Annotated in this window: 49 protein-coding genes and 7 pseudogenes (1 of these 56 running past the window's edge); 38 read left to right on the top strand and 18 right to left on the bottom strand. The window is 68.8% G+C overall.

What is annotated here, in order from left to right:
- The first annotated feature begins 97 nt into the window (after positions 1 to 97).
- The 6 genes from IEY95_RS47360 to paaE all read left to right on the top strand — a co-directional run bounded on the left by IEY95_RS47360 (position 98) and on the right by paaE (position 5225).
- Positions 98 to 976 carry an alpha/beta hydrolase gene (locus IEY95_RS47360; protein ID WP_189192546.1) on the top strand — a complete coding sequence of 293 codons (879 nt, stop codon included), beginning with the start codon at positions 98 to 100 and terminating at the stop codon, positions 974 to 976.
- Positions 977 to 1439: 463 nt separating this feature from the next.
- Entirely contained in the window at positions 1440 to 2426 is a 987-nt protein-coding gene (paaA, locus tag IEY95_RS47365; protein WP_189192547.1) for a 1,2-phenylacetyl-CoA epoxidase subunit PaaA, read from the top strand.
- Positions 2423 to 2725: a 1,2-phenylacetyl-CoA epoxidase subunit PaaB gene (gene paaB / locus IEY95_RS47370; protein WP_189192548.1), complete on the top strand. Its 303-nt coding sequence runs from the start codon at positions 2423 to 2425 to the stop codon at positions 2723 to 2725. The genes paaA and paaB overlap by 4 nt, the downstream gene beginning before the upstream one ends.
- 9 nt (positions 2726 to 2734) lie before the next feature.
- Positions 2735 to 3568, top strand: coding sequence for a 1,2-phenylacetyl-CoA epoxidase subunit PaaC (gene paaC / locus IEY95_RS47375; protein ID WP_189192549.1), 834 nt, complete (start codon positions 2735 to 2737; stop codon positions 3566 to 3568).
- Complete coding sequence (gene paaD / locus IEY95_RS47380; protein WP_189192550.1) at positions 3562 to 4107, top strand: 1,2-phenylacetyl-CoA epoxidase subunit PaaD; 546 nt, start codon at positions 3562 to 3564, stop codon at positions 4105 to 4107. Before paaC ends, paaD begins: the two co-directional genes overlap by 7 nt.
- Entirely contained in the window at positions 4107 to 5225 is a 1119-nt protein-coding gene (paaE, locus tag IEY95_RS47385) for a 1,2-phenylacetyl-CoA epoxidase subunit PaaE (protein ID WP_189192551.1), read from the top strand. The genes paaD and paaE overlap by 1 nt, the downstream gene beginning before the upstream one ends.
- Before the next feature lie 69 nt (positions 5226 to 5294).
- On the opposite strand, the pseudogene IEY95_RS49980 reads toward paaE, so the two are convergent.
- The 4 genes and pseudogenes from IEY95_RS49980 to IEY95_RS47400 form a co-directional block, all read right to left on the bottom strand.
- A pseudogene (locus tag IEY95_RS49980) lies at positions 5295 to 5387 on the bottom strand (aldehyde dehydrogenase family protein); the annotation flags it as partial.
- A gap of 67 nt (positions 5388 to 5454) precedes the next feature.
- Positions 5455 to 6204, bottom strand: coding sequence for an NADPH-dependent F420 reductase (locus tag IEY95_RS47390; protein WP_189192552.1), 750 nt, complete (start codon positions 6202 to 6204; stop codon positions 5455 to 5457).
- A 4-nt stretch (positions 6205 to 6208) separates the two neighbouring features.
- Complete coding sequence (locus IEY95_RS47395; RefSeq protein WP_189192553.1) at positions 6209 to 7240, bottom strand: LLM class flavin-dependent oxidoreductase; 1032 nt, start codon at positions 7238 to 7240, stop codon at positions 6209 to 6211.
- Entirely contained in the window at positions 7233 to 8282 is a 1050-nt protein-coding gene (locus IEY95_RS47400) for an LLM class flavin-dependent oxidoreductase (RefSeq protein ID WP_189192554.1), read from the bottom strand. The genes IEY95_RS47395 and IEY95_RS47400 overlap by 8 nt, the downstream gene beginning before the upstream one ends.
- A 109-nt stretch (positions 8283 to 8391) precedes the next feature.
- Between IEY95_RS47400 and IEY95_RS47405 the strand changes: the two genes are divergently transcribed.
- Complete coding sequence (locus IEY95_RS47405; protein ID WP_189192555.1) at positions 8392 to 8865, top strand: MarR family winged helix-turn-helix transcriptional regulator; 474 nt, start codon at positions 8392 to 8394, stop codon at positions 8863 to 8865.
- A gap of 166 nt (positions 8866 to 9031) precedes the next feature.
- Positions 9032 to 9337 carry a GNAT family N-acetyltransferase gene (locus tag IEY95_RS47410; protein WP_189192556.1) on the top strand — a complete coding sequence of 102 codons (306 nt, stop codon included), beginning with the start codon at positions 9032 to 9034 and terminating at the stop codon, positions 9335 to 9337.
- 321 nt (positions 9338 to 9658) lie between these two features.
- On the opposite strand, the gene IEY95_RS47420 is transcribed toward IEY95_RS47410, so the two are convergent.
- Complete coding sequence (locus IEY95_RS47420) at positions 9659 to 11857, bottom strand: hypothetical protein (protein ID WP_189192557.1); 2199 nt, start codon at positions 11855 to 11857, stop codon at positions 9659 to 9661.
- Between the two features lie 312 nt (positions 11858 to 12169).
- Here IEY95_RS47420 and IEY95_RS47425 point away from each other — a divergent pair.
- Together IEY95_RS47425 and IEY95_RS47430 are read left to right on the top strand one after the other, a co-directional pair.
- A pseudogene (locus IEY95_RS47425) lies at positions 12170 to 13006 on the top strand (RNA repair domain-containing protein); the annotation flags it as partial.
- Positions 13007 to 13214: 208 nt separating this feature from the next.
- On the top strand, positions 13215 to 13517 hold the full coding sequence (locus IEY95_RS47430; RefSeq protein ID WP_189192559.1) for a type 1 periplasmic-binding domain-containing protein: 303 nt from the start codon (positions 13215 to 13217) through the stop codon (positions 13515 to 13517).
- 121 nt (positions 13518 to 13638) lie between these two features.
- Here IEY95_RS47430 and IEY95_RS47435 read toward each other — a convergent pair whose 3' ends face one another.
- Positions 13639 to 14052, bottom strand: a complete 414-nt coding sequence (locus IEY95_RS47435) for a CoA-binding protein (RefSeq protein ID WP_189192595.1) — start codon at positions 14050 to 14052, stop codon at positions 13639 to 13641.
- Between the two features lie 470 nt (positions 14053 to 14522).
- On the opposite strand from IEY95_RS47435, the gene IEY95_RS47440 reads away from it, so the two are divergent.
- Both IEY95_RS47440 and IEY95_RS47445 read left to right on the top strand, forming a co-directional pair.
- Entirely contained in the window at positions 14523 to 15731 is a 1209-nt protein-coding gene (locus IEY95_RS47440; RefSeq protein ID WP_189192596.1) for a L,D-transpeptidase, read from the top strand.
- A 473-nt stretch (positions 15732 to 16204) separates the two neighbouring features.
- Positions 16205 to 16456: a hypothetical protein gene (locus tag IEY95_RS47445; protein WP_189192560.1), complete on the top strand. Its 252-nt coding sequence runs from the start codon at positions 16205 to 16207 to the stop codon at positions 16454 to 16456.
- Positions 16457 to 16519: 63 nt separating this feature from the next.
- Here the strand turns inward: IEY95_RS47445 and IEY95_RS47450 are convergent, their stop codons facing one another.
- Positions 16520 to 17383: a pyridoxamine 5'-phosphate oxidase family protein gene (locus IEY95_RS47450; protein ID WP_229703843.1), complete on the bottom strand. Its 864-nt coding sequence runs from the start codon at positions 17381 to 17383 to the stop codon at positions 16520 to 16522.
- 1039 nt (positions 17384 to 18422) lie between these two features.
- Between IEY95_RS47450 and IEY95_RS47455 the strand changes: the two genes are divergently transcribed.
- The 6 genes and pseudogenes from IEY95_RS47455 to IEY95_RS47480 all read left to right on the top strand — a co-directional run.
- Positions 18423 to 19901, top strand: a complete 1479-nt coding sequence (locus IEY95_RS47455; RefSeq protein ID WP_229703844.1) for a sensor histidine kinase — start codon at positions 18423 to 18425, stop codon at positions 19899 to 19901.
- A gap of 74 nt (positions 19902 to 19975) precedes the next feature.
- On the top strand, positions 19976 to 20368 hold the full coding sequence (locus IEY95_RS47460) for a roadblock/LC7 domain-containing protein (protein ID WP_189192562.1): 393 nt from the start codon (positions 19976 to 19978) through the stop codon (positions 20366 to 20368).
- A 3-nt stretch (positions 20369 to 20371) separates the two neighbouring features.
- A complete protein-coding gene (locus IEY95_RS47465) occupies positions 20372 to 20758 on the top strand; it encodes a DUF742 domain-containing protein (protein ID WP_189192563.1) in 387 nt (128 codons plus the stop codon).
- On the top strand, positions 20736 to 21359 hold the full coding sequence (locus IEY95_RS47470; RefSeq protein WP_189192564.1) for a GTP-binding protein: 624 nt from the start codon (positions 20736 to 20738) through the stop codon (positions 21357 to 21359). The genes IEY95_RS47465 and IEY95_RS47470 overlap by 23 nt, the downstream gene beginning before the upstream one ends.
- Positions 21322 to 21936 (top strand): GAF domain-containing protein, encoded by a 615-nt coding sequence (locus tag IEY95_RS47475; RefSeq protein ID WP_189192565.1) that lies wholly within the window; start codon positions 21322 to 21324, stop codon positions 21934 to 21936. The genes IEY95_RS47470 and IEY95_RS47475 overlap by 38 nt, the downstream gene beginning before the upstream one ends.
- A gap of 162 nt (positions 21937 to 22098) precedes the next feature.
- Positions 22099 to 22706: pseudogene (locus IEY95_RS47480) on the top strand (integrase core domain-containing protein); the annotation flags it as partial.
- A gap of 232 nt (positions 22707 to 22938) precedes the next feature.
- Here the strand turns inward: IEY95_RS47480 and IEY95_RS49985 are convergent.
- From IEY95_RS49985 to IEY95_RS47515, 7 genes and pseudogenes are all read right to left on the bottom strand, one after another.
- Positions 22939 to 23094, bottom strand: a pseudogene (locus IEY95_RS49985) (IS5/IS1182 family transposase); the annotation flags it as partial.
- A gap of 357 nt (positions 23095 to 23451) precedes the next feature.
- Entirely contained in the window at positions 23452 to 24420 is a 969-nt protein-coding gene (locus IEY95_RS47485; RefSeq protein ID WP_189192566.1) for a glycosyltransferase family 2 protein, read from the bottom strand.
- Positions 24421 to 24627: 207 nt separating this feature from the next.
- Positions 24628 to 24975 (bottom strand): hypothetical protein, encoded by a 348-nt coding sequence (locus tag IEY95_RS47490; RefSeq protein ID WP_189192567.1) that lies wholly within the window; start codon positions 24973 to 24975, stop codon positions 24628 to 24630.
- A 188-nt stretch (positions 24976 to 25163) separates the two neighbouring features.
- A complete protein-coding gene (locus IEY95_RS47495; RefSeq protein WP_189192568.1) occupies positions 25164 to 27563 on the bottom strand; it encodes a glycosyltransferase in 2400 nt (799 codons plus the stop codon).
- A gap of 143 nt (positions 27564 to 27706) precedes the next feature.
- Complete coding sequence (locus tag IEY95_RS50980; protein WP_373294693.1) at positions 27707 to 28204, bottom strand: AraC family transcriptional regulator; 498 nt, start codon at positions 28202 to 28204, stop codon at positions 27707 to 27709.
- A gap of 392 nt (positions 28205 to 28596) precedes the next feature.
- Positions 28597 to 28929: a transposase gene (locus IEY95_RS47510; RefSeq protein WP_189192599.1), complete on the bottom strand. Its 333-nt coding sequence runs from the start codon at positions 28927 to 28929 to the stop codon at positions 28597 to 28599.
- Complete coding sequence (locus IEY95_RS47515) at positions 28842 to 29534, bottom strand: helix-turn-helix domain-containing protein (RefSeq protein ID WP_308429434.1); 693 nt, start codon at positions 29532 to 29534, stop codon at positions 28842 to 28844. Before IEY95_RS47515 ends, IEY95_RS47510 begins: the two co-directional genes overlap by 88 nt.
- Positions 29535 to 30410: 876 nt before the next feature.
- Here IEY95_RS47515 and IEY95_RS47520 point away from each other — a divergent pair.
- Positions 30411 to 32957 carry a serine/threonine-protein kinase gene (locus tag IEY95_RS47520; RefSeq protein WP_189192570.1) on the top strand — a complete coding sequence of 849 codons (2547 nt, stop codon included), beginning with the start codon at positions 30411 to 30413 and terminating at the stop codon, positions 32955 to 32957.
- Between the two features lie 31 nt (positions 32958 to 32988).
- Positions 32989 to 35415, top strand: coding sequence for a serine/threonine-protein kinase (locus tag IEY95_RS47525; protein WP_189192571.1), 2427 nt, complete (start codon positions 32989 to 32991; stop codon positions 35413 to 35415).
- Here the strand turns inward: IEY95_RS47525 and IEY95_RS50000 are convergent.
- Positions 35381 to 35479: pseudogene (locus IEY95_RS50000) on the bottom strand (integrase core domain-containing protein); the annotation flags it as partial. The gene IEY95_RS47525 and the pseudogene IEY95_RS50000 overlap by 35 nt on opposite strands.
- Positions 35480 to 35786: 307 nt before the next feature.
- Positions 35787 to 35924, bottom strand: a complete 138-nt coding sequence (locus tag IEY95_RS50005; RefSeq protein WP_229703846.1) for a hypothetical protein — start codon at positions 35922 to 35924, stop codon at positions 35787 to 35789.
- Between the two features lie 824 nt (positions 35925 to 36748).
- Between IEY95_RS50005 and IEY95_RS47535 the strand changes: the two genes are divergently transcribed.
- The 15 genes and pseudogenes from IEY95_RS47535 to IEY95_RS47600 all read left to right on the top strand — a co-directional run bounded on the left by IEY95_RS47535 (position 36749) and on the right by IEY95_RS47600 (position 52981).
- Positions 36749 to 37081 carry a hypothetical protein gene (locus IEY95_RS47535; protein WP_189192572.1) on the top strand — a complete coding sequence of 111 codons (333 nt, stop codon included), beginning with the start codon at positions 36749 to 36751 and terminating at the stop codon, positions 37079 to 37081.
- A gap of 23 nt (positions 37082 to 37104) precedes the next feature.
- Positions 37105 to 37416 (top strand): pore-forming ESAT-6 family protein, encoded by a 312-nt coding sequence (locus IEY95_RS47540; RefSeq protein ID WP_189192573.1) that lies wholly within the window; start codon positions 37105 to 37107, stop codon positions 37414 to 37416.
- Between the two features lie 69 nt (positions 37417 to 37485).
- Positions 37486 to 37875 (top strand): DUF6507 family protein, encoded by a 390-nt coding sequence (locus IEY95_RS47545; protein WP_189192574.1) that lies wholly within the window; start codon positions 37486 to 37488, stop codon positions 37873 to 37875.
- On the top strand, positions 37872 to 40283 hold the full coding sequence (locus IEY95_RS47550; RefSeq protein WP_189192575.1) for a hypothetical protein: 2412 nt from the start codon (positions 37872 to 37874) through the stop codon (positions 40281 to 40283). The genes IEY95_RS47545 and IEY95_RS47550 overlap by 4 nt, the downstream gene beginning before the upstream one ends.
- Positions 40284 to 40292: 9 nt before the next feature.
- Entirely contained in the window at positions 40293 to 40937 is a 645-nt protein-coding gene (locus tag IEY95_RS47555) for a hypothetical protein (protein ID WP_189192576.1), read from the top strand.
- 15 nt (positions 40938 to 40952) lie between these two features.
- The gene (locus IEY95_RS47560; RefSeq protein ID WP_189192577.1) at positions 40953 to 41816 is read left to right on the top strand and encodes an immunity 49 family protein; all 864 of its coding nucleotides are present in this window, start codon (positions 40953 to 40955) and stop codon (positions 41814 to 41816) included.
- A 1-nt stretch (position 41817) separates the two neighbouring features.
- Entirely contained in the window at positions 41818 to 42111 is a 294-nt protein-coding gene (locus tag IEY95_RS50010; RefSeq protein ID WP_229703847.1) for a hypothetical protein, read from the top strand.
- Positions 42112 to 42124: 13 nt separating this feature from the next.
- Complete coding sequence (eccD, locus tag IEY95_RS47565; protein ID WP_229703848.1) at positions 42125 to 43507, top strand: type VII secretion integral membrane protein EccD; 1383 nt, start codon at positions 42125 to 42127, stop codon at positions 43505 to 43507.
- 246 nt (positions 43508 to 43753) lie between these two features.
- Positions 43754 to 44677: a CpaE/TadZ family protein gene (locus tag IEY95_RS47570; RefSeq protein WP_229703849.1), complete on the top strand. Its 924-nt coding sequence runs from the start codon at positions 43754 to 43756 to the stop codon at positions 44675 to 44677.
- A 43-nt stretch (positions 44678 to 44720) separates the two neighbouring features.
- Positions 44721 to 48713 (top strand): type VII secretion protein EccCa, encoded by a 3993-nt coding sequence (gene eccCa / locus IEY95_RS47575; protein WP_189192579.1) that lies wholly within the window; start codon positions 44721 to 44723, stop codon positions 48711 to 48713.
- A complete protein-coding gene (locus IEY95_RS47580) occupies positions 48713 to 50113 on the top strand; it encodes a DUF6177 family protein (protein ID WP_189192580.1) in 1401 nt (466 codons plus the stop codon). Before eccCa ends, IEY95_RS47580 begins: the two co-directional genes overlap by 1 nt.
- Before the next feature lie 85 nt (positions 50114 to 50198).
- Positions 50199 to 50678 carry a hypothetical protein gene (locus tag IEY95_RS47585; protein ID WP_189192581.1) on the top strand — a complete coding sequence of 160 codons (480 nt, stop codon included), beginning with the start codon at positions 50199 to 50201 and terminating at the stop codon, positions 50676 to 50678.
- Between the two features lie 692 nt (positions 50679 to 51370).
- Positions 51371 to 52464: pseudogene (locus IEY95_RS47590) on the top strand (integrase core domain-containing protein).
- A gap of 9 nt (positions 52465 to 52473) precedes the next feature.
- The gene (locus IEY95_RS47595; protein WP_189192582.1) at positions 52474 to 52650 is read left to right on the top strand and encodes a hypothetical protein; all 177 of its coding nucleotides are present in this window, start codon (positions 52474 to 52476) and stop codon (positions 52648 to 52650) included.
- 106 nt (positions 52651 to 52756) lie between these two features.
- Positions 52757 to 52981 carry a hypothetical protein gene (locus IEY95_RS47600; protein ID WP_189192583.1) on the top strand — a complete coding sequence of 75 codons (225 nt, stop codon included), beginning with the start codon at positions 52757 to 52759 and terminating at the stop codon, positions 52979 to 52981.
- Between the two features lie 174 nt (positions 52982 to 53155).
- Here the strand turns inward: IEY95_RS47600 and IEY95_RS47605 are convergent, their stop codons facing one another.
- Positions 53156 to 53911, bottom strand: a complete 756-nt coding sequence (locus IEY95_RS47605; RefSeq protein ID WP_055628205.1) for a class I SAM-dependent methyltransferase — start codon at positions 53909 to 53911, stop codon at positions 53156 to 53158.
- 232 nt (positions 53912 to 54143) lie between these two features.
- On the opposite strand from IEY95_RS47605, the gene istA reads away from it, so the two are divergent.
- From istA to IEY95_RS47620, 3 genes and pseudogenes are all read left to right on the top strand, one after another.
- Positions 54144 to 55844 (top strand): IS21 family transposase, encoded by a 1701-nt coding sequence (gene istA, locus IEY95_RS47610; protein WP_229703850.1) that lies wholly within the window; start codon positions 54144 to 54146, stop codon positions 55842 to 55844.
- Positions 55841 to 56362, top strand: a pseudogene (locus tag IEY95_RS47615) (ATP-binding protein); the annotation flags it as partial. The gene istA and the pseudogene IEY95_RS47615, both read left to right, overlap by 4 nt.
- Before the next feature lie 81 nt (positions 56363 to 56443).
- Positions 56444 to 57520, top strand: a complete 1077-nt coding sequence (locus IEY95_RS47620; protein ID WP_189192584.1) for an integrase core domain-containing protein — start codon at positions 56444 to 56446, stop codon at positions 57518 to 57520.
- 106 nt (positions 57521 to 57626) lie between these two features.
- Here the strand turns inward: IEY95_RS47620 and IEY95_RS47625 are convergent, their stop codons facing one another.
- Positions 57627 to 57671, bottom strand: partial view of a serine/threonine-protein kinase gene (locus IEY95_RS47625; protein WP_189192585.1) — the 3' portion only. It continues 1269 nt past the right edge of the window; 45 of the gene's 1314 nt are visible here — the last part of the coding sequence; its start codon lies beyond the right edge, outside the window; the stop codon is at positions 57627 to 57629.

Below are 57671 nucleotides of genomic sequence, written 5' to 3' on the forward strand. Positions count from 1 at the left end.
CCCACCGCTCCGGCACCATCAAGGGCCTCAGCGCCGAAGTCGGCGCCTCCGTCACCTCCGGCGCCGACATCTGCGAGATCAAGGACTGACGGTACCCATGAGCGAGATCCTCAGCCGCGTCACCCGGAATGTACGCGACATCACCGTCGACGCCGACGGCGTACCGCTGTCCGGCCTGCTCAGCGAGCCGTCGCAGACGCCGCCCCGAGCGGTCGTGGTGGCCGTCCACGGCGGGGGTACGCGGGCCGGATACTTCGACGGCCGGGCCCACCCCGGACTGTCCCTGTTGGAGCTCGGGGCCTCTCTCGGGTTCACGGTGCTGGCCCTGGACCGCCCCGGCTACGGTCTGTCGGCCGCGCGGTTCCCCGCAGGCCAGACGCTCGCCGAGCAGTCGGTGACACTGCACGCGGCACTCGACGCCTTCGCCCGGCAGCACCGCATCGGCGCGGGATTCTTCCTGTTGGCCCACTCCTTCGGCGGCAAACTCGCACTGACCGCCGCCGCCGACGACACCGGCGGCCGTCTCGTCGGCCTGGACATCTCCGGCTGCGGGCATCAGTACGCCGTCGGCCCCGACGAGTTGCCCCACCCGCACAGCCTCGCCAACCGCCGGTTGAGCTGGGGGCCCCTGCAGCTGTATCCGCCGAACACCTTCGTCGGCAGTCGCTCAGTGCTGGTCCCCATGCCGGAACGGGAGTGGGGCGAGGCAGCCGACTGGCCAGGCCTGTTTCCCGGTATCGCGCGGCGCGTACGGACACCGGTCCGCCTCACCTTCGCGGAGTACGAAGCCTGGTGGCGGCATGACGAGGAAGCGCTGGCGGCGATGACCCGCATGCTGGGCGGAACACGCGTCATCGTCGACCGCCAGCCGGACGCGGGGCACAACATCAGCCTCGGCTGGGCGGCGCGCTCGTATCATCTGCGGGCCCTCGGATTCCTGGAGGAGTGCCTGTGCGCCACGAGGACGGCGAGATGATCACGCGGGCTCGCGAGCAATCGGACACATCGGCCGACGCCTGACGACCACGCCGTCGAACGGGACCACCGCACAAAAAGATCCCCGCGGTTGTGACGATCAACCGCGGGGATCTTGCTGGTGTCCGAGGGGGATCGGAGCGCTGACGATACGGCCGCAGTGGCACAGGGGCGCGTCGGGTTGCCGGGGCTGCCGGTCGCGGTCGCCACGCTGTCTCGCCGTGAGAATTGGCCCTGCTCCCCCGGCCTGTGCCGTCGTCACCACGCTCGTCGAAGACCTCGACCGCGGCCTCCAGTAGCGAGTCACGGTCGTGGGCCGGTCGGTCGTGGCAGCAGCCGTGACCGCCTTCCTGGCCGGTGCGCCTCCCTCCTTCGAGGGGCGCTGAGCGGCCTCCACTTCCACAGACACGTGAACTTGTCATATCATGCACCGAACGAACGGTCGGTAGGGACAGGTGATGGGGATGACTGCACGGCAGGCCGGGTCGCCGTCGACGGACGACGCGCCGCCCGAATTTCAGGAGCGCTTCGACGAGACGATCGCGCGCGATCAGCGGATCGAACCGCGGGACTGGATGCCGGAGGGCTACCGCAAGACGCTGATCCGACAGGTGGCGCAGCACGCGCACTCGGAGATCATCGGCATGCAGCCGGAGGGCGAGTGGATCACCCGCGCGCCGTCGCTGCGCCGCAAGGCGATCCTGTTCGCCAAGGTCCAGGACGAGGCCGGCCACGGGCTGTATCTGTACTCGGCGGCCGAGACGCTGGGCGCCGACCGTGCGGACCTCACCGAGCGGCTGATCGAGGGGCGCCAGAAGTACTCGTCGATCTTCAACTACCCGACCCTGTCCTTCGCCGACGTCGGCGTCATCGGTTGGTTCGTGGACGGCGCCGCCATCTGCAACCAGGTGCCGCTGTGCCGTAGCTCCTACGGCCCCTACGCGCGGGCCATGGTGCGCATCTGCAAGGAGGAGTCCTTCCATCAGCGGCAGGGCTACGAGCTGCTGATGACGATGATGCGCGGCACCGACGCCCAGCGCGAGATGGTCCAGGACGCGGTGAACCGCTGGTGGTGGCCGTCGCTGATGATGTTCGGACCACCTGACGACGACTCGCCCAACTCGGCGCAGTCCATGGCCTGGAAGATCAAGCGGCACAGCAACGACGAGCTGCGCCGGCGGTTCGTCGACATGACCGTGCCGCAGGCCGAGAAGCTCGGCGTGACCCTGCCCGACCCCGAGCTGCGCTGGAACGAGGAGCGCGGCCGGCACGACTTCGGCACCCCCGACTGGGCCGAACTCAAGCGGGTGATCACCGGCGACGGGCCGTGCAACACCGACCGTGTGGCGCGGCGCCGGGCCGCGCACGAGGAGGGCGCCTGGGTGCGCGAGGCGGCAGCCGCGCACGCCGCCAAGCAGGCCGCCCGGACCGACAAGGGAGCAGCGGTATGAGCGACACGCAGGCAAAGAGGGACGGCTGGCCGCTGTACGAGGTCTTCGTGCGGGGCAAGCGCGGGCTCAACCACGTCCACGTCGGCTCCCTGCACGCCGCCGACGACCGCATGGCCCTCACCCACGCGCGCGACCTGTACACCCGGCGCAACGAGGGTGTGAGCCTGTGGGTGGTGCGCTCCGAGCACATCGCCGCCTCCACTCGCGACGAGAAGGACCCCTTCTTCGACCCCAGCGCCGACAAGGTCTACCGGCACCCCACCTTCTACGACATCCCCGACGACGTCCCCCACATCTAGGAGCAGGCAATGAGCGACGATCACGTCTACCTGTCCCTGGCCGAGGGACACGACGACAGCGACGCCCGCTGGGCCTTCGGCACCGGCTTCGAGGACCCGCTGTACGGCGTGAGCACCGCCGTTCCGGAGAACGTCGACCGGGCGGAGCTGGCCGCGTGCTGCCTGGCGCTCGCCGATGACGCCCTCGTCACGGCCCAGCGCCTGGCCGAGTGGACCACCCGCGCGCCGGAGCTGGAGGAGGAGGTGGCCCTCGCCAACATCGGGCTCGACCTGCTCGGCCAAGCCCGCCTGCTCTACGCCCGCTGCGGCCAGGTCGACGGCACCGCGGGCGGCGAGGACGCCTACGCCTACTTCCGCGACGCGGACGACTTCCGCAACGTACGCCTTGCCGAACTGCCCAACGGGGACTTCGCGTTCTCCATGGCGCGGCTGCTGGTGTTCTCGTCCTGGCGCCTGGCCCACTTCGAGGCGCTCGCCGGCTCCGCCGACCCGGTGCTCGCCGCCATCGCCGCCAAGGGCGTGAAGGAGCTGACGTATCACCGGCAGTACGCGGCCGAGTGGGTTGTCCGGCTCGGCGACGGCACCGAGGAGTCCCACCGGCGGATGCAGGCCGCCATCGACCAAGTGGCGCCGCACTTGGGCGAGTTGTTCGCCGCCCACGAGGCGCGGACGGAGGTTCTCGCGGTGCTGAGGCAGGTCACCGAAGCCGCGGGCCTGTCGCTGCCGGACGCGCCGCCGTCGGCGGCCGGTTCCGGACGCGAGGGCGACCACACCGAGCACCTCGCCCCGCTGCTGGCGGAGCTGCAGAGCGTGGCCCGTGCCCACCCGGAGGCGACATGGTGACCGTCCTCACCGATACCGATACCGATACCGATACCGATGCCGATGCCGACCGCGCCCGGCGCGTCGCCGAGCAGGTGCCCGACCCGGAACTGCCCATGCTCACCCTCGCCGACCTCGGTGTCCTGCGCGAGGTGACGATGACCCCCGAGGGCACGGTCGTCGCCGACCTGACACCGACCTACTCCGGCTGCCCGGCCATGTCCGAGATGCGGGCGGAGGTGGCCGCGCGCCTGAAGGACGCCGGCTACCGGCGCGTCGAGGTGCGCACGGTCCTGGACCCGCCGTGGACCACCGACTGGATCACCCCCGAGGGCCGCCGCAAGCTCGCCGAGCACGGCATCGCTCCCCCGGGACCCGCCCCGCGCCCCGCCCCGGGGCCCGTGCCGCTGGTCCTGTCCGCCACCCGGCAGGTGGTGCCGTGCCCGCGCTGCGGCGCGACGGACACGGAGGAGACCTCCCGCTTCGGCGCCACCTCCTGCAAAGCGTTGTGGCGCTGCCGCGCCTGCCGCGAACCGTTCGAGTACGTCAAGGAGATCTGATGGAGGACCTGTTGGCCCCCACCGACGCCGCCCCCACCACCGTGCGGCGCAGGCGCCGCCGCCCGGCCTTCCACACCTTGCGGGTGGCAGCGGTGGACCGGCTGTGCGAGGACGCGGTCGCGGTGAGCTTCGACATCCCCGACGAGCTGACGCAGGAGTTCGCCTTCGAGCCCGGCCAGTCGCTCACCCTCCGCCGCCAGGTGGACGGACGGGACGAGCGGCGCTCGTACTCGATCTGCTCTCCGGTGGGTTCCCGGCCCCGGATCGGCGTCCGGGTGGTGCCCGGCGGCCTGTTCTCCTCCTGGCTGGTCCAAGAGGTCAAGCCGGGCGCCACCGTCGAGGTGATGGGCCCGACCGGTGCCTTCACCCCCGACCTCACCACGCCCGGACACCACGTGCTCGTCGCGGCCGGCTCCGGCATCACACCGATGCTCTCCATCGCCGAGTCGGTCCTCGCCGCCGACGACCGGTCCCGGGTCACCCTCTTCTACGGCAACCGCCGCACCGACTCCGTGATGTTCGCCGACGAACTGGCCGACCTCAAAGACCTCTACCCCGCCCGATTTCAACTCGCGCACGTGCTGTCCCGCGAACCCCGCGAGGCCGAGCTGCTGACCGGCCGCCTGGACGCCGACCGGCTCGCCGCGCTCGTCGACGGCCTGGTCGACATCTCCGACGCCGACCACTGGTGGCTGTGCGGTCCGCACGGCATGGTCCTCGACGCCCAGCGGGTGCTGGCCGGTCTGGGCGTGCCGGACGACCGGATCCACCAGGAGCTCTTCTTCGCGGGCGAGGAGCCGGTGGGAACCGTACGCCATGAGGAGCCCCGCGCCGACGGACCGGTCAGCCAGGTCACCGTCGTCCTGGACGGCCGCTCCACGACCTCCGCGCTCTCGCGCGAGGTCACCATCCTCGACTCCGCAGCCCGGATCCGCCCCGACCTGCCCTTCGCCTGCAAGGGCGGCGTCTGCGGCACCTGCCGCGCCCACATCACCGAAGGCGAGGCGGACATGCGCCGCAACTACGCGCTGGAACCGGCCGAGGTGGACGCGGGGTACGTACTGACCTGCCAGACCTACCCTGTCTCCGACACCCTGACCGTCGACTTCGACAGCTGAGGAGCGACGCTGTCCCCCGTCCCGACGTCGCCGAGGGGGTCGACACGCGGATTCCGGCAGACGGCAACGCGGGCGGCCGGCCGCGGCGAGGTCGGCGTCCGCGAAGACGATGTCGGGGGACTTGCCGCCCAGCTCCAGCGTGAGCGGGATGATGCGGTCCGCGGCGGCCCGGCCTCTTGTTGGGGTTCGCCCCGTCGGTCGACGGGACGCTGACCTAGGGGGGCGAGGGTCAGGCGGCGCGTTCGGTCGACGCCGCGGCAGCGGTCCGCGCGCTGATCACGGTGCGTCCTCGGTCCGATTCCGGGAAGCGGTCGAGCATCGCGCGCAGTTCGCCGGCGCCGACGTTGGCGCCGAAAGGCTCGGTGCCTGGTTCGAGCCGTACCCCTTCGGCGAGGGGACCTGCCATGACGGGGTCGAAGCCGACAGCGTTGATGAGGCGGGCGACGGTGGCGAGGTCATCCGGATCGTCACCGGCGATCGCGATCGCCTTGCGTCCCGGGGTCCCCGCGGGCTGGGCCTCGTCCTCGAGGTCGTGGTATCCCATGTGGTTGAACGCCTTGATCACCCGCGCTCCGGGCAGGTACGCCTGCACGATCTCGCTCGAGGAGGTGAGCGGGTCGGTGAGGTCCTCGCGGATGCCGTCGACCTCCCACCAGTAGTTCATCGCGTCGATGACGAGCTTGCCCCGCAGCGCTTCGGCGGGAATGCTGCGGTACTTGCCGAGCGGGAGCGCCAGGATGACTACGTCCGCCTCCGCCGCGGCCTGAGCGGCGGTGACCGGGACAGCGCCGGGGGTGAGGACTTCGACGGTGAGGGCGATCTTGGCGGGGTCGCCGGATCCGGCGATGAGCACGCGATGGTCGGCTGCCAGGGCGAGTCGAGCCAGTACGGTGCCGACCTTCCCCGCACCCAGGATGCCGACCGTGCGCACGGCGATGGTGTCCATGTTTTCTTCGTTCTCTCCGTTTTTTCCGTTCATGGCGTCAGCCCGCGAGGATGTCGCGGACCATCGGGATCACCTTGGTGCCGTACAACTCGACGGCGCGCAGGCGGGCGCTGATCGGCTGTGCCCCCGTGGTGTAGATGAGGTCGAACCGGCCGACGCCGAGCGCCTTGACGGCGCGGGCCATCTTGCGGGCGACCGTCTCGGGAGAGCCGATGTAGAGGGAGCCGTGCTCGATCTCGGCGTCGTACTCTTCCTTGCGGATCGCCGGCCAGCCCCGCAGCGCGCCGATGCGGTCGCGGATGACCCGGTAGTGCGGCCAGTGCAGTTCCCGGGCCTCCTCGTCCGTGTGGGCGATGAAGCCCGGCGAGTGCATCCCAACCGGATGAGCGGTCGTGCCGAACTTGTCGGCGGCGCGCTGGTACAGATCGATGTAGGGCGCGAAGCGCTCCGGCGTGCCGCCGATGATGGCGATCATGAGCGGGAACCCGTACTGCGCGGTGCGGATGACCGACTGGGGCGTACCGCCGACTCCGACCCAGGTGGTCAGGTGCCCCGACTCGGTCTTGGGGAAGACGTCGGCGCCCTCGAGCGGAGCCCGCTTGGTGCCGCTCCAGGTGACGGGCTTCTCCTCCAGCAGCTTGGCGAAGAGCTCGATCTTCTCTTCGAACAGCACGTCGTAGTCGCTCAAGTCGTATCCGAAGAGGGGAAACGACTCGGTGAAGGAACCGCGCCCGAGGATGACCTCGGCCCGGCCGTTGGAGAGCGCGTCCACGGTGGAGAAGCGCTGGAAGACGCGGACCGGATCGTCGGAGCTCAGCACGGTCACGCCGGAAGCCAGGCGGATGCGGTGGGTACGCGTGGCGATGCCGGCAAGGACGGTCTCCGGAGTCGAGATCGCGAACTCCGGGCGGTGGTGTTCACCGAGGGCGATGACGTCGACGCCGGTCTCCTCCGCGAGAACGGCCTCGTCGACGACCTGCCGGATGGCTCGCGCGTCGGACACCGGGTTGCCGGAGTCGCCCTGCGGCACATCGCCGAACGTGTCGAGACCGAAGACGAGATCAGACATGGATGGGCTCCTCTATGAGCAGTTGCTTCACCCGCGGGGCGACTTCGCGGCCCAGCAGCTCGATGGTGCGGGCCCGAGCCTCGCGGGGCAGGTTCATGACGTCGTACTTGAGGTCGAAACGGCTCAGGCGCAGGTCGCGGGCCATCGTGGCGATCTTGCGGGCGACGGTCTCGGGTGAGCCGACGAAGAGTGCGCCCGACTCGACTTCCGCCATGTAGCGCTCACGAGTCGGCTGGTAGAACCCGCGCTCCTTGGCGAGTTGGGCCACGACCGGCTGCCAGTACGTCCACCAGGTCTCGACCGCCTCCTCGTCGGTGTCCGCGACGAGCCCCAGTGAGTGCTGGGCGACCGGCGGACTGGCGTGCCCGAGCTGTTCGAGTGTGCGGTGGTAGAGCTCGACATGGCCGGCGAAGCGCTGGGGGCGGCCGCCGATGATGGCCAGCATGAGCGGCAGGTCGTAACGGGCCGCGCGGACCACGGAGTTCGGGCTGCCGCCCACACCGATCCAGGTGGGGATGCCGCCCGGTGGCATCCGGGGATGCAGCTGCTGCTCGACGAGCGGCGGCCGGAACTCCCCCGACCAGGTCACCGTCTCCTCGCGCTGGAGACGCATGAACAGGTCGAGCTTCTCCTCGAACAGCTCCTCGTAGTCGGCGAGGTCGTAGCCGAACAGCGGGAACGACTCCGTGGCCGATGCTCGCCCGAGCACGAGCTGGGCGCGCCCGTTCGAGACGGCGTCCAGGGTGGAGAACTCGTGGTACAGCCGCACCGGATCGTTCGTGCTCAGCACGGTCACCGAGGTGCCGAGCCGGATGCGTTCCGTCGCCGTGGCGATCGCGGCGAGCAGGACGGGGGTGGCGCTGTCGTTGTGGCCGGCGCGGTAGTGCTCACCGACGCTGAACACATCGAGCCCCACCGCTTCGGCGAGCTTGGCCTCCTCGACGATCAGGCGAACGGTCTCGGCATCGCTCAGTGTGCCGTCGCCATCGGTCGCGACCTCCCCGAACGAGTTGAGCCCCAGTTCGAAGCCTTGGGCCGTCATGGACGCCTCCCTGTAGCGCTCCCCGGCCGTGCGGCACGGCCAGGTTCGTTGACACGTCAATCAATACGCCCATATGATTGACGTGTCAACTACAGAGGGCGGCGACATCATGACAGGGCAACGGAAGGCACTTCCCACCGCTGAGGAATTGCGAATCTGGCGGGACTTCATCGAGACGACGGAAGCGCTCCGTTCCGAGCTCTCGTCACGCCTGCAGAGCGAGTCCTCCTTGTCGCCGGGCGACTACGCCGTGCTCCTCGCACTGCGAGAGGCGGAAGGGCGGCGGCTGCGCCCCTCCGAACTGGCGGCCCGCATCGGCTGGCAGCGCAGTCGACTCTCGCACCAGATCGGGCGCATGGAGCGGCGAGGACTGATCCGGCGTGAGGAGTGCATCACCGACAGCCGAGGCGCCGAGGTGGCACTCACACCCCAGGGCTCGGAAGCGTTCCGGAACGCGTCCCTGCCCCATCTGCGAGCCGTACATGAGCTGTTCGTGACGCCTCTCACGCCGGAACAGCTCGCCGCGGCCGAAGAGATCGCGAGGGCGCTTCGAGCCCGCCTGAAGGTGCCCCGCGACACCTGAGGAGGACTCCCCGCCCACCGGCCGGGACTGTGTACAACGTCCGGACCCATACAGGCGAGCCGGCCGGCGTCGAGGCGGAAGCGGCCCGGACCTGGGGGAGTGTGCTCGCATCACGATCCCTGGACAAGCACTTGACGCCATCCGTGACGGCAACCGAGGAGGAGTAATGGAACCCCTGGTAACGGACAATCCGGACCAGTCGCGCTTCGAAATCTTCGAAGCGGAGGAGATGGCCGGTTTCGCCCAATATCACCGTTACAAGGATGAGATCGCCTTCATCCACACCGAGATCGATCCCCGCTTCGAGGGACGCGGCCTGGCGGGGAAACTCGCTCGGGCAGCCCTCGACGCGGCCAGGGAGCAGGGGCTTGCCGTGCTTCCGTTCTGCCCGTACATCCGTGGCTGGATTTCCAAACACCCCGAATATGTCGACCTGGTGCCCGAGGGTGAGCGCGCCCGGTTCGGGCTGTGAGCCGGTTGATCCCCGAGATGACGGAGACACACGGCCGGCGCGGCCATCACCTACGTGCGGGCAGCTGCGGCCGTCGTCACCAGTAGCGATACCGACTACCGGGTGGACATACGGGCCGGCCGACACCCGGTCGCCGCCGACGAGCCCGTCGCGGTCGGTGGCGCCGACACCGCGCCGTCCCCCGTGGGCCTCTTGCTGTCCGCACTGGGCTCCTGTACGGCCATCACCCTGCGGATGTACGCCCAGCGAGGCAGCCGGCATCCCAGTCATGCGGTCACCCAGCCGCCGACGTCGCCCGTGAGCGTCAGGAGCGCCAGGTCCTCAGCGGCGCCGCCTGCCGCCCTGTCTGCCGTTCTTTCGGTGGCCGCGCTGCTGAACAAGGCCGACGTGGACCTTGCGCTCCCGGGGCACACGCGCGGCGAGAGCCTGAAGGTCCGCGAGGCCCTCCCGGTCCGGGTGACCGGAGGCCAGAGCGGCCCGGAGGGCCTCTTCGGCCTCGCGACCCTGTTGGCGTAGTACCTCGCTCACGCCGTCGGCGCCGGTCGCCTCACAGAGCTGCAACAGGCTTTCAGCGACCATCAGCAGGCTTTCCGGCTCCGTGAGGTCCTCGGGGGTGAGAATCTCCCGGCGGGCCAGGAGGCTCAGCGCCGTGGGAGCCAGCGACGGGTCCGAACGCAGGCTTCGCAGCAGGAACTCCCCGTCGTCGAGCGTCGAGACGAGGACGTCCAGCATGGCCTCGGCCCGGGTACGGAACGGCATGGTCCGCACCCCGCAGACGAGCTGCTCCAGCGCCGCGGACCGGTCGCCGTGGACGGCGATCCACGCGGCGAGCTCCGCCCGGGCGGACTCCGGATCGTAGTGATCGGCGAGGACGCCCAGCAAACCGGCCGGCGAGGCCTGGGCAAGCTCGCCGATCAAGGGCGCATCCCGGCCTTCGGCCAGCAGCCGACGGCGCACGGAGTCCGTTCCGAGGTCAGTGAGACGGATCAACTCGACCGGGCCCGAGCTCAGTTCGGACTTCATTTTCCGGGCCCACAGGGTGGCCTCGTCATCCAGCAGAGCGTCGCTCAACAGGGCGTCATCGGGCGGGGCGCCGTCCAACTGGGCGTCACTCGACAAAGTCCCGCCCGGCAGGGCGTCGTCCAGCAGCCCGGCAAGTCCGGTCGGCATCCCTGGCAGTATGCCGGACGGCGTCTCAAAGTCGTCATCGTCCTCGGTGGGTACTCCGGCCCACCCCTCGAGGTCGTTCTCGCTCATCGCCGGAGCCGCAAAGACAGGGTCGGCCATCCCCTGGTGGCACTCGATCGCCCCCAGGTCCTCCAAAACACCCAGCACGGTGCGCAGATCGTCATCGGCCTGTTCGAACCCGATGGACCCCGTGGCGAAGACCTCGGGCAGGAAGCTCGAGCGGTAGGCGAGGTGGACGGTGTCCCGCAGCCGGGGCCAGGGCATGGGGTACGGCAGGCTGTAGAGGGTTGCCAGTACGTCGGGCAGGACGACGTCGTACATGTCGTACTCGTCGAACAGCACGGATCCTCCGTACCTGCCGCTACGCCCGCCCCTCACTGGGCTCGGCAGCTCACGGAACGCGTCGAATGCGCGCCGCCACAGTGCAAGCGGGTCGTTCAGCACAGGCTCGGCCTTGGCCACGGCGTACAGCCTCCCCTTGGCGACTCGTATCAGCCTGGCCTTCTTCGCCCACTCCACAAGGAGGTTGAGGCGCGACAGTTCCGCGGACGAGCGGACCGAGTCCGTGTCGTCTCCGGTGTCCAGCCGTTCTACGAGTTCCCGGGCATCTGACAGACGCAGTCTGCCGGAACCGGTGAGCGTTCTGCGGTCGCGCCCCGCCCACTCGGCCAGGCCGCGCAGCTGCCGCAGGACCGGCGACCGGCCGGCCTGCTCTCGCAGGACGTCGTCGCCCGGGAGCGCGACCGGAAGCTGCGGCTCGGACCGTACGGGCCCGGAACTCCGCATGTGCCGCTCGACGATGGTCTGAAGCACCTTCGGGTCGTAGGGCACCTCGCCACCCTGTGCCCGCCCCACGAAGTCCTGCAACGCCTGCTCGTCGTGGACGTCGACGCCCTGCTCAGCGGCAGTAGTGATCCAGAACTTCGCCAGGCCCCAGAGGCTGCGGTCGGCCATCGCCTCCGCGTAGCGGGGCGCCGCCGCGTCGACGGCCTCCAGCACCTCGGGCAGGGACGCCCCTCGGGGATCGGCGAGATGGACGTCGTCCAGATACCGCAGCAGGCACCGCAGAGTGCCCGGCGCATCGGCGGACTGCTCGTCGGGGAGTACGGTCACCGTCCGCGGAACCCAGTCGAGCAGGAACTCCTCGATGTACCGCTGGTCCCACAGTCCCAGCCTGCCGTCCGGCGTACCGAGATGGCGGTAGTCCAGCGCGGCTTCGACGACGTACGGATCGGCGTCGATCCCGTTCTCCCTGGCCCACCGTTCGAACCTGCGGACAAGAAGACCACGAACGGCCTCGTACTCGTTCTCCTCCGCGGGATTGAAGATCATCCGCATGGTTTCCCGCTCTTGTCTTCGTAGGGCTTTGTCTCGTTGCCCACGCTACCGGCCGTGACGAACAAGCCGGTCCCAGAACCGACAGGACGCCGAGAACAGGTGCGGCAGTGCTGCCGCGGGTACTCACCACGCAGGCGCACTGGTTCTCTGTGCCGTCCCCCGTCAGGCGCACCACACCTGATGCGTCACGGTGCGAGCGGAACAACCGTCGAGGACAGGGTGGGCGGCACCCTGGAGGAAGAGAAGAGGACAGGGTGGGCGGCACCCTGGAGGAAGAGAAGGTGTGAAGGCGGGAGAGGAGGCGTGATGCAGACCAGCGACGAGATCTATCACCGGGTCCGCTGGGACCCGCGGTTCGACCCGGGCCGGTTCGTGCTGGGGATCAGCCAGCGCGGGGATGCCGTCAAACGCATCCCGCTGTCTTCCTTCGTGCCCGGGGGCGACATCCCGTGGCACCGGGTGGTGTTCATCGAGGCGGACGGCGAGGTGGTCTGGGACCGGGCCACGGGTGTGGACCGCATCGACGCGTCGCGCTCCGGCCGGGTGCGGGACCCGCAAGCGGACCTGAGCTTCGACACGGTCTCCGGCAGGGGCGAGCCCGCCGGCGTCCTCGACATGTCCCCGACGGCCCGCACGGCGGTGGCCTGGATCCCGCCCGCGGAGCTGTGGCCGCCGATCCAGGACATCCGCCGGGACTACGATCCACAGATCCACCGCTGGCCGCCGCACGTCAATGTGCTCTTCGGCTTCGTGCCGGAGTCCGACTTCGAGCGGGCGGCCCCGCTGCTCGCCGCGGCGACGGCCGAGACGCCGGTCTTCACCGCCCGGCTGGACGGGGTGCGCACCTTCCGGCACAGGGCGTACTTCACCGTGTGGCTCGACCCGACGGCTGCCGGCGAGGCGCCGTGGGCGGACCTGCACCGCGTACTGCAGCAGCGGTTCCCGCGCTGTCGTGGGCCCGCCAAGAGCTTCGCCCCACATCTGTCCCTGGGCCGGACCCGGGATCCGCGGCGAGTCACCGCCGACTGCGCCACCCGGCTCGACGTCATGACGGCGACAGTCTGGGAACTCGTCCTGCTCTCACGCAGAGGCGACGGGCCGATGCGGCCGCGGGCCACGGTCGCCCTGCGCACGGGAGAAGTCCGCCGGCTGCCCGCGCCTGCCCCCGAAGCGCCGGGCCCGGACGACACGGCCTGGCTCTCCGAGATCACCGACAGGTGAGGCACATAGCCACGGCAGAGATTGCCCGGCCCAGACCAGGCCGCGTCCGCTCTCATCGGTTTAGGCGGTACGGAGGACCTGTGGGGGCCTCGTACGCCGCCGGTCCGACCTGGTGTTCGCCACCATCCACATGATCTTTGTCAACGCCCATGCGGACGGCAGGTTCCTCGACGAGATCGCCACGCGCGGTGTCCCCTACATCCTGGTCAACCGCCGCGCGGGCGCCCACCCCTCGGTGACCTGCGACGACTGCCTCGGCGGCCGACCGGCCGCCGAACACCTCCTCGCCCTCGGCCACCGCAGGCTCGCCGTGATCGCGGGCGAGCCCCACCCCGGCACCAGTACAGACCGCGCCGCAGGCTTCGTGGACCGCTGGGAGCCCAGCAGCCCAGCTGCGTCGACAACGCGCACATGCTGCATCGCGCACTTCTGAAGCGCGGGATGCGCCACATCGTCCGGTACGACGACGAGAACGGCGTCGTCACCGCCGCCTTGACTCCCGGTTCCTGGGAATGTGAGCGATATGTGATCGCGCAGTGGCTGGCTGGGGAGCGTCAGCCCAGCCCCAGTCGGGGTATCTCCCGTCCCGGGGAGCGGTCCATCACCATCAGCAGGCCGGCCTCGCGAGTCCTGTCGTAGGCGGCCTCGTCTATGACGCCCAGCTGGAACCAGACCGCCTTGGCGCCGATCACCACAGCCTGATCGGCGACGCCTCCGGCGAGGGCGGAGTTGACGAACACGTCCACCACATCCACCGGGAAAGGGATCTCCGCAAGGGTGGCGTAGCCCTGCTCACCGTGCACCGTCTCGGCCTTTGGGTGCACGGGCACCACCCTCTTGCCGATGCGCTGCAGCTTCTCGGCCACGCGGTAAGCGGCCCGTTCGGGGTTGTCGGACAGGCCCACCACGGCCCAGGTGTCTCCGGCGGCGGTGAGAATCTTCCCTATTGTCGCGTCATCGCCATAAATCGTCATGCCCGGCACCGCCCTGCCGTGGTGAGTTCCGCACCAGTTACCGCCAACCGCCTGATCATGGAGAGTGCCAAGTCCGTGGACGTCGTCAGTCGCATGAGTAGACGCTAACCTGTCGGAATACTGTATGCAATAGTGAAGGCGTTGCCGCTGCCCTCGACGCCGGCCTCCAGCTGTGCGGGCTGTCGCCCGTGACCGGCACCACACCCATCGCAGCGTCCCTGCCATGGCCTGCACCGATCGGCGAGAGCAGATCGACTACGCGCCATCCGGCCGTCGAGCAGAGCCTCGGCGACGCTCTCGGGACGCGTGGAATTCGCCACATTTACTCCCTTCGAGACGGATGAATGCATAAAAATGGTTCTTCCAAGCCGGTTGCACTCCTCGGGTAACCAGCTCCAGGGATTCAGCGATGAGTGGCATGGGAGAAGCGTTTGATCACGGCACGTAAGCGACGCACCGGGCTGATGGCTACGGCCGGCGTACTCGGCGGCGTACTCGCACTCACGGCCCTCGGCGGGACCAGCAACGCTGCCACCAGCGACAACGAACCCGGGAATGACCCGACATCGCAGGCGCAGGTAGATAAGACGGGCGCCCAGGACGCTTCCGACGCCCGAATAAAGATCACGCCCGGGCAAGGTGCCTACAGCGTCGGGATCAACGACCCCGTCGAAGCCACCGTCAGTAACGGCAAGCTCACCAAGGTGACCATGACCGCCGTCGCGACCGGTGCCGAGATTCCGGGCGCCCTGTCCGCGGACGGCACGTCCTGGAAGCCGAACGGCCCGCTGGAGCGGGCCACCAAGTATCAGGTCGCCGCAGAGGCCGAGGACGCCGAGGGTCGCTCCGCCACCGGGAACGCCACGATCACCACGGTCTCCCCGGCCAACGACTTCATCGGGCATCTCTCCCCCGAGGACGGCTCGACCGTCGGCGTGGGCATGCCGGTGACGGTCTCCTTCGACAGGGCGATCAGCTACAAGGCCGCCGTGGAGTCGCAGATCCAGGTCAGCTCCAGCAGCGGCCAGCGGGTCGTCGGTCACTGGTTCAACGACAACCGCCTGGACTTCCGCCCCGAGACCTACTGGAAGCCCGGCTCCACCGTCACCGTCGAGCTCAACCGCCACGGCATCCAGAAGACGGTCACGTTCAAGATCGGCCGGAGCCAGATCAGCACCGTCGACGCCAAGACGAAGCAGATGACCGTCGTACGGGACGGCAAGACGATCAACACCATCCCGATCTCCTCCGGCAGCCCCGAGCACCCGACGTACAACGGTCAGATGGTCATCTCCGAGAAGTTCAGGCAGATCCATATGAACGGTTCGACCGTCGGCCTCACGGAGAAGGACGGCAAGCCCTCGTACGACATCAAGGCCGTACCGCACGCCATGCGCCTGACCGACTCGGGCACGTTCATCCACGGCAACTACTGGGGTGCCGACTCGGTCTTCGGCAAGGTCAACACCAGCCACGGCTGCGTGGGTCTGAAGGACGTCAGGGGCGGCGGCGACAGCAGACAGCCCGCCGCGTGGTTCTTCAACCACTCGATGATCGGTGACGTCGTGATCATCAAGAACTCCGCGGACAAGACCATGTTGGCCCCGGGCAACGGCCTCAGCGACTGGAACATGCCGTGGAGCGAGTGGGTCGCGGGGAGCGCGACCCACTGACGCCACGTCACTCTGCACGCATCTGAACCTGAATCCCTCCCGCCAGGCGGCGGCCGACACCATGTCGGCCGCCGCCTGCGGCGTCAGGGCGCTCGAACAGCCCTCGCCCCGGGGAGTCCTCGCACGTCGTCAACGCTCCGCTTGCCCGCCTGCCGCCTCACGGGGAGATGTTCCGTGAATGCCGACACGCCCAGGAGCACCACCACGCCGTCGATGAACAGCGACGCCAGGCCCAGGGCATCCAGCCAGTTGCCCATGTCGTCTGTCGCCCCAGGCAGCCCGATGGATCGGCTGACCACACAGCCGAGGAGCATAGCGGCGGCGAGCACGATCGTCGCCGGTCAGACACGGCAGCCGTGACGCCACAAGAGCGCGACGACCGTGCTCACGACGATGAGCGCGATGAACAGGGCTCCCAGGCAGAGGGGCTTGGACATGCCCGCCACCCGTGCGCACACCGATTCCAACTCGGCATGTCGGCAGGCGACTTCAATCGCCTCCTCCATGGCTACCAGGTCACCGACTCCGGCCCCCACCCCAAACCCCGCCAAGGCAGCGGCCGGACAACACCTGCACAAACTGAACTCGACCCCGCAACCGGCCCCGTCGCCCTGCGCCTGTTCACCCTGTACGTCGACGGCATGAGTGACGAGGCCATCGCCGTCCTGCTCAACCGCGAGGGCATCTCCTGCGCCTCCGCCCACGACACGGCCAGGAATGCGTGATCGCCCCAGGGACGCCTCTGGTCACAAGGTCCTCCCGGCCGACCTGGACGCTCGAGGCAAGGTCTATGCCCCTGACAGGGGATCGCCGGCCTCGTGCCGCGGGCGCTCGTCCCGAGCGCGGCCGGCTGCCTCTGCCGCCGCGCCGAAGAAGTCACCGCCCTTGCGCTTGTAGTCGTCTGTACCCCACGCGCGGTCCCCGCGTGCCGGGACCTTCTGAAGACGCGGGATGTGCTTGGCGCAGTGGATGTACGCCTCTTCCACCGTTACCTCCACCCACAGCTGAGCCCGGCGGCCGGGCACGGGGTCGACCGGCAGGTCCGGACGCTCGCGGCGCATCTCTTCGTCGGGGACGACACGGGCCAGGCCGTTGACGTGGAGGCCGACCCGGTCCTGCAGGAAGTCGATCATGAGAATGCCGACGTGCGGATTCTCCTGGATGTTGCCGAGGCTGGCGAGGACGCCGTTGCCGCGGTACTCGGGGTAGGCCAGCGTCCTGTCGTCGAAGACCTGGATGAAGCCGGCGGGTCCGGCCCGGAAGGTGTTGTCGCACTCCCCATGGCGGTCGGATGTGGCAAGGAAGAACATCTCCTGCCGCACCGCGAACTCCCGCATCCGCGGATTGAGCCGGTCGAGCACCTGCTCGTCGTAGAACTTGTCGGCACGGTCGCCGGTGCCCATGTGCTCTTGGAGCCTGTGCTCGCCGTCACTTCCCGGGCGGTCGTGGCGGGAGGGGCGGACGCGGCGGGCGCCTGGTACGAGGGCCCGCTGGTGCTGAATCGGAGCACCGTCGTCCCCACGGACCAGGTCGGCGCCTTCGGCCCTGGACGCGGCCGCCCCGTTGTCGGCGTGCCCGGGGGCTGGTTCTCGACCCGGATCCTCGTTCCGGTCCCGGCCCGGGTGCCCGTCCAGGTTCAGCTGCCCGTCCACGTTCCTCCGTGTCTCCTTCAGACGCTCTTGCCGTGGCCTGGCATGGCCGCGACCGGTTCTTCGATGGAGTCGTGCCGTTTCCGCTGGGAGGGGTACCGACCCGCGCGAGCGTGGCAACGCCACTGCGAATCATGGCCGGCGATCCGGACGGACAGCGTCACAGGCATGCCACGGCCGAATTGCCTTACGACGCGGTGCAGTTCGCCGGACAGGCCATTCGTCGAGCCGTCGGAGACTGCCGGACACCCCGACTCCGCCGCAGCTGCCGCCGTCGGCCGGCGTGGTGGTCGAAGCCCCCGGTTCACCCTGCGAGCAGCCTGTCGCGCCATGCCACCTCCTCGGGCAGACAGCCGGGAATCCCATCACCCGGGCCGAGTTCCCGCCCCGGGCTGACAAATCCTCACGGTTCCACAGCACACGACCGCCTGGCCGAGCCGAGTTCAGACCATACCCGGCGAGGAGGGATGCACAAGAGGCCGTTCTGCGGCGCATCCGCAAGCCCCCGATTCATGCTGTAACCCCCGATTCATGCTGTGCTGTTCGCATCCGAGGAGAATCCCGTCCCATGCGGTCGCTCATAAAGCACCGGAAAGGGCGTTACGGATTCTGCCCGACGACCTCTGCCCGACGACCTCCGACCAAAGATGAAGAAACGTCAGAAAATCCGGCACGGAACAGCCGGTGCCAGCGAAGCCCTTCGTGGTGCCGGTCGACCAGCTCGGCTTGCGGCTTGCCGAGGGCGCCAGGCGCACAAGCCTGCTGGTGACGGCCACAGGCACGATGCTGTCCCCCGTGCTGGTGGCCCCTGCCCCCCCTCGCACGCCTGGGACGCGCGCTTCGAAGCAAAGTCGAGGACAACGGTTCGATTTCTGTACGCGCCAGGGGCTGACACCGGGGTACTGGTGAGCGATAACGTGCGCGCTCTACCCGATCTTCGCACTGTCCGGGGACTGTTATGCCTGATCCTTCCATGCCGCCGGACGACCGGCCGACGTCGCCCATGACCTCCCGTGTGGCCGCCGAGTCAGGAGCCGGGTCCTTGAAGCGGCGTCTGGTGCTGTCGTCCGTGCTGCCGCCGGGCGTGGTCGCCGCGGCCGGTGCGGTGGCCACCGCGCTGGTCTGCGACGGCCACCTGGACCGGGCGGACCAGGGCGTGGTGTTCGGCGGCGTGGTCCTCATCGGCACCATGGCGGCCGGGATCGCGGGCATACGGGCTTCGGCGGAGGCACGAGCAGTCACCAAACACTGGGCGGAGCTGTCCCGCGCGGCCGACCGGAACCGTGCCGAACTGGCCGAGCTGACCCGTACCGCAGCCGAGGTCAGGGCCGAACTGGAGTCGCTGTGCCGCCGGTTGCGGGCCGGGGAGCGGCCTGTGCGGCGCCGGCCAGAACTGCCGCCGCAGACCGGCCCGGACGAACTCTCCCGCCTCGGATTCGAAATCGCTGCGGCCCGGCAGGCGGCGGAGGCAGCCCTGCTGGGGACCGCCGCCGGTGCGGTCGATGCGGAACACAACTCCCGCCCAGAGCAGTTCGAGGTGTTCGCCAACCTGGCGCGCCGCCTGGAGTCTCTGGTGCACCGCGAGATCGGTCTGCTGGACGACCTGGAGAACGAGGTCGAGGACCCCGACCTGCTCAAGGGGCTGTTCCGGGTGGACCACCTGTCCACCCGGATCCGCCGCTACGCCGAGAACTTGGCCGTGCTCGGCGGCGCGAACACGCACCGCCAGTGGACCCGCCCCGTCGGCCTGACCGACGTGCTGCGTTCCGCCGTCGCCGAGATCGACCAGTACGCCCGGGTCAAGCTGGTCCCGCCCGTCGAGGGAACGGTCAGCGGCCACGCCGTGGTCGACATCGTCCATCTGCTGGCCGAGCTGCTGGAGAACGCGACGGTCTTCTCACCGCCCCAGACCACCGTGCACGTGCGGGTGGAGCCCGTCGCCGCGGGGGTGGCGATCGAGGTCGAGGACCGGGGCCTGGGCATGTCCCCTGCCGAGCGCAACCAGATGAACACCGTTTTGAGTGCACCCGACAAGGTCGCCCTCGGCGAGCTGCTGCAAGACGGCCGGATCGGCCTGTACGTGGTCTCCGTCCTGGCTCAGCGGCACGACGTCGCCGTGCAGTTGCTGAGCAACGTCTATGGCGGCACGCAGGCCGTCATGGTGCTGCCCGGCGCACTGCTCGGCCCGCAGCCGGCAGCTCCCGCGCACCACACCGACCCGCCCCCTGGCGCGGCACCGCAAGACCCAGTGGAGCCCGAGGCGGCGGACCCCGGGGCGACAGTGATGACCGCCGCTGCGGATGCGCGCGCGTCCGATTCCGAAACCAAGCCCGCCCCGGTGCCCTCCGACAGCGAGGGCGACCGTCCGCGGCTGCCTCAACGCCGCCGCCAGGACCACGCCGCCGAACGGCCGCACCCGGTCCGCAGCGCCAGTGCTTCCGAGGACATCACACACGACCCGGGCCTGATGGCCGCGTTCCAGACCGGCCTACGCAGGGCCGAGGAAGCGGAGACGCCCTGATAGCCAAGAACGCCCTGAAGGCCCGGGGCCCGTTCTGCAAGCCGTTTCCTTCTGTCGAAGAGGAGTACACGATCGTGGCGAGCGAAGACCTTTCCTGGCTGTTGACGGGTCTGGTGAACCGGGTGCCGCACACCCGAAGCGCCTTGTTGCTGTCCTCGGACGGGTTGGTGAAGGCAGCAGAGGGGCTCGACGAGAACGCCGCGGACCAATTGGCCGCGCTCGCCAGTGGGCTGTACTCGTTGGCGCGCAGCGCGGGCCGGCACTTCGACGACGGCGGTGACGTGCGACAGATCGTGACGGAGCTCAGCACCTCGCTGCTGTTCGTCTCGGCAGCCGGGCACGGCGCGGTGCTGGCGGTGCTGGCCGGACGCGACGCGGACGCGGCGGTGCTGGGCTACGAGATGGGGATGATGGTGAAGAGCGTGCGCCCGCACCTGGCCACGCCGCCCCGGCACCCGGTGGGATAACCGATGACGCCGGTCCTCCCGGACGGACCGCTGGTCGACGAAGCGGCCGGACGGCTGGTCCGTCCCTACACCCTGAGCGACGGCCGGACCAGGGCCACGTCCCACTTCACGCTGGTGACCACGGTGCGGGCCACTGGCTCCCAGACGCAGGGCGCCTTCGGCCTGGAGCATGCGCGGGTACTAGCGCTGTGCGAGCAGCCTGTGAGCGTCGCCGAGGTGGCGGCCCGGATGCAGGTGCCCGCCGCCGTGGTCAAGGTGCTGCTGTCCGATCTGGCTGAGGGAGGCGCGGTGGTCGCAGGTGATGCGCCCGCGGCGCCCCCGGGCCACTACGCACGACCTGATCGAGACCTCCTGGAAGCGGTACGCGATGGCCTCCTCAAACGACTGTGACCCGCTGCCCGCCGAAGTTCTGCCGGTGGGAATCAAGGTGCTGATCGCCGGCGGGTTCGGCGTGGGAAAGACCACCTTCGTCAACGCGCTCAGCGAGATCGAGCCGCTGAGCACCGAGGAGATGCTGACCGCCGTCAGCGCGGCCACGGACCGGCTGGACGGAGTGGAGAACAAGGCCACGACCACGGTGGCCTTGGACTTCGGCCGGATCACGCTCAGTCCGTCCCATGTCCTGTACTTGTTCGGTACGCCCGGACAGGAGCGCTTCTGGTTCATGTGGGACGAACTCTCCGAGGGAGCGCTCGGGGCGGTGGTTCTCGCCGACACCCGCAGGCTGGAGCACTCCTTCGCGGCGGTGGACTTCTTCGAGCGGCGCGGCATCCCCTTCGTCGTCGCCGTCAACGAGTTCGACGGAGCCCACCGCTACCGCGGGGAGGAGGTGCGGACCGCGCTCGACCTCAGGCAGGAGGTGCCGGTGGTGCTGTGCGACGCCCGCGTCCAGAACTCGGGCATCCGCGTGCTGCTCGAACTGATTCAGCATCTGCTCACGACAAGGAGTTCCCATGGCAGCGACACCGACCAACCCCTCCTCCGGGCCTGAGTCCGGGATCGCCCTGCGCCACCTGCTCCTCCCTCCGGAGGACCCACAGGTGCGTGCCCGATCCGAGCGGCTGCGCGAGCTGGGCATCGATGCCCGTCCGGATGCGGAACTCGACGCCTTCGCACGGGAACTGGCACAGCGTACTGGCGGCTGCTACGCCGGGGTCAACTTCTTCCTCGACGCCGACCGCCAGTACTTCGCAGGCTTGTACAGCGCCGCGCAGGACACCACCGTCCACGTGGGACCGCCGTTGCTGGAGGATCCGGTGCCCGGCCGCATCATGCCCCGCGACATCGACATGGGCATCTGCCCGCACGTGGTCAAGCGCCGCCGGGCGCTGGTGCTGGAGGACATCCGGGACTTCCCGCGGTTCGCCGGTAACCCGGTGGTCGACGCGATCGGCGTCCACTCCTATCTGGGCGCACCGCTGATAGACAGCACCGGAGTGGTGCTCGGCACGATCTGCGTGGTCGACCAGGACCCACAGCCGTGGGGGCGCAAGGGGCTGGAAACCATCAAGGCCATGGCTGCCGAACTGGTCGAGCGGCTGGAGGAGTCGGCGCACCGTCGCAGCTGACCGGCGCTGCCGGACTCGCACGCGGCCGCCCCGGAGCGTCCCCGGCGCGGCCGTCCAGCCACGATCCCGTGCGCCGCGCAGATCGTGTGGGGCTCATAAGGTCATCGCTGCAGGTGAGCAGCGGTATACATGATTGTCGGTGGTGGCTGAGACGCTGTTCCGATGGTCGTATCGCTGTTGTACCGCGCTGCTCGCACGCTGCTGTCCCTACCGGCTGTCCTGCTGCGCCGAGACACCGCCAGGGAAGCCGAGTTGTTGGTGTGAGACATGAGAACTCAGTCCTGCGCCGTCAGCTCAAGGTCCCGGTCCGCTACAAGTGGGCCGACCGGTTCTGGCTTTCCGCGCTGTCCTCGCTGATACCGCGCCTCCGCTGGGCCGATGTCTTCCCCGTCACACCCGGCACCCTGCTGGCCCGGCACCGCAAGCTGATTGCCATGAAGTGGGACTACTCCGCCCGCCGCAGCCGCAAGGGCCGACCCCCGACTGCGGCCGCGCTCAGGAAGCTGGTGCTGCGCTTGGCCGGCGAAAATCCCCGGTGGGGACATCGTAGGATCCAGGGCGAGCTTGCCCGGCTGGGGCATCCGATCGCACCGTCCACGATCTGGGGTATCTTGAACGCCGCGGGCATCGCCCCGGCTCCACGCCGGTCCGGCCCCAGCTGGCGTGAGTTCCTGACCGCCCAAGCCCAAGGGATCATCGCAGCCGACTTCTTCCACGTGGACACCATGCTCGGAAAGCGCCTGTACGCCATGGCGTTCCTGGAACACGGCAAGATCACTCCCCGAAAGTATGCACACGCAATTTATTGATGGGATGCACCTACGCCCCTGAGGTAGTACGGGCCTTCCCCCAAGGCCGGGTATACATCATCCCCCTGCCCGCTGCCCGGATCGAACGCAGCCAAGCCGTCGCCGGCCTGATCAACGAGTACCGGCAGGCAGACTGACCGCCCGACAAACTCGCATATCACAGCCGATGGAGCCATTTTGAAGCCCTACGGTCTCCGCAGCGCAGGTCGGCCAGGGCCAGCAAAGCCTGCCGCCCCGATGTGAGCCGCCGCCACCGGGTACCGATCTCGCACTGGTGCGCGGACAGCCGGCGGGCGAGATCACGCAGGTGCGCGTTGGACAGATCGATCGCCGACGGGTAGACAAGCACACGAAGCTCCTGGTGGGTCGTACTTCTGGGCTGCGCCGTTCCTTTGCGGAAGCACCGCCGTGACCAGAGCCGACCCCACACCGCGGCCACGGTGTTCGTCAAGGACGACGGTGTGGATGTCAGCTCCGCGACGGGGTACCAGGATCTGGTGGTCCGGGGTCCTCCAGCAGGACCACCTCTGCAGTGACCACCATCTCGCCCGCCACCTCCGCGACCGAGATCAGCACCTTCGCCCGTCCGCGAGCACCTGCTCAAAGTGCCTTCTCACAGCCTCGACGTCAGGAACCCGATAGATGTCGGGCGCGTGCTGGACATTGCGCCACAGGGTGCAGGGAAACGCCTCGTCCCTGCACCACGTCACACGGCGGATGCCGTCGGCGCCTCTTCCCTTCCCTGACTGGGCGGGTTGGCGGTTCCGCTGTGAGAGGCCAGCGCCTTCTCCATGCGCCGGATGTGGTAGTACTGCACCCGCGTGGTCCTCTGCAGGGCCATGACCGCGGCGAGGAACTGGTCCATCTCGGCAGCCCGGGTGAGGATGTCGTCGGGCACGTTCTCGTCCCGCAGGCAGACTTCCGCGTCCTGGCTCAGCACGGCGTGTGCCCAGCTGCGGGTGATCGGCTTGAACAGGTCTGGGTGGTTGGCCACGATCCGGGCCCGGATGGCCAAGTCGTTCTCTGCGGCTTCCACGTGCAGTCCGGTGTCCTTGTTGCGCGCCCCGAACAGCGGCTCATGGATGTGGTACGCATCGAAGCCGTGCTCGGCACAGCCGATCCAGAAGTCCCAGTCCTCTCCGGCCCGCATGTTCTCGTCGTACCCGCCCACGGTCTGCCACGCTTCACGGCGGTACAGCGAGCAGTAGAACATGATCAGTCGCTGGAGCAGCAGTTCTCTGCTGTAGGCGGGGAGAGGCATCACCTGTGGGGGCAGATCATCGTCGGTGAAGGTGAACACGTCGGTCGAGGCGATGGCGACCTCGGGATCGCTGTCGAGCACCGCGACGGTCTTCTCCAGCATCGTGGGCGCGATCATGTCGTCGGCGTCCAGAGGAAGGATGTAGCGGCCGGCGGCTGCCTCGATTCCGGTGTTGCGCGCTGCGGAGACCCCGGCATTGGCCTGTTGGAGCAAACTGATGCGCCTGTCGGGGTGCCGGGCGATGAGGCCCTCGGCCACCTCGACGGTGTTGTCGGTGCTGCCGTCGTCGACGATGACCAGTTCCCAGTCCTCGAACGTCTGGGCAAGGACGCTGGACACTGCCTCGGGCAGAAAGCGGGCGTAGTTGTGGCACGGGATGACCACCGAAACCACGGGATCGGATCTCTGGGGCATGCGCCGTCTTTCGCTTCGGAACGGGAACGGGAACGGGAAGGGACAGGGCGGGGCAGGACGGGAGCGGGCCGAAGAGACCCCCGCGATAACGGGTGGGCAGGATTCCGTGTTGCCGGGTCCCGGCGGCCCCCCTCGGGCCCTGTTGAATGGCCGTGTCGCAGGAGACCCGCCGGATCACCCACTCGTGGTGGAGCGCCGTCGACGCTCCTAGTCCTCGAAGGGGTACAGGTGCCCGTGGTGTCCGTAGTCGCAGAACGTGAGGTTGGCAGTGGGTGTGCAGCAGTGGTGGTAGCCGGTGATGGTCATGTTGCCGATGGGCGTGCAGCAGTGGACGTAGTCGGTGATGGTCATGTTGCCGATGGGGGTGCAGGGGTGCTCGGACCCGGAGGTGACGGTGCCGACGCCTATCGCCTGCTCCGGGTGCCCGTATGTCGCCGACGTGGCGAGCGAGTCCGAAGCGAGGGCTGCGGCATAGGCCGCCTCTGCGCCGTTCAGCAGTCCGGCGGTTGCCAGTGCGGCGGGGAGGGCCAGCGAGGATATGACACGGGGTTTCAAGGAGGGGCCTCTCTTTCGAGGGTAGGGAGCTGCCCTGCAAGGCCGGTACGTTCCGCGACCGGGGCAGTGGCGCCACCGTAGAATTTGCTTACTTTCCGTGTCAAAATGATTACTCCAAGTGCTGGATTCGTCGGGCGGTGCTTCAACGCCGACCCAAGTCGGCCAGGACGGTGCACCGGCCGGGTCGATCAGGACGGGGACATGGCCCCGACGCCCGCCGGGTCCGGGACGTGGTGCGGATGCAGCACTTCGAGGTCGGGCAGGGCCCAGCAGGTGGCGCCCATGTCCCGGGCCATCGCGGCCAGGCCCTCGGTCTCGATGAGGTGCTGGTACGGGAAACACGGGAAGGCCAGGCCGTCACGGTGGAGGTCGGCGCGTACCAGCAGTGCCGTGCCACCCACGGAGTCGACGCGGACCAGCCCCTGTCCGCGCAACCCGTCGAGGTAGGTCCGGCCGAACCCTTTGGGGGGCTGCAGGATGCCGTCGCGAAGCCATTGGGACCAGTTGAGCGTGCCGGCCCTAGGGTGAAGGACGAACGTGTTGAGGTCGTACGTGGGTCCGCCCGCCGTGGTGGCACAGTGCGGGACGACGATGTGCTTGCGCGCTCCGAGGAGACGCTGGATCAGGTCGGCCGGATAGTCGGTGACGTCGACATCGAGCCACAGCACCCACTCCTCGTCGGCAAGGGCCCGGGAGAGCAGATGGTTGCGGGCCCTGGCCAGCACCGACCGGCGTCGGCGCTGAACGCCCTGCTCCCAACGGGGGCCCTCCAACTGCAGGCCGAAGTCGCGGTGCACCAGGGTGACCCGCCGGTACTCTGCCTCGAGGCCGGGCAGGACCTGTTGGAGCAGTTCTCGTGTCGTGTCCCTGCTGTCGCCCTCCAGCAGGCCCAGGGAGATCGCCTCGCGCGGGTAGTCCAGGGCGCGAAGGCTCTCCAGATAGCGGGGCAGGAATGCGGCCGCGTCCTTGACGGGGGTGAGCACCAGCACCCGTGGCCGCTCGCTTGCCGGGCCCGGGGCCGGCTCTACGGCCGTCTGCGGTCCTTGGACGCAGGCCAGGGCGGCGGGGCCCATCTCGGCGTGGGCGATGTCCTTCGGCTCGATCGGCATCCGGGTCGCCATGGCCTGCAATCGCTCGGCGTAGGCGCCGGGTTCGGCCCAGATCTCGGTCGCCACGTCGAAGTGCTCCGCGAAATGGGACTCGTCGAACGTATTGCTGCCGTGACACACATAGGTGTACAGCTCGGGCGCGTCGACCGACACCACCCGGCAGCTGCGGACCACCCCTTCCGCCACCGGCGTGTCCTCGCCCCGACGCAGTGCCGGGTAGCGCGGCAGCCGATCCTTGGCGCACAGCATCGACCCCTCCCAGACGCGCGCGCAGGAGATCGCGAGCTTGCGCCGAGCGGGCCACCACAGCCGTTCACGGGCGAGGAAGCAGGCGTCGACTCCCAGCGCAAGAATCGCAGCCATCTGCGTCTCGACCCGCTCCGGGTCATACAGGTCGTCGTCGTCCCACTGGCATACGTAAGGCCCAGTCGCCCGGTCCACCGCCTCGTTGCGCAGCTCGCCCAACGGCCGTCCTTCCGGGGGAAGTCGGTGATGGCGGATCCGCGGGTCGCCCTGCTCGCGGATGTGCCGTTCGAGGGCGTCGTCCGTACCGTCCTCGACGACGACCAGTTCCAGGTTCGGGTAGGTCTGCGCGCGGAAACACCTGATCGCGCGACGGGCCGTCGACGAGCGGTCCTTGGTCACCATCAGGCATGACACCGTCGGCGCGGGCGCACCCGAGGCCCAGCGGCGGCGCTGCGCGTCAAGGCTGAGCATGCCGTCGGCGAGGGGGTGCAGCTCCTGGCTCGCCCAGAACGGGAACCGTTTGCCGACGGAGGTCCGTGGGCCCACGGGGGTGCCTGCCACCCAGCTGCCGGACCAGTGGTGCACGGCGCAGGCACGTTCGTAGTCGGCATTCTGAGGGCCGAACAGTTCTGCCGCGTACGGGCTCACCTCGGGGTAGAGGACCTCCGGACCGAGGACCGTGATCGAGGCAGGATCCGGGACGCAGTCGACCGCTCTGGTGAGGAAGAAGGGGCCTGTGGCGTCCAGCGCACTCGGCGACTTGTGGGAGCCTACCAACTGTTGGTGCACGTGTGCCCAGAAGGGGTGGCCGGGGCGTGACGCGATGAACGCGTTGCCGACGATGCGGCCGAATCCGCGCTGGCGGGCCAGCAGCAGCCGTGTGTGCGCCTCCGGTTCGCAGCCGAGGACGAGTTCGTGCCCGCCCAGGATGTCGTCGACGGGGCTGAGACACTCGAAGTCCAGATCGACGTAGAGCCCGCCGAAATGGTCGAGCAGGAAATAGCGAATCGCGTCGGCCCGCATGATCGCTTCTGGATAGCCATCGTAGACGGGCAGGAACCACGGATAGTGCTCCTGGAGGAATGCGCGATTGTCCGCGTCGGTCCACAAACGGTACCCCCAGCCAGGATGGCGCCGACGCCAAGAGTCGGCCCACGCCTCCCATTCCGGGGGTACATCGGTGTCTTTCCAGGTTTGATGGATCAAGGCGGGAATCTTCTGTTGCATCCGCATTGGGACAGTATGCCGATTCGTTGGAACGAGGGGTTTTCCGGTGGACTGGTCGTCAGAACAATCACCCGCGCGGCCCTCAGCATGGTGCGAGTGCCGGGGGACGACCGCGGCATAATGCTCTCTCGTGCTGCTCTCCGCCTGACCTACCTGACCGTCACCAACGCCTTCGCCGCGCTGCGCCTGCTGCCGATGAGCGACCGCGACAAGGACGTGGAGATCGTCGCCCTACACCACCAGATCACCGTCCTCGAAAGGCAACTGAGCCCCAGCAGAGCCAGGTTCACACCCGAGGACCGGGCCCTCCTCGCTGCGCTCCTGGCACCGCTGCCCTGCGAGGTGCTGCGCCGACTGCGACTGCCGGCCCTCTGCGTCTGCGCTGCCATTTCGACCCCTCCAATATCTGTCGCCTCGGTCACTCGAGCTGCTCGGCTCGCACACCGCCGGCATCCCGTACCCTCTGGCTGCATCAGCGCGTGCAGCCGAAGCCGTTTCTGGAACTGCAGGGGGCTCGTCCCGGTCGCGGACTTGAAGTGGCGGTGCAGGGAGGTGGTGCTCATGTGCGCGATGTCCGCGACCTCCTTGATCCTCAGCGGTTCGGTGAGGTGTGAGCGGATCGAGCCGACGGCCCTACGGACGTACATCAGATTCGAGTCCCCGAGGGCCAGTTGACGCTGCTCTTGCCGAATACCTCATCCATGCAGGTGGGAACGGGTTTCGGTACCAGCCGAGGCCGCTCGAGTCGCAGCTATCGCGCGGCGGCGGTCGGCGCGGCATGATGATCAGTCGTGCTGCTGAGACTGGCGCACCTGGGCGTGACGAACGCGTTCGCGATGCTGCGGTTGTTGCCGATGACCGACCGTGAGAAAGACGTCGAGATCGCCGCGCTGCGCCTGCTGCCGACCATCGACACTCGCCCGGAGCCTCGGCCGCGCACCCGGACAACCGGCGTGCGGCCGCGACGCCCCCACGTCCTCGCGCGCGGCGGAGTCAGTGACTGGTTCTGCCAAGATTTTCGTGATGCGGTGACGGGGCGTCATGCGAGGAGGACTCGCTTACGCAGGAGTGGAAGGGTCGCGCGTCCATACATCTGTCGTTTGAGCATCTTGATCCGGTTGACGTGTCCTTCGACCGGGCCGCTGCTCCAGGGCAGGGTGAGGCTGGCCAGGACAGCATTCCGGTCGCGTTCGAGTCCGTCAGCGAAGGCATGCAGTTGGGGTAGGTCGTCGGCGCGGACCGCGCAGATCCAGGCGGGGAGGTCGGTGCCGGTGCGGTCGCAGATCATGCGGGCGAAGGCGTGGACGTGGGTGCGCAGTGCGGCCAGTTCGGGGCAGCGGGAGAGGACGTCGTCGAGTTGTTGTTCGTCCACGGCTCGTAAGTGGCCGGGGTGACGAGTGATCCATCTGATGAAGCCCTGGGGTTTGGCGGTGGTGCGGGTGCCGCCTTCGCGGTATCACGCAGTGGGCGCAGGAGGCGGCGGACGGCTTGTGGTGTGCGGCCTGGGTAGCCCTGGGCCTGGATCTCGCGGAAGAGGGCGGAGGCGTTGGTGCAGCCCTGGTTCCAGCGGCTGATCAGGTAGGGCCGGTAAACGTGCAGCCGGGTGGTGCGGATGGCGCGGTCGGCGAGGGCTTCGGGGTTCTCGCAGCATGCGTAGCGGTGGGCTGTGTGGCGGGCCAGTCCGAGTTCCCGTCCGATGGCGCTGATCGTCCATCCCTGGGCAAGCAGGTCCTGGACGGCCCGGTAGCGCTCCCGGGTACGTGTGACCAGCCACTTCTCGGCGCCGGTGTCCGGGTTGAAGGCGGGGTCGGGCGCCTTTGCCAGCGTGGGCTCGGACTGCTTGGGCGGTGGTGGTGTCAGGCAGGACCGGTGAGCCCTCCGACCCGCCCCAGGCGCGACCGCTTCCGACCGAGCAGGTCGAGCCTCCGCCACGCGAGTGACACATCTCCGCCGCGCTCCGCCCCCTGAAAACCCCACATGCCTGCGCCACGGCTACCAGCCGTCGCGCAGGCATGTCCTGTTTCCGCAGGCGAGAGGCGCAGTACCTGGACTGCCACCGCCTCACCCCCTCATCGAGCCGATCACGAGGCTCGAGGCCCCAGAAACGACGAAATACCGGTGAGTCACATGACTCGACCGGTAATTCGTGAACGCTTCAGGACGATCTCGTGAACGTCCCAGCGAGTCGGTTCGGTTGTGTCCGAGGGGGGACTTGACCATCAACGATACGGTCCTTGTCGCGCAAGGGCAGCTTGAGCTGCAGGATGCGCCGGGTGGCCCCGCTGCTTCCCGTGGCAATCGACCCGCGCCCATCGCTGCGTGGTAAGGCTCCAGGAACCTACCAATCCCATTTCACCGCTCTCCCAACACACCAGCCCGCTGCTCTCCTGCCCCGGGCTCGCTCGATACTTGCTGATCAAGCCGGAACGGGTGTCTTTGCATGATCGCGATTGGTCCGGTTCACACATGACGTAGCGGCATGTCCCTTGGGCGGTTGGCAAGCAGCGCAGGCACCGGCCTGATGGTCACGTATGTGTCGAATCCGCTGACCACCGAGCGAGCCCGTGCCGCCCCGCGTCACCCCCCGTGCCCGATGCTCGAAAGCCTTCCGCCCTGCGCGGATGATTAATCGGCACCCGCAGGTTGGACAACACCGCTGACGGTTCTTCACGTTCACCTCGGACGTCCGCTGATCACGCCGGACTCACTCGGACGGGCAACCGAAGTCCCATTCAAGATCGCGATTCTCCGCAAAGTCGAGAGGTCACGGACGTCCGCCCGAACCGGCCGGGCCCCAGCCGCGTGGAAGACTGTCGGAACACGCCTGGTATTCAAGGGATTTGGGGGCACCGGATGCTGGGGCAACTGCGCGGGACGTCGCCGCGCGCCGTCGGACCGTATGTGATGCTGGCCCGGCTGGGGGCGGGTGGCATGGGCGAGGTCCTCCTGGCCCGCTCAGAGCGGCTCGTCGCCGGATACGGCCCGGCGGACCTCGTGGCCGTGAAGGTGATCCGCAACGAGGTGGCCCGGGAAGAGGACTATCTGCAGCGCTTCGCGCGGGAGGCGGCGGTCGCGGCGTCGGTGAACAGTCCGTGCGTGGCGCGCCTGATGGACAGCAACGTGGCTCAGGAACTGCCGTGGATAGCCACGGAGTTCGTGATCGGGCCGACGCTTGCCCAGGCGGTGCGGCGGCACGGCCCCCTGCCGCTCGGGGCGCTCGCTCGGCTCGGCGAGGGCATGGCCCGCGCACTGGTGGCGGTGCACGCCGCAGGCGCGACGCACCGCGACCTGAAGCCGGCGAACGTGCTGCTCGGCGCGGACGGGCCGCGGCTGATCGACTTCGGCGTGGCCCGGACCCGTACGGCCACGACCCTGACGTCGACAGGACGCATGGTCGGCACCCCTGCCTACATGTCACCGGAACACATCGCCGGTGGCCGGCACGTGGTGGCGGCCTCCGATGCGTTCTGCCTGGCCTCGGTCCTGGCGTACGCGGCGACGGGCCGGGACCTGTTCGGGGACGGGCCGGTCGCCGCGGTGCTGTTCCGGGTGTCGGAAGCCGATGCCCCACTCGACGAGCTGCCCGCCGAGTTGGTGCCGCTGGTCACGGCGTGCCTGGCGAAGGACCCGGCGTCGCGGCCGACCGCGAACGAGCTCGTGGAGCGGTTCGCCGCGCTGCGTGCGGCGCACGGCGATGAGGGGAATGGCACCGGGGCGGGCTGGCCGGCCCCCGTGGCCCGGGACATCGAGGACGGGCACCGCGACGTGATGGCGCTGTGCGCGAGCGGGGCGCCGCTGCTGCCGCTGCCGAAGGCGCCCACCGCCCAGGAGCCGTCCGCCGGACGGCCGCTCGGCGCGGGCACCCTGGCCCCGCACCAGTTCCCGACGATGGGCCCCACGCCGCCCGCGCCCGCCGCGCCCCCGGCACCCCGCCGCCGGGGGCGGCTCCGGGCGCTCGCCGTGGTCGCGGCGGTGGCTGTCGCAGGGGCAGGTGTGGGCGCGTATCTGGCATTGCGCGGCGCGGACGGCGGGAACGGGTCCGGGGCCGGCGGCGCCGCACCGACCCCGACGACGACCCTGACACCCGCCCAACTCGTGGCCCAGGCAGGGGTCGACGGGTCCGGCACGGTCGACCGCAGCGGTTACGTGCCGCAGTTCGCCGCGCAGCGGGCCCCAGGCTGGAAGCCCTGGCGGGGGCGGCTAGGTGACGCGCGCATGAACTGCGCCGCGGACACCCGGGCCATCGTGTGCCTGCTGACCAACGGCACGTACGAGGCGGTGTCGACGGCCGACGGGCACCGGCTGTGGACGTCCGGCAGCCCGTCCGCCGCCGAGGAAGGCGTCTCTGAGGCCTATCTCGGGCCCGGCAGCGGCACGCTGTTCATGCCGGGTGACTCGCTGGCCCCACAAGTGAGGGGTGGGCACGCCCTGATCGCGTCGGACGGCGAGTTGCAGCTGCGCGACTCGCGCACCGGTGACGTGCGATGGCGGGCCCGGCCCCCGGCGGGACGGGGGAAGTTCAGCGCACAGCCCTTGCTGGCCGACAACACGGTCATCGCCACCCTGGAGGGCAAGTCACTCAGCCAGGAGCCGAAAGGCGCCTCGATGCGCGCGTACGACGCCACCGACGGCAGCGCCCAGTGGGACGTGACACTCAACGAGAACGACGATCCGAGCCACGCCGAGGAAGGTCTGTACGCTGCCCGGGCCCTGATCGACGGCGTGGTGTACGCGCGCACCCCGGACAGCCTCGTCGCGGTCGACGTCCACAAGGGAGTCGTCCTTGGCCGCGCTTCCCCGACGACGGCCACCGGCTGCCGCACCGTGTCCTCGGGCGGCGGCACGATCCAGTGCGACGGCACGGTGACCGAAGGGCCGGGCCCGGAAGGGGAGGAGGTCGAGGTCCGGGTCGACCGCTACGCACCTCGCACCCTCGAGCCTGTGGGCCACTACTCGTACCGGCTCGACCAGAAGACCACCCGTACCGATGTCACCGTCACGGCGACCAACAGCACGTACTCCATCGCCCGGCGCAGCGACGACGGCAGCGACACCGGCGCCATCGTTCTGACGGATCTGCGCACCGGCAAGGAGACGCAGACTCTGAAGTCTCCCGTGGCGGGGCCGAGCGTGTCCGCCCCGCTCCTGGCCGACGGGCGCGCGGTGTTCGCCGACAACCACTCCCTGTACGTGGCGCCCCTGGACGAGAAGAGGGCGCGCCTCGGCAAGCCGCGCGCCGTCCCACTGCCCGGCGCGCCCGGTGACCGCAGCGAACCCCAGGACGACGGGAACGGGATCGTCATTCGGGACCAGATCCGGCCGCCGCTGGTCCTGATGCTGGGCGGTGTGGCCCACGTGGTCTTCGACCGCGGCGCGATCTCGTCGGTGAGGCTACCGTGAGCGATACGCGTACCCGAGACGAGCAGTCGCCGTGCTGACCCCCTGGCAGGGACCGATCCGACGCGTCGGCCCGTACCGGCTCATCGGCCGGATCGGCGCGGGCGGCATGGGCGAGGTGTTCCTGGGACGCCGGGAGATCGCGGGCGGAGTGGTGGCGGGACCGCTCGTCGCGGTGAAGACCGTGAAGGCTCTGGCCGACGAGATCGACACCGACGGCGGCTTCCGGGCGCGCTTCCGCCGCGAGATTGACGCGGCGCGCGCGGTGACGGGGCCGCACACCGCCGCGCTCCTCGACGGCGACGCCGACGCTCCACTCCCTTGGTTGGCAACGGAGTACATCGCCGGACCCGCGCTGTCCGACGCGGTGGCCAGATGCGGCCGGCTGCCGGTGCCCGCCATACGCGCGCTGGGCGCGGGGCTCGCCCGGGCACTCGGCGCGGTGCACACCGCGCGCATCCTGCATCGCGACCTCAAGCCCGGCAATGTGCTGCTTACCGCCGACGGACCGCGCCTGATCGACTTCGGCATCGCGCAGGCCTTCGACGCGACGGCTCTCACCGCGACGGGCCTGCTGATCGGCACGCCGGGCTACATGTCCCCCGAGCATCTGACCGGCAGCAACGCGCTGGTGCCCGCCTCGGACGTGTTCTGCCTGGGCGCGGTACTGTGCTTCGCCGCGACGGGCCGCGGCCCTTTCGACGACGAGGAACCGGCGTCGGTCCTGTACCGCATCGCGTCCGGCGCGGCGGACCTGTCGGAGCTACCACCGCTGCTGCACGACGTGGTCACGCGCTGCCTCCGGCCCGACCCGGCGGCGCGCCCGACGGCCGCGGAACTAGCGGCGGAGCTGTCCGCCGCCCCCGCCGGACCACACTGGCCCGCACCCTACCTCTCCCTCCTCGCCGCCCACCACGAAGCCGTGGAACGGTGCGAACAGGCAGCGGGCACTGTCCCGTTGGAGCAGGCAGCGACCTCCCCGGCGGCTCCCGCGCCCGCCCTCGTCGTGCCGCCCTCGCCGACGGCGGTCTCCGGGCGCCCTGTGCCACCACCGCCTCTGGCACCGCCCACCACTCGGCGCCGGTGGCCGTGGATCGCGGGGGCCGCGGCCCTGGTCACCGCGCTCGCCGTCACGCTGGCCGTGCTGCTGCCCAGCGACGGCACACGCGCCCCGGCACCTGCGGCGGAGGACAAGCCGAAGCAGGAGCAGACCGGCCCGCTCGCCGTGCCGGACGCCGACGCCGCGCACAGCGGCGAGTTCACCGCCGCCGCACTCGACGCGAAGCTGCGCCCTGACGGCTGGCGCCCCTGGGCCCACAGCGTCAAGGGCACGGGAAAGACGGGCGGTTGTGCCGCCGGGGCCGGGCTGCTCGTCTGCGGCGACGGTCACGGCGCGGCCCGCGCCCTCGATCTGGCCAACGGCAAGGAGAAGTGGCGTACGGAGGGTTTCGACGAGAGCTGGACGAACGACGACATCTTCCCGGAGACCCCGTCAGGCGATCCCGCCATCGCCCCCGTCACGGACGGCACCCTCTTCTTCGTGCCCGCGCAGGCCGGCGTCAGCGCCGTGGATGCGGCGACGGGCCTGGTCAAGTGGCGGTACCGGCGTATGGGTTTCACGGGCATGCGCGCGCTCACCTACTCGGACGGCCGACTGTTCGTGGCACACATCGACAACCAGGCGTCCTCCGACACCGAACTCGTCGAAGTACAGGCCCTGCGCACGAGGGACGGCGCCCAGGAGTGGTCGGGCTACCTGCCGGACGCGAACGGCCCCTTGGTCGTCCATGACAAGAAGGTCTATCTGCCGCTGACCGACGGCTCGGTGGCCGCCCTGGACACCACCGGATCCGTGCCCGAGCCGCGGATCCGCGACGACGTCGACTGCTCCGGTCTGCTCGCGCACGACGACACACTGCTGTGCTGGTCGACCCGGCACCGCGGCGTCACCGTCCTCGACCCGGCGACGCTCGCGACCCACCGCACTTTGGCCCCCACGGTCACTCCCGCCGCCGCGCCGGTGGCAGGTGACCGCGACATCCTCGTCGTACGGGATGCGAGCGGACACTTGAAGGGCTTCAACCGGCTTACAGGCAGGCTCCGTTGGGACCGCCTCGCACCGGCCGAGACCGGTGGTCTCGCGCTCGCCGATGGCCGCGTCTTCGCCGTGGGACGACGAGAGCTACGGACTCTCGACGTCACCGACGGCTCCACCTCCGGGTCCGTGCGCCTGCCCACGCCCGCGGGCCTGCGCCTGGACCTCGGACCGCTCGCCGAGCCGCTCTGCCTGGGCGGCGTCCTCTACCTCACGACGCAGAGCGGTTTCACGGGCTCGGTCGCCGCACCCGGCGCCCCGGGACACCGTCGGGGCATCGCTGCCCGAGTGATCGGTGAGGTCGATGTTCGTTGTGGTGGTCGGCGTACTCGTCGACGACGAGGCGCAGATGTCGTTCGCCCGTGATCAGGATTCGGTCGGTGGCCTCGCGTCGGCAGGATCCCACCCAGCGCTCGGCGATCGCGTTCATCCGGGGCACGCCCGGAAGGATGAGCACCACCCGGGCGCCGGCACGTAGACACGGTTTTCCTGCGGCGCCTGTTCGTCCTGTTCTTCATCGAGCACGGCACCCGTCGCTTCCACATCGCCAGTGTCACCCGGCACGTCACCGCCGCGTGGGCCACCCAGTGCGCCCGAAACCTCCTCATGGGTCTGGACGACACGCGCACCATCGGCATCCGGTACCTGATCCGCGACAACGCCGGCTACTTCACTGAGGGCTTCGACGCGGTCTTCAACGCTATGTCGGCGCGCCCGAACCACCCGCCATCGATGCCTCATCCCGTGCCATCCGGCGCGAACGCCTCGGTGGCCTCATCCACGAATACGCGCAGGTCGCATAGGGTGACGGTGTTGTCGGCACACACACGGTCCGCGGGGCCGAGCCGCAGTGCCTCCGTGATCCGGTCGGACATCCAGGGAATGTAGTGTCGGCCGTAGACCCAGTGCTCGTCGTATTCGGCTGCCAACTCCTCTTAGTGCCCTCGCGCATCGCGCCCCTCCACGATCCCCCTAGCGTGTCGCCGGTTGTGCCGGATAGGGCACAGGACAGGCTATCGAGGGTACTTGATCGGCAACAGGCTGTAACAGGACGATGGTTGGCTGTTGTTGAACGTCTCTGCCGGGCGCTCTCTTCTGGGCTGGCCAACGGCCCGAGTGACCGCCGCGGCCCGCTCCGTGATCTAGACAAGATCCGGGGCACCAGCGGCCAAGATCGTGGCTTGAAGTTGGACGCCACGATCCCGGCCGTCATAGCGAACGCGGAGACGGGCCGCCTACGGGCGAATTTCCGTGAGCTGAGGGCCCTTCCGTCACCGGGCCCGACGGATGGAGAGCCGGGCTGGCTGCTTTCCCATGAGCCATGAGGGCAAGGAAGCGGGGTCCTTGCCAGCCGTCTGAGCCTGCCTCAAACGGCGCCCGCCGGCACCACACATTCTCAGCCGTTACGACGCGCCCGGCTGGCCCACTCAGCCGCCGGGGCTCTCGGGCGAGCCCCCCTCGCGGTCCGTCCGGCAGGAATCCGGCAGTTGGCTCAGGGTGACGTGAGACAACTCATGGGATGGATCACGCCACTTCACGCTGTACTGCGTTGCGCCCGCAACGCGTGATACGAGAGCATGTTCGAAGCACTGTGAGACGTGCGTGACACGCGGGAACTGCGTGAGGTGTAGAGGCGCCGTAACGGTCGAACGCGTGAACTGCTGCGGCACGCGAGGACGATTGACACGGGGGTGGGTGGATGAAGTTCGACATGGGGTCGTCGACCCTGGCGGATCTCGGCAAGAGCACGATCGGGTCGACTGAGGACCTGGGCACGCTGATCCGGTGGCTGGTGCAGGCGGCGGAGCCGCTGGAGGGGAAGTTCAACGGGGCGGGCAAGGCCGCGTTCGACTCGTTCAAGGCGCACACGGACGAGATCACGAACGCGCTGAACGGGTCGTTGGGCGCGATCCTGGGCGGCCAGTCCGGCATGGACACCGCGTTCGGCTCCGGTGACCTGGAGCAGGAGGACAACGCCCACCAAAACATGGGCCAGTCCAACTTCGACGCCGCCCGCTTCGGCGCCCGATAAGCAAACACAGGGGGAGCTTGACCATGGGGCAGAACCAGGACCGCCGCTCGTACGACACCGGCGCCTCCACCGAGGTGCAGGGCAGCCTGCAGGGCATCATCGGCCAGCTGGAGCGCGTGCTCGGGGATCGCGATCGCGCGGTACAGGCCGCGATGGCCGACTTCATGGCCGACGGCGTCGCCGACGAGTACCACGGCAAGGAAAAGCGCTGGAACCACGCAGCGAACGAGGTGCGCGACATCATCCGCCTCGTGCGCACCACGCTGGAGCAGAACGACGGGACCGCCCAGTCGACCATGGCCAAGGCACGGGCGGCCGTCGACAACATCGGCTGAGTCCAGCGGCTACGGGGCACCAGGCCGCGGCGAGCGGCACTACGGCGTACGGGATTACGGGGGCTTTACGTGACGGCTTGGGATATCTCTCCCTCGGGGGTGCAGGGCGTCCTCACCAACACCGCTACGGCGGCCGAAGGGTTGTCGAACACCGGCAAGGCGTTGGAGAAGACCGTTCCGAGCGCAGCGAAGTCGGCGGGCACCATCGAAAAGGGCGGCGTGGAGAAGAGTGGCACCCAGGGGCCGGTGGCGGCGGCGCTGGGTGAGTTCTTCAACGCCTACCAGAAGGACCTGCTGTACGTGGCGGAACGTACGTCTAACTCGATGACCGGAGCCGCCACAGCCACCAACTACTACGTCACAGGCGACCTGGAGATGGCTGCGAAGGCCCAGCAGGAAGCGCTCAAGGAGCCAAAGATCGACCTGCCCGGGGCGGGCGGGAAGCAGGGCGCGAAGTGAGCAGCCCGGACCTGATAGACCCGTCGGGCATTCCCCAGTTCACTGGTGATCTCGAGCAGTTAGGCCTGGACGCGGTCACCCTGGGCGCCGAGGCGTCCATCTTCCGGCTGTCCGGGGCGAACGTCCATTCCACGTTCCAGGGGCTGTCGGCGTTCTACGCGGCGCCGGAGGCGGACCAGTTGTTCGCCACCACCGCTCCCGTGGCTACCAAGTCGGATGCGTTCGCAGACGACTTGGAGAAGGTGGGCGCCGCCTTGAGCGCCTACGAGGAGGAGATCCGGCCGCTCGTGGCCAAGCTCAAGGGCCTCAAAGAGCAGGCCACCACCTTCCGGGCGGACATCGCGGGCGACGACCACTGGCGCGAGGACGACGACAACGTCTCCCTCAACAACGACCTGGTGCACGACGTCAACAACACCACAGCGGCGTTCTGGCAGGCCGAGATCACCTGCCACAACAAGATCACTGCGCTCGTCGGCGGCACCACGCTGATCATTGAGGACGGCGCCTCCAAGCGGTGGCTGAACCGGGACCAGTCCCTGTACGGCTTCACCGCGGATGTCCTCGAGCAGTCCCAGGACCTGCCCTGGGGCAAGACGGTCGAGAAGGAGCGCCACGGGCTGGACTGGCTCGGCCACGAGATGGTCGAGTTCGGCAAGGGCTTCGTCATCGACGGCGTGTGGGGCACCATCAAGGGCCTGGGCACGCTCGTCGGTTTCGACGGCCTGGACGCCATGGGCAAGGCCTGGGACGGGCTGGGCAAGCTGGCCACCGGCGTCCTCATCAGCGCCACCCCACTCGGCTACGCCTACTGGATGCTCCCCGACGACAAACTCCCCACCTATCTGAAGGAATCCCGCGACACCGTCATCGAGACCGGAAAGGCGCTGGTCGCCTACGACCAGTGGGGCACGAACCCGGCACGCGCCTCGGGCGCCGTCACCTTCAACGTCCTCACCACCGTCTTCACCGGTGGTGCGGGAGCAGCGGCCAAGGGCGGCGCCGCAGCCCGCACCGTCGCCGTGCTCGGCAAGGCCGGCAAACTCGTCGACCCGATCACGTACATCGGCAAGGCCGCCAAGTTCGGCACGGTCAAGGTCGCCGACCTCTTCACCAGCCTGAAGGGCATCCGCGCCGGCGCGTACACCGACGTCCTCTCCGGCGCGGGCAAGGTCCAAGCCGACGGGGGCATCCTGAAGACCGCCGACAACGTTCCGGTCGTGGTCGGGAACCACATCGAATGGCCCGACGGCACCCGTCTGAACCTCGACGACGGCTCCGTCATCAAGGCGGACGGCACCAAGGCAGCAGCCCACGTCGAGCTGTCCGCCGCCGACCGGGCCATGCTCGAAAACAACCTCGCCCACCGTGAACCGGCCGTGGTCGCCGCGCACGGCGGCGGAGATGACATCGGAGCTGTGGGGCGGACGGGAGATGCGGTGCCCGGCGGGGCGAACAGCCTTCCCCACGAATCGGGCGGCCATGTGCCTGGCGCCGCCGCTCATGATTCGGGACACGCTCCGGCCGCACGTCACGAATCATCTGCCGACTCGGCACGCGGCGCCACCCCCTCCCACGGCGAGGGGCCGACCGGTGACGGCATGGACAGCCCCACAAGTGGGCACAGCCACGGACCTACAAGTGCCGGCCACGACGGACCGACAGGCAGCGGGGATCCGGCCCCGCCGGACGCCGGACACACAGGGCCCGCCGGTATGCCGCGCACCCCCATCGACGAGATTGCCCCGGAGCGGTACAGCAGGGGAACGGAGACTGCCGGTTCGCCCTCCGAGCCGATGCGGCCCGAGCAGGAACCAGGACTCACCGAGGAGCTCAGCCGAGCAAAGATATCCCCGCAGGACCAGGCTCGCGTGATCCGCACCCTGAGCAAGGAGCCGTTCGGTGCCGATGTCGCGGATCTGATCTCTCGTGGGCATCTGAGCGGGGTAAAGAACTACGACGAGATCCTCAAGATGTGCAAGCAGGGCGCCAGCAAGTCCAACAAGAGCATGGTTCCTGCCGCCTACATGGCTTTGAACCAGGCAACAGAACTGCAGAGTCGTGGTTTCTCCCATCTCGCGTTCGAGCTCAAGGACGATGCGACCGGGCTCGATCTGGACGTCACCACGCTCCGCTCCGACGGGACACCGCATTACGGCTACCAACTCAAGGACGTCGACAACATCGAGGGGATCAAGAGCGCGACCAAGAAGGCTGCCACCCAGCTCAAAGGTGGTACGGCCGATGCGAAGATCGCCATCCTGGATGTGCATCAGTCGATCGCGGATCTCAACGCTAAGATGTTCAAGGAAGCCGAGTTTCAGGCCAGGAGAGCAGGGGCCACGTTCCACCTGCGCTTCGTTGACGGATCCGTCACTGTCCCGCCCAACGGCCCCGTTTTCCCGTAAGGAATCTCCATGTCGACTCTGATGCGCGCTCCGCGTGAATGCGGTTCCTGGTTCTGGGACCTCGACGAAGTGGCCGCCCCTGGCCTGGAATCCGCGCTGGCGATGGCGGCGAGAATGTCAGAGATCCTTAGAAAGCATGAGCTCCTGACACCGCACAGGTTCGAATACGACTGGTATGTGCTCGACTCCGGTGGCATCGACATCACGACGAGTCTGGCGTTGACCGTTCCGCTTGGGGACCCTCGTCTCCCGCAACGAGTTCTCGACAGTCGGCCCTCGGGCTTCCCGAACGCCGAGGTCGATGACATTCACATCGTAGGGTCGGGGACCTGGATCGACGCCGAAGGAAACAGTCATCGCGAGCCTCGGCTGGTCGACCTGTCGGTCTCCCCCGCCCCTGTGGGCCTATCTGCCGAGCTTGCCGTCCACCACGACATCTGGGGCTGGTTCGACTTCGCGGGCCGACCCCACCCGGATGTGCACCAACACAATGCTCCGCGGCTCGCAGCGGCTTTGCAGGACCTCAATTCAATGCTGGGGGTGAAGGGCGAACCAGGTGAAGTCACATACTTCGGGTTCGCGACAGAACTCGGTATCGGGACTCCCGACGCGCTCGACGACGGTTCCGGCCCCGACGTTACGGACAAGCTCTGAATGAAGACACGATCCATGCCGACGAAGGTTCCCCGGCCTCCGTATGAGGGCAGCGCCGACCCGGTGCAGCACCTGCAATGGGCCAATGAGGACACTCTCAAGAACATCGCCGACCTTGAGGAGTACCCGAACAGCTTCGGCATGGCCTTCAGTCGCGCCCTGAGCACCGCCCAACTCCACTGCTGCTACGACCCCAGCGCGAACAAGAGCGAGACCTGGGAGGCATGGGTCGCGGCCATGCAGGTCGGCTCCGCGCTCTTCGCCTCGGCGACCGCGCCCGAAGGGACGACGGTCGAGTGCATGATCGCCCACAAGAAGCGGACGATTCCCGCGTGTGGGGTGAAGCACTTCGTGGACGCCGGAACGTGGCTGGAAGCGTTCTGGCTGGCGGTCATCTGCCGTGACCAGGCACGGATGACACAGCTCTGCAACGTCCCGATCGAGTTGCTGCGCGCCTCGGGTGCGGTGTTCGAGGAGTACATCTACCACTGGGTGGACGCGCTCCAGACCTACTGGCTGGAGCGCCCCGGCCTCGGCGAGAAGCTCGTCGCCGCGTTCGACGGGACCGACCCTGACACGCTCCGGTTCATCGACCGCGAGATGATGCTCAAGGTTCTGTATCCGCCGCTCAACCTCTTCTACCGGTTCATCAGCCAGGACCCGGTCAAGTTCAACGAGGCACTCGTGCAGGCCGTCCAACTCCACAAGGAGTACTGGACGGCGGACGAGGAGCGCGAGAGCCTCACCGGCGATGTTGCGCTCGCCCCGCTGGCCATCGCATGCCTCGCCTACGACGCGGGACGTCCCATCGAGGTGGAATCGGAGTACCTCCCCGAGAACCTGCTCGACCGCAGCTGGCTCGGCGAGTTCGAGACGTGACATGACCGCTCAGGAGTACGACAGCCAACTGCTGGAGTCGGTGTCGGTGCGGCGTCGGCGGCTCCGGGATGCCCTGCTGTTCGGGGCGCAGCGGCAGCGGCGGTCGGTGGATGAGCGGCTGGGCAAGGTGTTCGCCGGGGTGGTGATCGCGGCCGTGTTGTGTGCCGGGTGTGTGGGGTGGTCGTTCGTGTCGCATCGAGTGATCGGGAAGAGCCCGTACGGGGGATCTGTGCAGCCCTCGTCGGGGCCTTCCACGCAGCCTTCTTCGGCCTCCGTGACTCCTTCTTCTCGATGATAGGTTCGAACGCGTGATATCTGCGGGGGCCGTGAGTCGTACGGCGACGAACGGGCGTACGGCGTTGAGCCGGGTCACTCTGGTCGGTGAACGGCGGCGAGTCGACCTCGTACTGCCGTCCCGGGAGCCGATCGGGCTGCTGCTGCCAGAGGTCCTGCGGCTGCTGGACGATCGGGTGGCATCCCGCCCCGAGCTGCGGCATCTCGTAACTGCGGAGGGTTCTGCGCTCGCGCACGACAGCACGCTGGAGTCGGCTGGTGTCCCGGACGGCGCAGTGCTGAGGTTGGTGCGGGCGGAGGATGCGCCCTCGGCGCCCGTCGTGCATGACGTCACCGACGAGGTGGCCGAGGATCTGGACGTACGCGCCTGGCGGTGGCGGCCTGCCTCGCGGCGGATCGTGGCCGGGCTGGCGACCATTGGATGGGCGGCCGTCGCTGGGCTCTTTGCCCGGGCCGAGTACGCGCACGCGGCCGTCGCCGGGGTGCTCCTCGCCGTCGCCGCGGTGTCGGCGCTCGCTGCGGCTCTGCTCGGGCGCGCGAAGCAGCGTGGTCTGGCCGCCACCCTGATCGCCACCGCGGGTGTCCTGGGCGTGCTCGGCGCGTGGACGCTGGCCGATGCGCATGCCTGGTCGGCTGTGATGCGGCTGACGGGCGCGGCCGTGGCTGTCGTTGTGACGCTCGTACTGCTCGGCTGGTTCACGCCCTTGGGGCGCGGCGGGCTGGTCGGTGCCGCGGCCGTGACCGGCTGTGTCCTGTGTTGGCAGGCGGCCTTGGCGCTGCAGTCGGGTGCGGGGACCGCGGATGAACAGGCCCGCGCAGGGGCGCTGCTCGCGGTCGTCTCGGTGGTGGTGCTGGGTGTGCTGCCGCGGATGGCGCTGATGGCCTCGGGGTTGTCCGGTCTGGACGACCGGCGCTCAAGTGGGGTCTCGGTGAGCAGGTACCAGGTGTCGATGGCTCTCGCCGCCACGCATCGCGGGCTGGCGCTCGCCACCATCACCATGGCTGTTTCGGCGGCAGCAGCGGGGGTGCTCGCACTGAGGTCGCCCTCGGTGTGGACGGTCCTGCTCGCCGCCTTCACGGCCGTGGTACTCGCGCTGCGGGCGCGGGCGTTCCCGCTGGTCGCCGAGGTCGTGGTGCTCCTGATGGCAGCGGCGATCCTGGCTGTGTGGTTGATCTCGGTGTGGCTGGAGCGTTCCACCGCGGCGGGACCGCTGGCCGCGCTCGCCGCGCTCGCGGTGGTGCCGTTGGTCGTGCTTGTGGCACAGCCGGCTGAGCATGTACGCGTACGGCTGAGGCGCGCGGGGGACGCACTCGAGTCCGTCGGTGTGATCACCCTTTTCCCACTCCTCCTTGGGGTGTTCGGCGTGTACGGGCGACTGCTCGACACCTTCGTCTAGGGGGCGGACTTGGCACAGGGAGGGGACTGGCAGCGGGACGTGTTGCGGGAGTTGGGGCAGTCCGATGGCCCGGGCCGCCCGGCGGAGCCCTCGCTGCGACTCGTACACCCCACTCCTCCCACCGATCCGCGTGTCGGCCTTGCGAGCGCGGTATCAGGGCAGCATCCGGATCCTCCGGCACGGCCCTCAGAACCCGCCCCCGATCCGCAGCCCCCGGTGCGCGCTCCGCGAGACCCTCGTGTCCCCATGCCCACCCCGGAGTCCGTTTCCACGGTCGACCCACGCCTCGCCCGCGCTCTGGGACGTCCCCAGCATGGTGACTCCTTGGCGCAGCGCACCGGCCGCTCGATACGCAGGCTCACTGCGTCGGCCGCGCAGGACGTGACCGAACTGACGCGAATCGCCCGGGAGTTGCAGCAGCCGGTCACCACGGGACGGGTGATCGCGGTGACCTCGATTAGGGGCGGGGTGGGCAAGTCAACCGTCTCCGCCCTGCTGGGCCGCACCTTCAACCACTACCGGCACGATCCGGTGCTCTCGCTGGAGGCCGATGCCGCGCTCGGCACCCTCCCCGTGCGGATGGGAGCGGAGTCGGTGCGCTGGTCGTGTGCCGACCTGGCGCGAATTCTCACCCCGTCGATGCAGCTCACCGATGTCACCGGCTATTTGGTGCCGGTGACCGACGGCGGCTGGCTGCTGCCCGCAAGCCAGGGCCGCGTCGGCGCACCCATGGACGTCCGCACCTACCGCACAGTGACGCTGGCACTGCGGCGCTATTTCGCGGTGACAGTGGTGGACTGCGAGTCCCTGCCGGGCGAGGTCGCGCGTACGGCGATGGACACCGCCCATGCACGGGTGGTCGTGGCTCCGACGACCGCCGAGGGCGTGAACGGCACGCGCCAGGTCCTGGACTGGCTGGCTCAGCTGCCCCACTCGGCCCTGGCCTCGACCGTGGTCGCCCTGACCGCCAACTCGCCCGACCTGGTCCTGGATGTGAAGGCAGCCATCGCGCATCTGCGAGAGACGGGAGTCACCGTCGTGCCCCTCCCCTACGACCGTCATCTGGCTGGAGGCGGCCCCATACGCACCGACATGCTCGGCGAGGCCACTCGCGACGCCACGGTCCGGCTCGCCGCGGAGGCGATGCAGCGTGCGGTGAGGGTGCGATGACAACGAGCCAGGCTTCAGGACCCGTACCAGAAAGGGTCCGTCCGTGACCCAGCACCTCATCCACCGGCCCGCGCGCTCCACCCGCCCCCTCGGCCCCGCCGAACCGCGCACGATCGAGCCGCCGCCGAACCTACCCGAGGGGAAGATCGGCAACGCGGCGACCGCGCTGCTGCCGATGGCCGGGGTCATGGGCTCAGTCGTGATGATGACCGTCATCCGCAACAGCCAGTTCGCAGCGCTCGGCGCGATCGTCCTCGTCTTCGCGCTGCTCGGCGCGGTGGCGCTGTTCCTGTCCCAGCGCGGCAAGGCGCAGCGCACCCGGCGCACCCAGCGTGAGCGGTACCTCGAATACCTGGAGGAGCTGCGTGAGGAACTCGGCACGGGTGAGCGGGAGCGGCGCCGGCAGGCGCAGCTGCTCAATCCGCCACCCGAGGCGCTGTACGACCTGGTGCGCGATCCGGCGCGGTTGTGGGAACGGCGGCGTCAGGACGCGGACTTCCTGCGGGTGCGGGTCGGCACCGGAGACGTACCGGTGCAGGAACTGGTGGTAGGCCAAAACAGTGCGGGTGGGGTGCTGACCCCGCCGGACCCGTTCATGCTCAACGAGGCCCTCGCCCTGCAGAACAGGTTCACTACGGCGACGGACTTCCCGCTCACCGTGCCCCTGGACCGGGCGGGCAACGTCAGCATCGTCGGCGACCGCGAGGGCGTGCTGCGGGTCGCCCGCGCGCTGCTGATCCAGACTGCCGTCACGCACGCGCCGGACGACGTGGCCCTCGCGCTCGGTGCACCCGGCGAGCAGTTGGCCCAGTGGGAGTGGGCCAAGTGGCTGCCCCACGTGCTCGATCCCATCGATCACGACGGTCCGGTGGCCGCCCGCCGGATCGCCCCGAGCCTGGCTCAGCTGGCCACGCTGTGCCGTGATGATCTGCGGCAGCGTGCCTCGTACGCGGCGGAGGTACGGCGCGGGCTGTCCGACCGGGGCGCGCTGCGGATGACCGCCCGACTGCTGGTCGTCAACGACGCGTACGGCGAGACGGCGGCCGAGCTGCCCCGCCCGGACACGACAGTCGACCTGCCCGACATGGGCGCCACGGTGCTGCATCTGCTGGAGCAGCAGGTGCACGAGCCCGACCAGGTCAGCGTCCGCATCACGGTCGACGGCGACCGGGTCACCGTTGAAGACCTGCGGGAGCCATCGGTGCTCGCGCACGGTACGTCGGACGCCGTCGGCACGGCGGGCGCGGAAGGGCTCGCCCGGATGCTGGCCCCGCTCACGTTGTCGGCTGAGTCCGCGGCCGAGGGCACCCCCGTCTCCGGACCAGTGGATTTCCCCGGCCTGCTGGGCGTCGAAGACCCTGCGGCGCTCGACATCAAGAGGCTGTGGGCGCCGCGCAATGAGCGCGATTTCCTGCGCGTACCCATCGGCTTGACGGACCGTCATGCGTCAGTACTGCTGGACCTCAAAGAGTCCTCCGAACTCGGCATGGGCCCGCACGGGCTGTGCGTGGGCGCCACCGGCTCCGGCAAGAGTGAACTGCTACGCACCCTCGTCCTCGCCCTCACCGCCACCCACTCCCCCGAGGACCTGGCCCTGGTCCTGGTCGACTACAAGGGCGGCGCCACCTTCGCCCCCTTCACCGAACTCCCGCACGTGGCCGGGGTGATCACCAACCTGGAGAACCAGGCCGGACTCGTCGAACGTGTCCACAGCAGCCTCGCCGGCGAGGTAAAACGCCGACAACAGGCCCTCAAGGACGCAGGCAACATCGCCGACATCGGCCACTACGCCGCCCTACGCGCCACCGACAGCCCCGACCTCGAACCCCTGCCGCACCTGTTCGTCGTCATCGACGAGTTCGGCGAACTGATCACCGCCAAACCGGACTTCATCGACCTGTTCCTGTCCATCGGCCGCATCGGCCGCTCCATCGGCGTCCACCTGCTGCTCTCCAGCCAGCGCATCGAGGGCGGCAAACTCAAGGGCCTGGACACCTACCTTTCCTACCGGCTGGGCCTGCGCACCTTCTCCGCCGACGAGTCGCGCACCGTGCTGGACACCACCGACGCCTTCCACCTGCCGCCGCTGCCGGGCTTCGGCTATCTGAAGGTCGACACCTCCACGTACGAACGCTTCAAGGCCGGGTACGTCTCCGGCGTCTACCGCGGCCCAGCCCTGCGCGAGAACCAGGGCGACGAACTGCTCGCCTGGCCGTATCCGACGTACAACACGCCCGACGGCCCGTCGGGCGAGACCATGGAGGAACTCGCCGCCACCAAGCGCGAGACCGGACCGACGGTCATGTCAGTCATGGTGGGCCAACTCGCCACCGCAGCCCCGCCGGTGCGCCGCATCTGGCTGCCGCCACTGCCGGACGCCGTCACCCTCGACACCGCGGCCGGGCCGGTCCAGGTTTCCGAGCGCGGGCTGCATCTCGCCCGCCGGGCGGGCGCAATGCGCGTACCGCTCGGCGTGCTCGACGATCCGGCCACGCAGTGGCAGGGCCAGTGGCTGCTGGACCTGACCGTCGCCGGCGGCCACACCGCCATCATCGGCGGCCCGCAGTCCGGCAAGACCACCCTGCTACGCACCCTCACCCTCTCCCTGGCCCTCACCCACACCCCGTACGACGTCGCCGTCTACGGCCTGGACCTGGTCGGCGGCGGACTGTCCGCCCTCACGGGACTGCCGCACGTCGGCGGCATCGCCGGACGCGCCGACCACGAGCGGGCCGCGCGCACCGTCGCCGAAGTGCGCACCATGCTCGCCGAGCGCGAGGAACTCTTCCGCGTGTACGGCATCGACTCCGTCGACCAGCTGCGCCACCTGCGCGGCCAGGGCAAGCTCCCACAGCTCGGCTCCACCGACATCGTGCTGATCGTCGACGGATTCGGCGCACTGCGCGACGAGTTCGCCGAACTCGACGACGCCGTGGCCGACCTGCTCAAGCGCGGCGGCGGATACGGCATCCACGTCATCGCCGGAATGCTGCGCTGGAACGACGTCCGCATCGCCACCCAGTCGATGTTCGGCACGCGCGTCGAACTGCGCCTCAACGACCCCGCCGACTCATCCATCGACCGCAAGCTGTCCGAGACGCTCTCCGCCGACATCCCGGGCCGGGTCCTGACCGACTCAAAGCTGTTCGCACAGGTGGCGCTGCCGCGTATCGACGCTTCGCCGTCCACGGGCGACCTCGGCCCGGCGCTGGAGGAGGCTGCGGGAACGATCCGCGCCAACTGGCACGGTGAACTAGCGACGCCCGTCCGCGTGTTGCCGACCCGACTGTCCCCGGCGCAGCTGCCCTCCCTGGCCGCCGAACCCAAGGCGATCCCCATCGGCGTCGACCAGGACGCCCTCGCGCCGGTCCTGCTGAACCTCTTCGAAAGCGACCAACATCTACTGATTCTTGGCGACAACGAGTGCGGCAAGACGAACCTGCTCAAGCTCATCGCCACCCAACTCACCGATCGCCACTCGGACGAGGAGCTGGTCTTCGGCGTCTTCGACCCGCGCCGCGGCCTGCGCGGCGTTGTCCCGGAGCCGTACCGCGGCGGCTACGCCCACAACGCCAAGCTCGCCGCTGCGCTGGCCACCGGCATCGCGACCGAACTGGACAAGCGCCTGCCCGAGACGGCAGACCCCGACGCGGCCGCCGCGGAACCCTCGTTCACCGGACCGCGGATCGTGATCCTCGTCGACGACTACGACATCCTCACCACCGCCGGCCAGCAGCCCCTGGCCCCCTTCCTGCCGTACATCTCCTCAGCCCAGGACATCGGCCTGCACTTCGTCATCGCCCGGCGCACCGCCGGATCCTCCCGCGCCCTGTACGAACCCCTGCTGACCACCCTGCGCGAGACCGGCACCACCGCCCTCCTCATGACCGGCGACCGCACCGAGGGCCAGCTCTTCCCCGGCCTGTACGCCACCGCACAACCGCCCGGCCGCGGCACCCTCGTCCGCCGCGGCCGCCACCACCAGCTCATCCAGACCGCCCTTTCCGACGAAGCAAACGAAAAGACTGAGCAGTAGTGACCAAGGACGTCATCGCCCTCACCCCCAAGATGCCCGACACCTGGGCCCTCCTGGCCGGGCTGTACGCCGGCGGACCCGGGGTGGACATCTCGGCGGCGGCAGACGGCGCTGTCATCCAGCTGTGCGGGCCAGGCGGACGCCCCCTGGTGTCCGTCGAGGCTCCGGTTCTCGTGCAGGTGCCGGGCGAGGCCCGCCGTCTCCTCGGCCACGATGTGCCCGTACCGTTCTGGTGGACCGAGGCCCGCGCCTCCACCGCGGTTCCCGAGGCCGAGCGCCTCGCCGGATCAGTCTGCGGACGCCTCAACACGCTGCTGGGCGGCACGACGTGGCCGCCGGGGGCGGCCACCACCGAGGTCGTCGACGTTTCCGCCGTTCCCGCACCCGGCACGGGGCAACCCGCCGTTGACGTGCTAACCGACAGCACCGCCGTGGTCCTGGTCGATCGGCCCGTGGTCGCCCTGACCTCCTGGCTCTCGGACGTCCTGCGCGCCACGTCCGCGGCGGGCCGCGCCCTGCAGATCGTCACCCCGCCCCACGTACGACTGAGCCTGCCCGCCCGCACTACACTGGCCACGGCCCCCAACCGGTGGGTCGTGCAGGACCCTGCCTGCGGCTACTACGACGGTCTCTCCGGTGCCGTACTGCGCTGGCAGAACGGCACCTTCGCGCCCGTCCTCACGGCAGATGGCAAGGCGGCGGTGGCCGCCAGGTTTACCGACGTCACCCCAACCACCGAACGCCAACTCCTCCTCGCCTTCCGCACCCTGCACCGCGCGGACGAGCATCTGGCCCTCGGCCGTGCGCTGGAGACAGCCTGGAAGGCCCTGACAGGAGCCTCACCCGCAGGATGGGGCGCAGCTGAGCCCGTCAACCTGCCTTGGTCCCCACGCCAGTTGACCGACCTCGCCCGCGACCGAGCTCCTCAGCCGACGCACGTGATCACAGTCGGCCACCCCGACCGCCCGGCGATCGCCACAATGCGCGTGACCCGCACGGCGACCGGCGTGGAGGAGGACATCAAACTCACCCTCGGCTACGGCGAGAACGAAACCCCGCCACTCGAAGCGATCGAACCCCTCGCCGAGACGCTGGTCACCGACCACAGCCTCGCCACGATGCTCGCGTCCCTGCGCCTGGCCAGCCGCGACCTCACCACGCCCTCGCATCTGGAAGCGCCGCCCATCCCCCACTCCTTCACCCTGGGTCCCGACGACGTACGCGACATCGGCCTCGCCCACGCCCGCCGGCCACCCATCAACGTCCGGCCAGCTCAACTGGGCACCGAGGTCAAGCCCGCGTTGCTCTACCCCCTCGGTGACGGGACCAGCCCCGAAGCCTGGACCACGCTTCAGCAACTCGCAGCCCACCTCAAAGCCGCTCCAGGAACAGCAGACTGACGGATCCGGTCGATCTGGGTCATCGCTGAACTGAGGGCAACCCATCCACACCGAAGCCGTCGGCACAACCAACGCAGGAGATGAAATGCGCAAGGCTGCAACCATGACCGTCGCTTCGGTGATGGCCGGGCTCGTCCTCACCGGCTGCGGGACCGGCGACGGCAACCAGCCCAACCCGAAGAAGAGCGGAGCGAGCGCCGACTCTGGTCAGAAGAAGCAGAGTTCGAGCCCGTCCTCCAAACGCTCCGTGATCGACAGGGCAACCGGCTCCTGGGAGACCATCATCACAACACCGTCCGACGACACCCTTAAGACCCTGACCGTCTCGGACGGCAACGTCACGGCCAAGGGCAGCAAGCTCGATTGCACCGGCACGCTCAAGCCTGGAAAGACAGACGGTAGGGAGACACCGACCCTGACCTTGGCGTGCAAGAGCGGCAGCGACGGCGGGCGAGGCAAAGGCACCCTCCACATGATGGGCGAGGATGCCCTCGCCCTTGACTGGAAGGGCCCCGAAGGCGGCTGGGGTGGCCCCGTCGACAGCTTCCGCAGAACCAGCAACTGAAGCATTCAGCACCACCCCCGCCCCGTTCCAGGGATCTCGCCGCGTAGCCACCCACTCGGCGGGAGCGATCAACACCATCCAAGATCGCCCCTCTGGGGCACATCGCCCAGGCCGCGGGCGTGAACCGTCCGGGCCGGTTCGCCGGCTCCGTCACCTTCTCCAGTGACGACGGTTCCCGAGCCCCGGCACGCGAACCAGAAGCCGATTGTGGGCTCCCGCCATGCTGATCATTGAATACCGGGGCGAAGCCGCGAACTTGAAGGTACTCGAACGGGAAATCGAGGCGGATCAACACCTCGCCGGAAGATGTTCCCTCGCCCTTACGCCCCTGCGTCAGGAAAGGCGCGATGCCCTACGTCACGCACACTGGGCGGAGATCTCCATTTCCGTCGCCTCCAGACAGACTGGCAACAAACGCGCTCTACGACGCTCTGCGGGCGTTGGTGGAGCGGGCGCGTGACCGTGGACCCGTGGAGGAGGTGAGCCCTCGGCCGGAAGGCAGCAGCGGCGAGGACACGGAAGACCCTGCGGCGAACCGGTGACCGTCCACTCTCCGCGCCTGCGGAACTCGAGCGGCGCCGAGTTGAACCTGCGCAGCCAGATCCTCTTCCAGGACCCGGCCCTGCGCCTGCCGAGAATGTCATCCGTGCAGGCCAGGGCGCTTGTGTGACGGTGCGGCAGGATGAGCGCTCGTGTTGCTTCGTCTCGCGTACTTGGCTGTCACCAACGCTTTCGCTGCCGTGCGGCTGCTGCCGATGAGCGACCGGGACAAGGATGCGGAGATTCTCGTTCTGCGCCACCAAGTCATGGTTCTCGAGCGGCAACTCGGTGCGGACAAGGTGAAGTTCGGCCCGGAGGACCGTGCTTTCCTCGCCGCTCTGCTGGCGCCGCTGCCTCGGGAGGTCTTGCGCCGACTGCGACTGTTGGTCAAGCCGGACACCGTGCTGCGATGGCACCGCGACCTGATCAAGCGCCGCCATGCCCGCTCCTGCCGGCCCGGGCGGCCACCCACCGTCCGCTCGATCCGCATCCTGATCCTGCGCCTGGTCCGGGAGAACCCATCGTGGGGCTACCGCAGAGTGCACGGGGAACTCGCCACTCTCGGCATCAAAGTTGCCGCTTCCACCGTCTGGGAGATCCTCAAAGCCGAGGGGATCGACCCCGCGCCCGATCGTGGCGCCACCAGATGGGCCGACTTCCTTCATTCTCAGGCTGACGCGCTGCTGGCATGCGACTTCATCAAGACGGTCACTCTGACAGGTCGGCGCCAGTACATCTTGGCGGTCATCGAGCACGCTACGCCACGCGCCGCGTCCGGATCCTTGGCATCACCGCGCACCCGACTGCGAACTGGTTCGCCCAGGCCGCACGAAACCTGGTCATGGACCTGGAGGACGCCGGAGCCACCGTCAGCTACCTGATCCGGGACCGGGACGCGAAGTTCCCAACCCTCTTCGACCAGATCCTGGGCAATGCGGGTATCCACGTCGTGCTCACCGGGGTCCGTATGCCGCGGATGAACTCCCTGATGGAGCGTTGGGTGCAGACCTGCCGCCACGAACTCCTGGACCGCACGTTGATCTGGAATGAGCCGCACCTGCGCTACGCGCTGCGCGAGTTCGAGCGGCATCACAATGCGCACCGGCCCCATCAAGCGATGCACCAGGCGGCGCCCCTGTGCGCGGTCCCCGAACCGATCACCGATCCCGAACGAGTGACCCGTCTGGACGTACGCCGGAACGACCGGATCGGTGGAGTGATCCACGAGTATCGGCATGCGGCCTGACCTGGTCGGATGAGGTATTCGGCAGGCGCACTGCGCCGAGCCCGCTACCGCGGCCTCGTGAAGACCCGCCTCGACCACACCACCAGCGCCACCGCCCTCATCCGACTAGCAGCCTGGCGGAACGGCCACCCCCTCGACCGCACCAACCTGGTTCTGTCGGTAGTTGGTGACGTCAGTTGTTCGTGAAAGCTGACGGCACCAGGTGATGGCCCAGAAAGATGTTCGCGAATTCTGACGTCACCATCGGGGTTGCGGTGTCAAGCTGGATGTGCTCAGTAAAGGAGCACCCCCGATGCCGCCTGGCCAGTCGAAGGTCGAGTTGTACGCCGCGCTGCGGCGCGACTCCCGCGATGGCATGTCGAACCGGGCGTTGCAGTGCAAGTACGGCGTCACCTGGAGCAACGGTCAACAAGGCCCTGACCTCGGCTTGGCCGCAGCCACGCACGACAACCGCTTCGGCGCGGCCGTCGAAGCTGGATCCGTTCACGCTGCTGATCGACGAGATCCTGCTCATTGATCTGGACGCGACCAGGAAACAGCGCCACACCGTCACCCCGGATCTACCGCCGTCTGATCGAGGAGCACTCCTCGTCCGAGGCGTTGCGTTGACCACTTGAACCCGCACCGATGAGAGGGCGCAAGCGTCCTGCGAGCAACCGCGCGGTCCGGCCAGGGACTGAGAGTCCGGTGTTTATACCTTGCTCGCGACCACCATGTAGTTCTCGGCCTCAAGATCGAACGTGCTCAGTTCCGTCTGGAGTCCGACCCGGTGCAGCTCGACTTCGAGTTCCTCGTACCGGTAGGGCCAGCAGGACAGCAGTTCCGAGCGGACAAGAACCAACCCGGTCGCATCAACTTGCGCGATCGCAATCTCGATGTGGTGCTCCTCCTCCCAATGCGGCGCAATCTCCCAGCGGTAGACCACGACGGCATCGCGACCGTTCCGGCGGACGAGTCGGTCACTGATCTCCAGCCGGGAACCTCTGGCCCTCACGAGTTCCCAAGTGCGGGATGTGAGTACCAAGCGCCCGCCGGGGCGCAGAAGCCGTGACATCGACTCCAGAGCAGCACCCCTGCCTGTCGCGCCCGTGGCATGGTGAAGCGAGTTGCCAACGCAGAACACCATGTCGAACGTGTTGTCCTGGAAATGGTCGGGCAACTCTTCCCAGTTCGCCCGTACGGCCCGGACGGATGCCCCGAACTCCTCAGACAACTCTGCAGTCCGACGAACCATCGCCTCGCTGGCGTCAGTTGCGACAACCTGCATGCCACGACCGGCGAGGCCAACCGCCAACTGTCCGGTTCCGCACGAACAGTCGAGGACGTGAGCGTTCGACGGCAGGAGATTGAGGACGTCGTCGAACGACGCAGCGAACTCGGCTGGAGGCAACTTTGCATCCGAGATGAGCCATTCGTACACCTCGGCAAGCACGTCATAACCTGTCACAACCACTACCTCCGTCACGCGGCAGACTCACGGTAGGACGTCAGTCCATCAGCGGAGCAAGCCGGGCACCAATGGTTTTCGCAAGGATGGCTCTGACGGTGTTTGTGGGTTGTCAGTTGTCCGTCTGAGTGGATGTCACCGGCTGGTTAGCTGGGAAGTTGTTCGTGAGAAGTAGTGTCACTCGCGGGGTTGCGGTGGCAAGGTGAATGTGCTCAGTGAAGGAGCACCGCCGATGCCGCCTGGTCAGTCGAAGGTCGAGTTGTATGCCGCGCTGCGGCGTGACGCTCGCGAGGGCATGTCGAACCGGGCGCTGGAGCGCAAGTACCGGGTGGGCTGGCGGACTGTTCAGAAGGCGCTGAGTTCGGCGTGGCCGCAACCTCGGGAACCGTACGCGCCTCGCCGTTCCAAGCTGGATCCGTTCAAGCCGGTGATCGACCAGATGCTGCTGGCTGATCTGGATGCGCCGAGGAAGCAGCGTCACACGGTGGTCCGGATCTATCGCCGGTTGATCAACGAGCACGCGATGGACGACGTGTCCTACCAGGTCGTGCGCGCCTACGTCGCCAAGCGGAAGCCGGAGATTCGGGTCGAGGCCGGCCGTGGCCCGGCGCAGGTGTTCATCGAGCAGTCGCACCTGGCCGGCGCCGAAGCCGAGGTCGACTTCGGCGAGGTCGCGGTCCGTTTGCGGGGCGAGCTGGTGAAGTGCCATTTGTTCTGCCTGCGGTTGTCGTTCTCCGGGAAGGCGGTGCACCGGGTGTTCGCCTCCGGCGGTCAGGAGGCGTTCTTCGAGGGCCACGAGCACGCTTTCAGAGTGCTGGGCGGCGTGCCGTTCGGCAAGATCCGGTATGACAACCTGAAGGCCGCGGTCGCGTCGGTGCTCGGCTTCACGCGGCGCCGGGTCGAGACCGACCGGTGGACCGCATTTCGGTCCCACTACGGCATCGAGCCGTTCTACTGCACGCCGGGAATCGAGGGCGCCCACGAGAAAGGCGGCGTCGAGGGCCAGATCGGCTGGTTTCGCCGCAACCACTTCGTTCCCGTCCCCGAGATCGACTCGCTGGCGCACTTGAACATGCTGATCGACGAGTGGGATCTGGCCGACGAGGCCCGGCGGATCGGGACCCGTCCCCGCACGATCGGCGAGCTGTTCGCCGTCGAACGGCCGTCGTTGAAGCCGTTGCCCGTCGAGACGTTCGAGACCGGCCGCTGGTTCACCCCACGGGTCGACCGGTTCTCCCAGATCACCGTCCGCACCAGCCGTTACTCGGTCCCGACCCGGTTCATCGGCCGCCAGGTCCGGGTCTTGCTGCACGCCTCCGAGCTCGTGGTGTTCGACGGCCGCACCGAGATCGCCCAGCACGAACGGCTGCTGACCAAGAGCGGATCACGGCTCGAGCTCGATCACTATCTCGAAGCGCTGCTGCGCAAACCGGGCGCGCTGCCCGGCGCCACGGTCCTCGAACAGGCCCGGGCCGCGGGCAAGTTCACCCCGATCCACGAAGCCTGGTGGACGGCCGCCTGCAACGCCCACGGCGACACCGCCGGCACCCGCGCTCTGATCGAGGTTCTGCTGCTGCACCGGCACATGCAGCACGACCACGTCGTCGCCGGCCTGGCCGCCGCGCTCCAGGTCGGAGCGCTCACCGCGGACGCGGCCGCGCTGGAAGCCCGCCGCATCGCCGACAACGACGAACCGACCTCGGCCAAGCCACGACGCCGAGCCACTACCGAGGCAGACCGGGCCGTCGCAGCGACCGTCACCTCGCTGACCCAGCGGCGCCTGGTGCAACTGCCCAAAGACACCCGCCCCATGCCTGACGTGTCGATCTACGACCAGCTGCTTCCCAGCCGGCGAGCCGCCGTGGCCGCCGCTGGGCGCGCGCCGGCCCCGAGACCTACCCAGAAGCCGAGCAGGAAGAAGCCGCCGCCATGAGCCCTCGCCGCCGGATGAGTGAACAAGCCGCCGAAGCCGCCGTCGACCAGGCAAGCCGGGTCCTGCGACTGCCCACGATCCGCAACCAGTTTCCCGACCTGGCGGCCAAGGCCGGCAACGACCAGATGTCCTACCTGGTGTTCCTGGCCGAACTGCTGCTGGCCGAGTGCGACGACCGCGCCAGGCGCCGCTCCGAACGCCGGATCAAGGCCGCCCAGTTCCCCCGGGAGAAATCGCTGCGCGAGTTCGACTTCGATGCCAATCCGAACATCGACTCCGCCGTTGTCGGCTCGCTGGCCACCTGCGAGTGGGTGAAGAAGGGCCTGCCGCTCTGCCTGATCGGTGACTCCGGCACCGGCAAGTCTCACCTGCTCATCGCGCTCGGCACCGAAGCCGCGATGGCAGGTTTCCGGGTGAAATACACCCTGGCATCGAAGCTGGCCAACGAGCTGGTCGAGGCCGCCGACGAGAAGATCCTGACCAAGACCATCGCCCGCTACGGCCGCGTCGACCTTGTCCCGCGTGAAAACCCGAGTTCGGGCCCCTGATCAGGGCGTTTCGCTGCGGGACGGTGGTGGACCGGGGCATGATCGAGATCCATGCAGTGGTCATGGATCTATCTGCTGACGCGCAGGTCGCTGGAGCTGGCGGGCCTGCGGCTGCTGGGCAACACTGCCAAGGACGGCGAACTGCTGGTGCTGCGGCACCAGCTCGCTGTACTCCAACGCCAGCTCGGTAAACCGAAGTTGGAACCGGCCGACCGGGTCCTGCTGGCGGCCCTGTCGCGTCTGCTGCCCAGACAGAGCTGGAGCAGCTTCTTCGTCACCCCAGCGACGCTGCTGCGCTGGCACCGAGAGCTGATCGCCGGCAAGTGGACCTACCCCCACAAGAGCCCCGGTCGGCCGCCGATACCGGAGGAGACGCGGGAGCTGATCCTGCGCCTCGCGCGGGAGAACCCGCTGTGGGGACACCGTAGAGTGCAGGGAGAGCTGGCCCGGTTGGGCATCACGGTCTGCGCCGCCACCGTCCGGTCAGTACTGCGGCAGGGCAACATTCCGCCCGCGCCCCAGCGGGCTCACGACACCTGGGCCTCCTTCCTACGCGCCCAGGCTTCCGGACTGCTGGCCTGCGACTTCTTCCATGTGGATACCGCGTTCTGCCGGCGGCTGTACGTGCTGTTCGTCATGGAGGTCGCAACGCGCCGAGTGCACGTCCTCGGCATCAGCGCGCACCCGAACCGGGGCTGGGTGACCCAGCAGGTGAGGAACTTGATGATGGACCTCGAAGACCGGGTGGACCGGTTCCGGTTCTTCCTACGCGACCGGGATGGGAAGTTCTCCGGTGCCTTCGACGCCGTGCTCGCCGACGCGGGCGTGCAGGTGCTACTTTCCCCGCCGAGATCGCCGAAGGCAAACGCCTTCGCGGAACGCTGGGTCGGCACCGTCCGCCGCGAGTGCACCGACCGCATCCTCATCATGAACGAACGGCACCTGCGCGCCGTCCTGAACACCTACACCGACCACTACAACCGTCACCGCCCCCACCAATCCCTCCACCAACGACCTCCCCAAGCAGCGGAGACCGGCCAGACGGCACCTGTCACCCCCTTCGGAGGCCGCGTCCGCCGCACTCAACTACTCGGCGGCCTCATCAACGAGTACCAGCAAGCAGCCTGACGGCAGGCAGACAAACGGCCTGATCAGCAGCCCGAACCAGGGTTTTCACGCGGGACAGGGATTCCTGGAATCATCGCCCATGCCGTGTGGTGATCCTCCTACACCGCTAGCGATTACTGCGCCGGATCGGCACCCACTGGTGCCAGGAGCG

Source organism: Streptomyces albiflavescens (assembly GCF_014645835.1).
Classification (GTDB): Bacteria; Actinomycetota; Actinomycetes; order Streptomycetales; family Streptomycetaceae; genus Streptomyces; species Streptomyces albiflavescens.

Bases quoted from the DNA above. Each gene is read 5' to 3' on its own strand.
- IEY95_RS47360 (WP_189192546.1), top strand. From the start codon at position 98: ATGAGCGAGATCCTCAGCCGCGTCACCCGGAATGTACGCGACATCACC.
- paaA (WP_189192547.1), top strand. From the start codon at position 1,440: ATGACTGCACGGCAGGCCGGGTCGCCGTCGACGGACGACGCGCCGCCC.
- paaB (WP_189192548.1), top strand. From the start codon at position 2,423: ATGAGCGACACGCAGGCAAAGAGGGACGGCTGGCCGCTGTACGAGGTC.
- paaC (WP_189192549.1), top strand. From the start codon at position 2,735: ATGAGCGACGATCACGTCTACCTGTCCCTGGCCGAGGGACACGACGAC.
- paaD (WP_189192550.1), top strand. From the start codon at position 3,562: ATGGTGACCGTCCTCACCGATACCGATACCGATACCGATACCGATGCC.
- paaE (WP_189192551.1), top strand. From the start codon at position 4,107: ATGGAGGACCTGTTGGCCCCCACCGACGCCGCCCCCACCACCGTGCGG.
- IEY95_RS47390 (WP_189192552.1), bottom strand. From the start codon at position 6,204: ATGAACGGAAAAAACGGAGAGAACGAAGAAAACATGGACACCATCGCC.
- IEY95_RS47395 (WP_189192553.1), bottom strand. From the start codon at position 7,240: ATGTCTGATCTCGTCTTCGGTCTCGACACGTTCGGCGATGTGCCGCAG.
- IEY95_RS47400 (WP_189192554.1), bottom strand. From the start codon at position 8,282: ATGACGGCCCAAGGCTTCGAACTGGGGCTCAACTCGTTCGGGGAGGTC.
- IEY95_RS47405 (WP_189192555.1), top strand. From the start codon at position 8,392: ATGACAGGGCAACGGAAGGCACTTCCCACCGCTGAGGAATTGCGAATC.
- IEY95_RS47410 (WP_189192556.1), top strand. From the start codon at position 9,032: ATGGAACCCCTGGTAACGGACAATCCGGACCAGTCGCGCTTCGAAATC.
- IEY95_RS47420 (WP_189192557.1), bottom strand. From the start codon at position 11,857: ATGATCTTCAATCCCGCGGAGGAGAACGAGTACGAGGCCGTTCGTGGT.
- IEY95_RS47430 (WP_189192559.1), top strand. From the start codon at position 13,215: ATGATCTTTGTCAACGCCCATGCGGACGGCAGGTTCCTCGACGAGATC.
- IEY95_RS47440 (WP_189192596.1), top strand. From the start codon at position 14,523: ATGGCTACGGCCGGCGTACTCGGCGGCGTACTCGCACTCACGGCCCTC.
- IEY95_RS47445 (WP_189192560.1), top strand. From the start codon at position 16,205: ATGTCGGCAGGCGACTTCAATCGCCTCCTCCATGGCTACCAGGTCACC.
- IEY95_RS47465 (WP_189192563.1), top strand. From the start codon at position 20,372: ATGACGCCGGTCCTCCCGGACGGACCGCTGGTCGACGAAGCGGCCGGA.
- IEY95_RS47470 (WP_189192564.1), top strand. From the start codon at position 20,736: ATGGCCTCCTCAAACGACTGTGACCCGCTGCCCGCCGAAGTTCTGCCG.
- IEY95_RS47475 (WP_189192565.1), top strand. From the start codon at position 21,322: ATGGCAGCGACACCGACCAACCCCTCCTCCGGGCCTGAGTCCGGGATC.
- IEY95_RS47485 (WP_189192566.1), bottom strand. From the start codon at position 24,420: ATGCCCCAGAGATCCGATCCCGTGGTTTCGGTGGTCATCCCGTGCCAC.
- IEY95_RS47495 (WP_189192568.1), bottom strand. From the start codon at position 27,563: ATGCGGATGCAACAGAAGATTCCCGCCTTGATCCATCAAACCTGGAAA.
- IEY95_RS50980 (WP_373294693.1), bottom strand. From the start codon at position 28,204: ATGTACGTCCGTAGGGCCGTCGGCTCGATCCGCTCACACCTCACCGAA.
- IEY95_RS47520 (WP_189192570.1), top strand. From the start codon at position 30,411: ATGCTGGGGCAACTGCGCGGGACGTCGCCGCGCGCCGTCGGACCGTAT.
- IEY95_RS50005 (WP_229703846.1), bottom strand. From the start codon at position 35,924: ATGTCCGACCGGATCACGGAGGCACTGCGGCTCGGCCCCGCGGACCGT.
- IEY95_RS47535 (WP_189192572.1), top strand. From the start codon at position 36,749: ATGAAGTTCGACATGGGGTCGTCGACCCTGGCGGATCTCGGCAAGAGC.
- IEY95_RS47540 (WP_189192573.1), top strand. From the start codon at position 37,105: ATGGGGCAGAACCAGGACCGCCGCTCGTACGACACCGGCGCCTCCACC.
- IEY95_RS47555 (WP_189192576.1), top strand. From the start codon at position 40,293: ATGTCGACTCTGATGCGCGCTCCGCGTGAATGCGGTTCCTGGTTCTGG.
- IEY95_RS47560 (WP_189192577.1), top strand. From the start codon at position 40,953: ATGCCGACGAAGGTTCCCCGGCCTCCGTATGAGGGCAGCGCCGACCCG.
- IEY95_RS50010 (WP_229703847.1), top strand. From the start codon at position 41,818: ATGACCGCTCAGGAGTACGACAGCCAACTGCTGGAGTCGGTGTCGGTG.
- IEY95_RS47570 (WP_229703849.1), top strand. From the start codon at position 43,754: ATGCCCACCCCGGAGTCCGTTTCCACGGTCGACCCACGCCTCGCCCGC.
- IEY95_RS47585 (WP_189192581.1), top strand. From the start codon at position 50,199: ATGCGCAAGGCTGCAACCATGACCGTCGCTTCGGTGATGGCCGGGCTC.
- IEY95_RS47595 (WP_189192582.1), top strand. From the start codon at position 52,474: ATGAGGTATTCGGCAGGCGCACTGCGCCGAGCCCGCTACCGCGGCCTC.
- IEY95_RS47600 (WP_189192583.1), top strand. From the start codon at position 52,757: ATGCCGCCTGGCCAGTCGAAGGTCGAGTTGTACGCCGCGCTGCGGCGC.
- istA (WP_229703850.1), top strand. From the start codon at position 54,144: ATGCCGCCTGGTCAGTCGAAGGTCGAGTTGTATGCCGCGCTGCGGCGT.
- IEY95_RS47620 (WP_189192584.1), top strand. From the start codon at position 56,444: ATGCAGTGGTCATGGATCTATCTGCTGACGCGCAGGTCGCTGGAGCTG.